At 37.6% G+C, this 57671-nt stretch carries 53 protein-coding genes, 2 tRNA genes and 2 pseudogenes (2 of these 57 cut by a window edge); 31 read left to right on the top strand and 26 right to left on the bottom strand.

From position 1 onward, the window contains the following. Positions 1–142, bottom strand: partial view of a TlpA family protein disulfide reductase gene (locus J7E57_RS01535; RefSeq protein ID WP_215129927.1) — the 5' end (the start) only. The gene continues 365 nt to the left of window position 1, outside the view; only the first 142 of its 507 coding nucleotides appear in the window; its start codon is at positions 140–142; its stop codon lies beyond the left edge, outside the window. Positions 143–158: 16 nt separating this feature from the next. Next, positions 159–1055 (bottom strand): GTPase Era, encoded by an 897-nt coding sequence (era, locus tag J7E57_RS01530; protein ID WP_215129925.1) that lies wholly within the window; start codon positions 1053–1055, stop codon positions 159–161. A 114-nt stretch (positions 1056–1169) separates the two neighbouring features. On the opposite strand from era, the gene J7E57_RS01525 reads away from it, so the two are divergent. From J7E57_RS01525 to J7E57_RS01515, 3 genes are all read left to right on the top strand, one after another. Beyond that, positions 1170–1245, top strand: a tRNA-Met gene (locus J7E57_RS01525). Positions 1246–1320: 75 nt separating this feature from the next. After that, positions 1321–1392, top strand: a tRNA-Glu gene (locus J7E57_RS01520). 248 nt (positions 1393–1640) lie between these two features. Next, entirely contained in the window at positions 1641–2891 is a 1251-nt protein-coding gene (locus tag J7E57_RS01515) for a site-specific integrase (RefSeq protein WP_215129923.1), read from the top strand. Positions 2892–3368: 477 nt separating this feature from the next. Here the strand turns inward: J7E57_RS01515 and J7E57_RS01510 are convergent, their stop codons facing one another. Next, entirely contained in the window at positions 3369–3635 is a 267-nt protein-coding gene (locus J7E57_RS01510; RefSeq protein ID WP_215129921.1) for a helix-turn-helix domain-containing protein, read from the bottom strand. A gap of 673 nt (positions 3636–4308) precedes the next feature. Here J7E57_RS01510 and J7E57_RS01505 point away from each other — a divergent pair. From J7E57_RS01505 to J7E57_RS01425, 17 genes are all read left to right on the top strand, one after another. After that, on the top strand, positions 4309–4785 hold the full coding sequence (locus tag J7E57_RS01505; protein ID WP_251029756.1) for a single-stranded DNA-binding protein: 477 nt from the start codon (positions 4309–4311) through the stop codon (positions 4783–4785). Positions 4786–4833: 48 nt separating this feature from the next. Further along, on the top strand, positions 4834–5907 hold the full coding sequence (locus J7E57_RS01500) for a DUF932 domain-containing protein (RefSeq protein WP_215129919.1): 1074 nt from the start codon (positions 4834–4836) through the stop codon (positions 5905–5907). 268 nt (positions 5908–6175) lie between these two features. Next, positions 6176–6346 carry a hypothetical protein gene (locus J7E57_RS01495; RefSeq protein WP_215129917.1) on the top strand — a complete coding sequence of 57 codons (171 nt, stop codon included), beginning with the start codon at positions 6176–6178 and terminating at the stop codon, positions 6344–6346. A gap of 18 nt (positions 6347–6364) precedes the next feature. After that, positions 6365–6781: a hypothetical protein gene (locus J7E57_RS01490; RefSeq protein WP_215129915.1), complete on the top strand. Its 417-nt coding sequence runs from the start codon at positions 6365–6367 to the stop codon at positions 6779–6781. Next, a complete protein-coding gene (locus tag J7E57_RS01485; RefSeq protein WP_215129913.1) occupies positions 6774–7268 on the top strand; it encodes a hypothetical protein in 495 nt (164 codons plus the stop codon). The genes J7E57_RS01490 and J7E57_RS01485 overlap by 8 nt, the downstream gene beginning before the upstream one ends. After that, positions 7265–7705, top strand: coding sequence for a hypothetical protein (locus J7E57_RS01480; protein WP_215129911.1), 441 nt, complete (start codon positions 7265–7267; stop codon positions 7703–7705). Before J7E57_RS01485 ends, J7E57_RS01480 begins: the two co-directional genes overlap by 4 nt. A 60-nt stretch (positions 7706–7765) precedes the next feature. Further along, positions 7766–8182, top strand: a complete 417-nt coding sequence (locus J7E57_RS01475; RefSeq protein WP_215129909.1) for a hypothetical protein — start codon at positions 7766–7768, stop codon at positions 8180–8182. Positions 8183–8235: 53 nt separating this feature from the next. Then, complete coding sequence (locus J7E57_RS01470) at positions 8236–8469, top strand: hypothetical protein (RefSeq protein ID WP_215129907.1); 234 nt, start codon at positions 8236–8238, stop codon at positions 8467–8469. Beyond that, positions 8450–8818, top strand: a complete 369-nt coding sequence (locus J7E57_RS01465) for a hypothetical protein (RefSeq protein WP_215129905.1) — start codon at positions 8450–8452, stop codon at positions 8816–8818. Before J7E57_RS01470 ends, J7E57_RS01465 begins: the two co-directional genes overlap by 20 nt. Before the next feature lie 51 nt (positions 8819–8869). Then, entirely contained in the window at positions 8870–9262 is a 393-nt protein-coding gene (locus tag J7E57_RS01460; protein WP_215129903.1) for a hypothetical protein, read from the top strand. A 75-nt stretch (positions 9263–9337) separates the two neighbouring features. Beyond that, on the top strand, positions 9338–9976 hold the full coding sequence (locus J7E57_RS01455; RefSeq protein WP_215129901.1) for a PRTRC system protein E: 639 nt from the start codon (positions 9338–9340) through the stop codon (positions 9974–9976). Positions 9977–9992: 16 nt separating this feature from the next. After that, a complete protein-coding gene (locus tag J7E57_RS01450) occupies positions 9993–10211 on the top strand; it encodes a PRTRC system protein C (protein ID WP_215129899.1) in 219 nt (72 codons plus the stop codon). 15 nt (positions 10212–10226) lie between these two features. After that, positions 10227–11399 (top strand): hypothetical protein, encoded by a 1173-nt coding sequence (locus J7E57_RS01445; RefSeq protein ID WP_215129897.1) that lies wholly within the window; start codon positions 10227–10229, stop codon positions 11397–11399. Then, the gene (locus J7E57_RS01440; RefSeq protein ID WP_215129895.1) at positions 11396–12121 is read left to right on the top strand and encodes a prokaryotic E2 ligase family D protein; all 726 of its coding nucleotides are present in this window, start codon (positions 11396–11398) and stop codon (positions 12119–12121) included. Before J7E57_RS01445 ends, J7E57_RS01440 begins: the two co-directional genes overlap by 4 nt. After that, the gene (locus J7E57_RS01435) at positions 12118–12627 is read left to right on the top strand and encodes a ThiF family adenylyltransferase (protein ID WP_251029755.1); all 510 of its coding nucleotides are present in this window, start codon (positions 12118–12120) and stop codon (positions 12625–12627) included. The genes J7E57_RS01440 and J7E57_RS01435 overlap by 4 nt, the downstream gene beginning before the upstream one ends. Positions 12628–13224: 597 nt before the next feature. Beyond that, positions 13225–14913: a group II intron reverse transcriptase/maturase gene (gene ltrA / locus J7E57_RS01430; protein ID WP_215129893.1), complete on the top strand. Its 1689-nt coding sequence runs from the start codon at positions 13225–13227 to the stop codon at positions 14911–14913. Beyond that, positions 14897–15328 carry a hypothetical protein gene (locus tag J7E57_RS01425; protein WP_251029754.1) on the top strand — a complete coding sequence of 144 codons (432 nt, stop codon included), beginning with the start codon at positions 14897–14899 and terminating at the stop codon, positions 15326–15328. Before ltrA ends, J7E57_RS01425 begins: the two co-directional genes overlap by 17 nt. Before the next feature lie 508 nt (positions 15329–15836). Here J7E57_RS01425 and J7E57_RS01420 read toward each other — a convergent pair. Continuing rightward, positions 15837–17540: a helix-turn-helix domain-containing protein gene (locus tag J7E57_RS01420; protein WP_215129891.1), complete on the bottom strand. Its 1704-nt coding sequence runs from the start codon at positions 17538–17540 to the stop codon at positions 15837–15839. Between the two features lie 254 nt (positions 17541–17794). On the opposite strand from J7E57_RS01420, the gene J7E57_RS01415 reads away from it, so the two are divergent. The 3 genes from J7E57_RS01415 to J7E57_RS01405 all read left to right on the top strand — a co-directional run bounded on the left by J7E57_RS01415 (position 17795) and on the right by J7E57_RS01405 (position 18980). After that, the gene (locus tag J7E57_RS01415; RefSeq protein WP_215129889.1) at positions 17795–18040 is read left to right on the top strand and encodes a hypothetical protein; all 246 of its coding nucleotides are present in this window, start codon (positions 17795–17797) and stop codon (positions 18038–18040) included. Positions 18041–18114: 74 nt separating this feature from the next. Beyond that, positions 18115–18561 (top strand): MauE/DoxX family redox-associated membrane protein, encoded by a 447-nt coding sequence (locus J7E57_RS01410; RefSeq protein WP_215129887.1) that lies wholly within the window; start codon positions 18115–18117, stop codon positions 18559–18561. A 134-nt stretch (positions 18562–18695) separates the two neighbouring features. Beyond that, positions 18696–18980: a hypothetical protein gene (locus J7E57_RS01405; protein WP_215129885.1), complete on the top strand. Its 285-nt coding sequence runs from the start codon at positions 18696–18698 to the stop codon at positions 18978–18980. 55 nt (positions 18981–19035) lie between these two features. Here J7E57_RS01405 and J7E57_RS01400 read toward each other — a convergent pair whose 3' ends face one another. The 6 genes from J7E57_RS01400 to J7E57_RS01375 form a co-directional block, all read right to left on the bottom strand. Beyond that, a complete protein-coding gene (locus tag J7E57_RS01400; protein ID WP_215129883.1) occupies positions 19036–20328 on the bottom strand; it encodes a TlpA family protein disulfide reductase in 1293 nt (430 codons plus the stop codon). A gap of 12 nt (positions 20329–20340) precedes the next feature. Further along, positions 20341–21720, bottom strand: a complete 1380-nt coding sequence (locus tag J7E57_RS01395) for a RagB/SusD family nutrient uptake outer membrane protein (protein ID WP_215129881.1) — start codon at positions 21718–21720, stop codon at positions 20341–20343. Positions 21721–21722: 2 nt separating this feature from the next. Further along, positions 21723–24971, bottom strand: a complete 3249-nt coding sequence (locus J7E57_RS01390; protein ID WP_215129879.1) for a SusC/RagA family TonB-linked outer membrane protein — start codon at positions 24969–24971, stop codon at positions 21723–21725. Between the two features lie 339 nt (positions 24972–25310). Continuing rightward, positions 25311–26492: a FecR family protein gene (locus J7E57_RS01385; RefSeq protein WP_215129876.1), complete on the bottom strand. Its 1182-nt coding sequence runs from the start codon at positions 26490–26492 to the stop codon at positions 25311–25313. Positions 26493–26646: 154 nt separating this feature from the next. After that, positions 26647–27237: an RNA polymerase sigma factor gene (locus tag J7E57_RS01380; RefSeq protein ID WP_215129874.1), complete on the bottom strand. Its 591-nt coding sequence runs from the start codon at positions 27235–27237 to the stop codon at positions 26647–26649. A 327-nt stretch (positions 27238–27564) separates the two neighbouring features. Then, positions 27565–28305, bottom strand: coding sequence for a hypothetical protein (locus J7E57_RS01375; RefSeq protein WP_215129872.1), 741 nt, complete (start codon positions 28303–28305; stop codon positions 27565–27567). A gap of 157 nt (positions 28306–28462) precedes the next feature. Between J7E57_RS01375 and J7E57_RS01370 the strand changes: the two genes are divergently transcribed. Beyond that, a complete protein-coding gene (locus J7E57_RS01370; RefSeq protein ID WP_215129870.1) occupies positions 28463–28711 on the top strand; it encodes a hypothetical protein in 249 nt (82 codons plus the stop codon). 72 nt (positions 28712–28783) lie between these two features. Here the strand turns inward: J7E57_RS01370 and J7E57_RS27410 are convergent, their stop codons facing one another. The 4 genes and pseudogenes from J7E57_RS27410 to dinB all read right to left on the bottom strand — a co-directional run bounded on the left by J7E57_RS27410 (position 28784) and on the right by dinB (position 33002). Continuing rightward, complete coding sequence (locus tag J7E57_RS27410; RefSeq protein ID WP_410522675.1) at positions 28784–29665, bottom strand: hypothetical protein; 882 nt, start codon at positions 29663–29665, stop codon at positions 28784–28786. Between the two features lie 276 nt (positions 29666–29941). Then, positions 29942–31353 (bottom strand): annotated as a pseudogene (locus tag J7E57_RS27405) (DNA polymerase III subunit alpha); the annotation flags it as partial. Positions 31354–31602: 249 nt separating this feature from the next. Next, positions 31603–31836 (bottom strand): annotated as a pseudogene (locus J7E57_RS27400) (PHP domain-containing protein); the annotation flags it as partial. Between the two features lie 20 nt (positions 31837–31856). Next, positions 31857–33002, bottom strand: coding sequence for a DNA polymerase IV (gene dinB / locus J7E57_RS01355; protein WP_215129863.1), 1146 nt, complete (start codon positions 33000–33002; stop codon positions 31857–31859). Positions 33003–33079: 77 nt separating this feature from the next. Between dinB and J7E57_RS01350 the strand changes: the two genes are divergently transcribed. The 6 genes from J7E57_RS01350 (at position 33080) to J7E57_RS01325 (ending at position 42504) form a co-directional block, all read left to right on the top strand. Continuing rightward, entirely contained in the window at positions 33080–33844 is a 765-nt protein-coding gene (locus J7E57_RS01350; RefSeq protein WP_215164902.1) for an XRE family transcriptional regulator, read from the top strand. Between the two features lie 84 nt (positions 33845–33928). Beyond that, positions 33929–34450, top strand: coding sequence for a sigma-70 family RNA polymerase sigma factor (locus tag J7E57_RS01345; protein ID WP_215129859.1), 522 nt, complete (start codon positions 33929–33931; stop codon positions 34448–34450). 97 nt (positions 34451–34547) lie between these two features. Beyond that, a complete protein-coding gene (locus J7E57_RS01340) occupies positions 34548–35378 on the top strand; it encodes a FecR family protein (RefSeq protein WP_215129857.1) in 831 nt (276 codons plus the stop codon). 145 nt (positions 35379–35523) lie between these two features. Beyond that, on the top strand, positions 35524–38625 hold the full coding sequence (locus J7E57_RS01335) for a SusC/RagA family TonB-linked outer membrane protein (RefSeq protein WP_215129855.1): 3102 nt from the start codon (positions 35524–35526) through the stop codon (positions 38623–38625). Between the two features lie 13 nt (positions 38626–38638). Beyond that, on the top strand, positions 38639–40015 hold the full coding sequence (locus J7E57_RS01330) for a RagB/SusD family nutrient uptake outer membrane protein (protein ID WP_215129853.1): 1377 nt from the start codon (positions 38639–38641) through the stop codon (positions 40013–40015). Beyond that, positions 40015–42504, top strand: a complete 2490-nt coding sequence (locus tag J7E57_RS01325; protein WP_215129851.1) for an alpha/beta hydrolase family protein — start codon at positions 40015–40017, stop codon at positions 42502–42504. Before J7E57_RS01330 ends, J7E57_RS01325 begins: the two co-directional genes overlap by 1 nt. 14 nt (positions 42505–42518) lie before the next feature. Here the strand turns inward: J7E57_RS01325 and J7E57_RS01320 are convergent, their stop codons facing one another. From J7E57_RS01320 to J7E57_RS01280, 9 genes are all read right to left on the bottom strand, one after another. Further along, positions 42519–42779 carry a DUF6520 family protein gene (locus tag J7E57_RS01320; protein ID WP_215129849.1) on the bottom strand — a complete coding sequence of 87 codons (261 nt, stop codon included), beginning with the start codon at positions 42777–42779 and terminating at the stop codon, positions 42519–42521. A gap of 68 nt (positions 42780–42847) precedes the next feature. After that, positions 42848–44317 (bottom strand): MauE/DoxX family redox-associated membrane protein, encoded by a 1470-nt coding sequence (locus J7E57_RS01315; protein ID WP_215129847.1) that lies wholly within the window; start codon positions 44315–44317, stop codon positions 42848–42850. A gap of 150 nt (positions 44318–44467) precedes the next feature. After that, entirely contained in the window at positions 44468–45238 is a 771-nt protein-coding gene (locus J7E57_RS01310; protein WP_215129845.1) for a helix-turn-helix domain-containing protein, read from the bottom strand. 295 nt (positions 45239–45533) lie between these two features. Beyond that, positions 45534–46139: a DUF4304 domain-containing protein gene (locus J7E57_RS01305; protein WP_215129842.1), complete on the bottom strand. Its 606-nt coding sequence runs from the start codon at positions 46137–46139 to the stop codon at positions 45534–45536. Positions 46140–46367: 228 nt separating this feature from the next. Then, the gene (locus J7E57_RS01300; protein ID WP_215129841.1) at positions 46368–46958 is read right to left on the bottom strand and encodes a hypothetical protein; all 591 of its coding nucleotides are present in this window, start codon (positions 46956–46958) and stop codon (positions 46368–46370) included. Between the two features lie 46 nt (positions 46959–47004). Further along, positions 47005–47583: a hypothetical protein gene (locus J7E57_RS01295; protein ID WP_215129839.1), complete on the bottom strand. Its 579-nt coding sequence runs from the start codon at positions 47581–47583 to the stop codon at positions 47005–47007. Positions 47584–47644: 61 nt separating this feature from the next. Beyond that, on the bottom strand, positions 47645–48337 hold the full coding sequence (locus J7E57_RS01290; protein ID WP_215129837.1) for a hypothetical protein: 693 nt from the start codon (positions 48335–48337) through the stop codon (positions 47645–47647). Then, complete coding sequence (locus J7E57_RS01285) at positions 48337–55035, bottom strand: RHS repeat-associated core domain-containing protein (RefSeq protein ID WP_215129835.1); 6699 nt, start codon at positions 55033–55035, stop codon at positions 48337–48339. The genes J7E57_RS01290 and J7E57_RS01285 overlap by 1 nt, the downstream gene beginning before the upstream one ends. 7 nt (positions 55036–55042) lie before the next feature. After that, positions 55043–55513, bottom strand: a complete 471-nt coding sequence (locus J7E57_RS01280) for a T9SS type A sorting domain-containing protein (protein ID WP_215129833.1) — start codon at positions 55511–55513, stop codon at positions 55043–55045. Between the two features lie 360 nt (positions 55514–55873). On the opposite strand from J7E57_RS01280, the gene J7E57_RS01275 reads away from it, so the two are divergent. After that, a complete protein-coding gene (locus J7E57_RS01275; protein WP_215129831.1) occupies positions 55874–56248 on the top strand; it encodes a helix-turn-helix domain-containing protein in 375 nt (124 codons plus the stop codon). Between the two features lie 161 nt (positions 56249–56409). Here the strand turns inward: J7E57_RS01275 and J7E57_RS01270 are convergent, their stop codons facing one another. The 3 genes in view from J7E57_RS01270 to traN are tightly spaced (at most 28 nt apart) and all read right to left on the bottom strand, a layout consistent with a single transcriptional unit that may run on beyond the window. Beyond that, positions 56410–56862, bottom strand: coding sequence for a DUF3872 domain-containing protein (locus J7E57_RS01270; RefSeq protein WP_215129829.1), 453 nt, complete (start codon positions 56860–56862; stop codon positions 56410–56412). Positions 56863–56880: 18 nt separating this feature from the next. Further along, positions 56881–57444, bottom strand: a complete 564-nt coding sequence (locus tag J7E57_RS01265; protein ID WP_215129828.1) for a conjugal transfer protein TraO — start codon at positions 57442–57444, stop codon at positions 56881–56883. Between the two features lie 28 nt (positions 57445–57472). After that, positions 57473–57671, bottom strand: the 3' portion of a protein-coding gene (traN, locus tag J7E57_RS01260) for a conjugative transposon protein TraN (RefSeq protein WP_215129826.1). Its footprint extends 725 nt past the window's final position; the window shows 199 of its 924 coding nt (coding positions 726–924); the start codon falls outside the window, past its right edge; the stop codon is at positions 57473–57475.

Raw genomic sequence — 57671 nt, 5'->3', positions numbered from 1 at the left:
TTGAAATCCATTTCTCAACAACTAAGTCTGGAGCCTTTTCGTTCAGGATAGATTTTGCCCACAATTTTTTACCATTGTTTGATTCCTGGGCAAAAGCTGCTGTACCGATCAGCAGCAAGAGGAACATTAAATTTTTCTTCATATCCTAAAAATCGAAATTAATTATCGTAACCGAAGCTTTTTAAATAATTCTTTTTGCTTCGCCAATCGGGAATTACCTTCACAAACATCTCCAGGAAAACCTTGTTGTCTAAAAATTTCTCAATCTCTAAACGTGCTTCGGTACCTACCTTCTTCAACATGCTTCCACCTGTACCGATTAAAATGTTCTTTTGCGAATCGCGTTCGACCACAATTTCTGCAGTAATCCTGATCAATGCGCCTTTGCCATTTTTCATTTCCTCTTCTTTAAAACTCTTCACAATTACCTCAGTACTGTAAGGAATTTCTTTCTGATAATTAAGGAAGATTTTTTCTCGGATAATCTCCGAAACGAAGAAACGTTCTGAGCGATCGGTTAAATCTTCTTTGTCGTAATATGGTGGATGTTCTGGCAACATTTCGAGCACACGATCCAATAATCCGTCGACATTGTGTTTATGCAAAGCCGAAATTGCATAAATAGCAACCGGATTTAGCTTCTCCTGCCAGTAGGCAATTTTCTCATCAACCTGTTCTTGTAATGCTTTATCTATTTTATTGATGAGTACAATTGTAGGGATATTACGATTCAGAATTTTTTCCATAACGTCTTCCTCATCGTGCGCTTCGTTGATGTCGGTTACGAACAAAAGTACATCGGCATCGGTCAAAGATCCGTTAACAAAGCTCATCATACTCTCTTGTAAACTGTATTTTGGCTTAATTATACCGGGAGTATCAGAGAAAACGATCTGATATTCTTCTTCATTTACGATACCTAAAATGCGGTGTCTTGTGGTTTGTGCCTTAGGAGTTATAATGCTAAGTCGCTCGCCTACAAGCACATTCATGAGGGTAGATTTACCTACATTTGGTTTACCTATTATACTAACAAAACCTGCTTTATGCGCCATTAAAATATTTTTTAAAAAAAATTTGCAGCACAAAGAAACGAATTATATCTTTGCATTCCAATTCGGAAACAGAGTTAAGGATTTAATTCAAAGAAAAAAACGAGTTGTATAGAGTGCGGGGTGGAGCAGTTGGTAGCTCGTCGGGCTCATAACCCGAAGGTCGCACGTTCGAGTCGTGTCCCCGCTACCAAGAAGTTGGGAGTTGAGCGTTTTAAGTTGGGAGTTTCTCCAAACTAAAGACTCCAAAGTCAAAACTCAGATTAATGGCCCGTTCGTCTAGGGGTGAGGACGCCAGATTTTCATTCTGGAAACAGGGGTTCGATTCCCCTACGGGCTACTAAGCTTCTAATCGAAGTATTTAAAACCCTGCAAATTGTATGATTTGCAGGGTTTTGTCGTTTATAGTGGTTTCAAAATATTCAATTTTTATCAATAAAAAAGTGAGCTTTTCAGTGAGTACTTTAATCAGTCTTACGGACTCACTGAAAACGATATAATATATTGATAATTAACATGTTAACCACACTCACATCTTGATTTAGGTTCGCTGCAAGGCTAATTTTGTTTAACCTAAATTATTGAATCATGAGTACACATTATTCCTTGCTCTTCTACCTGAAGAAACCGAAAAACTATGTTAGCGGCCCAAAAACAATCTACATGCGTATTACCGTCGATGGGATACCCAAGGAAATCTCTACAGGTCGTGAATGTGATCAGTCCCGTTGGAACTCAAAGGCCAACCGGATCAACGGCACCAAAGAAGAAAGTAAAACCCTTAATGCCTATCTCGATACCCTTGAACATAAGATGGCAGATTGCCATCATGCTCTTGTAAAGGACGGATCAGAAATTTCCTCCGAAATACTAAAATTCAAATTTTTGGGTAAAGACAGTGAAAAACACTATTTGATCACCGAGTTTTTAGACCATAATAAAAAAATGGAAGCCCTCATAGGGAAAGGGTATAAACCCAATACCTTAAAAGGATATAAGACAACGACAGGACACTTAGCAATGTACCTAAAAGAAAAACTTGGCTTAACTGATATTGATATTAAAAAAATAAATCTCGCCTTTATCTTGGGATTCGAGTTTTATCTACGTTCCGATATGTCATGCTCCGAGATCACAACAGCGAAGTATATTAAACATTTTAGAAAAATTATCAACTTATGCCGAGCTCATAAATGGATTACTGATAATCCGCTTGTATTTTACAAAAATAAAGCGAAGCCAACAGAAAAAGAATTTCTTACGCAGGACGAGCTGGAAAGAATTGAACAAAAAGAGTTTAAAATTAACAGGATTGATCATGTCCGTGATATTTTTATCTTTTGTTGCTATACTGGTTTAGCCTACATTGATGTTAAACAATTACAGGTTTCCGACATAGCCAAAGGCGTTGACGGAAAACTATGGGTACTAACGAATCGTGAAAAAACGGAAACAAACTCAAATATCCCGCTCTTGCCACAGGCGTTAAATATAATTAATAAGTATGTGGACTACCCTCCATCTGCTTCCAAAGGGTTAGCCCTACCCGTGCTAAGCAATCAAAAAATGAACAGTTATCTCAAGGAAATTGCTGATCTATGTCAAATCAATAAGGAGATAACCTTTCATAAGGCACGTCACACCTTTGCCACCACGGTCACCTTATCAAATAATGTTCCTATTGAAACAGTTTCCAAGATGCTCGGACATACCAATATTAAGACTACACAACATTATGCTAAGCTTTTAGATACCCGGGTTGGAAGCGACATGCAAACATTACAACAGAAATTGAAACTTCAACAAGATCAAACAAACGATGACACTGATAAAAATTGAATGCTCCTACGTCTGATCCTTTTATTAAGCGCGTTAGCAACTCATTACAAAAAAATCCAGAGAAAACTATTCCTGGATTTTTTTGGATCGTAGACAATCGAAAACGGTAGATGTATCGGTTATAAATTGAAAGCCTGATAATGAGTTACTCAACTATTATTAAATGTTTTTGCTATTTGTAACTATAATAAACTTAAATCGGCTCCCATTAACAGGATGCCATGATGGAACATATTCAATATATCCATACTTTACCAGTTCAGAAAGAAACTTATGGTAACTGACAATGTTACCTATCCGCGAAAAATGCATGAGCTTCTTACGGCTGGTATAAAAAAAATCCAGCGGTCGATCACTATTTTGATAGTATAACAATGCCATCAAGAGCGCAACATGATAAGATGATAACCTCTCATCATCACCTATGCATCTTATTATTTTCGAGAAAAAAGAATCCGAACTATCCATATAAATGCTCTATTTATCTCCGTTCATCAGTTTTTTAAGATCTTCAAGACGATAGTACATGCTCCCACCAATTTTTCTGTATGGTAATGTGCCGTTGATTCGTAAATTTTGTAACGTTCCCGGTGACACCTTCAATATTTTACGTACTTCACTACTCTTAAGCCATTCCCGGTCGACATCCGATTTAATCTTTCCTTCGATAACTTCCCTGATCTCCTGGACGACCTCCATTTTAAATTTCAGCAGATCTTCACGTGTTATAATTGCTATTTCCATTTGCAATAAGTATTTTATTTAAAGGCAAAGCCTTAATTGATTTCTGTAATTTGCAATATCTGCCCTGTTTTTGGCAACTGCTACCAGCTAATATATTTCATAAAGTTTCCAATTCCCGTTGACTGGCATTGAACGACATCAGATGGCTTTCAATGGCTTTAAAGCACGTATTACCTGATTGCATTAACATCAATATATTTTACCGCTGACTCTGGTCAAATTAGTTCATAAGCAATTTCAACAAATCATCTGACGCTCCCAGACCCGAAGATCCCTTCGAAATCTAATAATGGCAAAAGGTGTTCTTTATATAAGAATCAATCTTAATGATTCCTGTAATTCCCTAACATTTACCTTATCTGACTGGTATATCTCATATAGTTTTCAATTCATGATAAGCGGTATTGGATGGATTTAATGCAGTCATGAACTCACCGCTTTAACATCGATTTATTTTACGATTGGGTTAAAATTATGGGTGAATATATTTTCAAACGAAACGGACAAAAAGGCAGCCAAGGTAATGCGGTCAGCCATCACACCGCCCACCAAAAGACTACGGCATAAACGGTTTCCTCCCCATAAATGGGTCCCCTCCAATTATTCCGTTTCCTTCTGGTTTTTCACTATTGACCGCAGTAGTTGTCTGCTTTCTTTTTTTCCGTTTTTTCTTTTGAAAAAATTATTTGGAAGGCGGAACGGCAAAACAAAGAAAGGCACAGCTAACAATATTGTACAACAATTAAAATCTAAAAAAATGAACATCATTGGCAGATTAACAGCAGATGCAAAAGCAAGCATCCTCAAGGACGAAAGGTCAGTCGTAAACTTTTCTATCGCGGTAAACGACAGCTACAAAAACAAACAGGGTGAGTGGATAAAGCTCACTGAATATGTAGACTGCTCATTTTGGCAGTCTCTAAAAGTACTACCAGTACTCACGCAGGGAACATTGGTAGAACTCACAGGATGGGCAAGTGCAAGGGCGTGGACATCGCAAAGCGGTGAGCCGAAAGCAAGAATCAATTTTCACACTTCACAATTCAAGGTATTAAAAAGGGGTGCTAAAAAAGAACAAGAAACAGAAACTCCGCAGAATAGCTACACTACAAACGGGAGCAATCCTGAAAACGAAGACCTCCCATTTTAATCCGTTTCAATCAATCAATTCAACATAAACAATTTAAAATTCAATATCATGGCACACAATTTAAATTTTAACGACCAAACAGGTAAGTATTCCTTTTTCAGTGTTCAGCAAAAAGCATGGCACGGACTAGGACAAATTGTAGAAGATTATCCTACAAGCGGGGAAGCGATTAAACACGCGGGACTGGACTACGAAGTCATCAAAGCCCCTTTGTTTACCAAAGGCGGTACAATGTCGATTGATAATGATGGAGAAATAAAAGAATCTTCCGAAATCCTGTTACCTAACAATTTTGCAACACTACGCACCGACACCAATACTGCACTCGGTGTCGTAGGCAAAGACTACCATATCGTACAAAACAGAGAAGCCTTTTCATTCTTTGATGCCATTGTAGGCGGTGGGGAGGGAATCCTGTACGAGACAGCAGGAGCGTTAGGAAATGGGGAACGCATTTTTATCACCGCCAAACTGCCCGACTATATTCGTGTAGGCAATGGCGATGACGTCACCGAGAAATATATATTCCTGACCACCTCTCATGATGGTAGCGGAAGCATTACAGCCGCATTTACCCCTATCAGAATCGTCTGTCAAAATACCCTTAACGCTTCACTGCGCAGTATGAGCAATGTCGTGCGTATCAAACATACCGCAGGGGCTAAACAACGCTTGGAACATGCCCACAAAGTAATGGGACTTGCCAACAAAATGAGCATAGAGTTAGAGGGCATTTTTAACCAATGGGCAAAAGTACGGGTAAACGACAAAGAAGTTAAACGCCTTATCCAATTGGCGCTATGTCCCAACAAAGAAACTTTGGAGCATCTGCAAAAAGGTAATGAAGACGAAATATCAACAGTTTTCAAAAACACCGTAGAAGATGCCTTCGCCTATGCGATGCTATCCGATACACAGCAAATGGAAACCACAAAAGGAACTTTGTTTGGAGCGTACAATGCGGTGACAGGCTACTATCAGAATGTACGCAGTTACAAAGATGGAGAAGCCAAACTACAATCCATTGTCATGGGTGGCACAGCGCAAGGGAAAGCCCAAAAAACATTTGACCTCTGTACCTCTTTTGAAAAAATCGGTACGGATGCACTTTGCTTCAATTAATCATTAACCATTGGCAACCGCTGTAATGGTGGTTGCCTTAAAAAATCAACAATAAAACTTTCGGGAGGAACAACAGCCGACGAAGGAAAGGATGCCGTTGCCGTATGCAAATGGATCATTAAAACCAACTCAAAATATATCGATACCGATCGGTCGCACGACTACGATAGGGAAACAGTAGCCGAGTACCTTAATCAAGCTTTTCAGGATGCAGGGTATAACCTTGATGAACTTTGGAAAATATAAAAACTAACCGAATTAAATACCGATGACAATAGAAATCTATAGAGCCACCCTCAAATACGATAAAGGAAAAATAAACCTCTGCATAGTTTCTCTAAATGGAGAACAGGGAGCAAAAGAACAGATAATTTCAGGCGAAGGATGTCCCGAATCCGCCATTATCAAAATAAAAAAGTTAACCGCAAAAGCAGTGTAATCACAAAATAACAACGATATGAAACCCTTAGAAAAAATGAACAACGTAGAAAAAGGAAAATTCCTTGCGGACTTATTGCCCGAAGAACTACCCAATATAACCCCATTTATTGAGCAGGAAATACAGCGTTTTCTCAAAAATGAAGACCACAACAAAAGCATTTGGAAAGGCACTTTAATAACAGCCGATTTTTGGTACAGTCTTGTCCGGAATGTCGAAAAAGCAATAAAACAATACGGTAGCAGACTGCATAAAAATCACCGATGGTTTGCCGACCAATTATTTGATGGTTACAATGCACTGTTCACCATTAACTGCCTTGTCGAATATGCTTCTAAGGTAGAATGTAACCCAAAATTAAGGCAGGGAATACACTTCCTTTTCAGTGAAGCAAAAATAATTCAGACAACAATAACGATGAATAATTATGGCTAATTGGTGTTGTAACGAAGTAATATTTGAAGGTGAATACCTTTTGATTTTACAAATAAAAGAGCTGTTTAAAATAATGGCGGAGAATGAAGAAAAAGAACAGCGTGGGCAATTACCTGATTGGGTAAAAGCAGATGAAGGCTACTTCTTTGATATATGTTGGAATGTATCTGACAAACTCACCTATAAAACCAAATACAGACCGAATATTGACCGTCTTGCCGAAATCGCTAATGAATACGATTGTCATTTTGAATGCAAATACGAAGAATTAGGAGATGGAAGATATGGCAAGGCGACTTATATCGAGGGTATTTTAGAACATATTTATTTGGAAGCCAAAGATTTTGCGCAGTTCCATTTTGATGAAAATACTGACCAATATCATTTCGAGGGTGGAACCTACGAAAGCGAGAGCGATATATTAGAAATGATGTTGGAACGTAAAATAGCAGGTTCAATTAATAACAATCAAAATTTACCATCATGAAATCATCAGATAAACCAACAGAATACTTAATGCTAAAAGCAAAAACGGACAGCGAGTGGGATGAATGTGATTATGCAATAATTCGTATTACCGAAAACTGGAGAGAACAAATGCAAACGCGTCTGGATGCCATAGCACCCTTTTCAGGAGCTCATAATGGTCTTTGTACAATGGACTATTTCGCAGAAGTGTATTTCTATAAGGATGATAACGATATAGATTCTATGGAACTGCTTGGAGAACAACATTGGTCATTTGTAATTCCAAACAAAAAGGATATAAAATTCCTATCCGCTAATGAAAATAGAACGACGGGCTGTATGCTTGAAATTGCAACAGATGGTTGGGCGAACTACTCCACACATCGTCTACAAGACGAGGAGTCTTGGACAGTAGATTTTTCCATTGCAGAAGTGTTACAACTTTTTGATGGATGAAAGATAATTGAGTGATAGAATTACAAGGGAAGCTTACCAACAATCATCAAAATAGAAATTATGAAAATCGGAATTATCAAATACAGAAAATACGAGGAACTGGTTTTACTAGACGGCTCATTCATCACAGAAGATTTATTCAAAATCATTTTCAGTGACCCTGATTATGTAAAATTCCAAATTGTTGACGAAAAGGAAAATCTGCTATTATCCACCCATTATAATGAAACAGGGGAAGGTGTAGAATTCCTTAATGTGGTCAAAGTGACGCGCGAGGTTGAAATATTGGGAACTACATACGATGCCTACAAAACCCCTTCTATGGTACACAAAACAAAAGTAACATGGAAAGCAGTTCTTTCAGAGTTTAAAACCAAAAAGGGTGCCCAAAAATATGCAGATAGAATCAATCTTAAAGCAAAGATGCTCATTGAAAAATTTATATACAAAACCAACCACCAGCATGAAAATAATTAGCATAAACGGTTATGAATTGGAAGTAACCGACCTCAATAAAGCAATTTAACAGCATGAGCAATTTAACAGATAAAACAGAATACAGGGCACTCAGTATCATTGCCCGAATAATAAAAGAGTTTGAAAAAATGCACTATTTGGATATGAGCAAAAACGACGATTGGGATACCTGTAGCGCGAGAAATTTATTACAAGGAATTGTTGAAAGCAATGGATATAAAATCAATTATGACCAAAACAGTAAAAAACCACTTTTAAAAAATCAAGATGATGGCTTACGAAAATAATAATGATTTCACGGACTGGATTTATAACAGGTATGTGGAAGCCCTGCGAAAAAACGATACCATACGGGCGCTAGTTTTTTTAGACGTGATGAACCAATATTTCATTAAGGCACTTACCCAGAGCAGGTTCAGCAAACAAAAACGATATATGGGTAACCTGCTAAAATCCATTGAAAAAGCCCATAAAAACGGCACAGCCAACAAGCTTACCCTTATAGGAGAAGAATGGCAACGTGAATTTCAAAAAGCAATGGCAGACTACGAAAAAAATCTCCGTGAAATGGACTTTGACGAAGAGACTATAAGAGAATTAATCATTGAAAAAAGATTCAACTACGGCAACGATTAACTTTTTCAGTCGGATAGCCCAAATCAATTTCACACATTAAATACCAATGATATGGAAAACAAAAAAAATAACGCATTTGCGGACTGGCTTTTTAACCAATTTGTAGAAAAAGAAAGAAAGTATGGCAAAAGTGTCTCCCACAGATACCTTCTGATTTTTTCAAATTACGTCGAACTCGGATTTGACTATCAATGCCCTAAAATGGCAGAACAAAACGCACGTATAACCCTTTCAAGCATTGACTATGCGGTTTTCAATTGGAAAACACATCTCCTAGACCTTAAAGGCAAAGAAGGACGACAAGAACAACGCCAACGGATGAAAGCATACAAAGAAAGATTAAAAGCTTTTGGCTACTCCCAAGATGAAATAGCAAACCTGCTGATCGAAAAATACATGCTCAATAACCCTAAAGAGGAGATTTCTCCGGACAAGCTCATTTAAATACAGCCCTGTTACCGTACAATTTAACACTTAATACAATGGAAACATTTATAAAATCCTATAAAAGAACGCATCATGGACACAACTAACTTTTTTAAACAGATAGCCCAAATGAATATCACAGGTGATATACAAATTACCCTCAAAAAGGGCGCAGAGAACAATTGGATAGTATCGGTACTGCTTAATAATGAGCATTGTGGCGACAACGCAAAAAACCTTATTGTACCCTGTACCCTTAGAGGAACAGCAGAAGAATTGGACGATGATTTTTTTGGAACCATTACCTCGCCACTAGAGAGAGCATCGGGGCTGATGGTCAACATGGAATCCTTTATGAAACAATTAGAGGAATCTAAAAAGCAGTCCGCAATGGAAAAGGAAAAAACCGAAAAAGAGAAAAAGGAAAAAGACGGAAAGGACAAAAAATTTCAGGAAGCCATGTCAAAATCTACCGACTTGGAAAAAGAGCTGAAATACAAAGAATCGTGGACAGCACTACCGAAAATCGGCGACTTTCCTGAGCATTCAGAAGCCATCCGTAAGCGGATGAGAGAACTTGAAAAGTTCCTTGCACCAAGCCTTTTTAACTTCGCACCCGAACCACAGGAAGAAAAACCCGAACCCGAAAAAGGGGCTCTTTATCCCGACCATATGGTAGACACGGTAGAACAGGAGATGGAATCTGAGCATGAGGGTGAACTGGAATATTAACAAAAAATTAAAAATTATGTTACTAGCAACTCAATTAGAGCGAGTATTTATACTCAAAGATAAAGGTCAGGAAATCAAATTGACCGATCCCGAGCCAAAATGGAGTGTTGAAAGTGTTTTAAACTTCTACTCCAATAACTACCCTATTCTAACCACCGCCAAAATATCAGCCCCACAGATTAAGGATGATACCGTGCAGTACAGTTTTGAGAGTGTGATGGGAACAAAAGGATAACTAAAAATCAAAAAAATGAATCATGCAACAACATATCGTATCGGGAACAGTAAAAACACCCGAAGAAAAAAAGGGGCGACAGTTGAACCGACAGCTTCAGGAATTTGCACATTGGATGGGGCGCACAAAAGATGCGCAGGAAATCAGGAAAGACAAAAGGCAATCCGTACCGATAGCCATGCTTCCAATGGTTTTCTAAAGACTTCATTTCTGCCAAAATTAAAAATGGAACAATCTCTCCAAACTCATCAGCAAACAAGTAAACTGGAAAGGGAATTTTATATTTCCCTTTCCAGACTTGCAAAGCACTACGGGATTGAACTGCTCGAAACAGGGCAATTTTCCAACCCTTATAATATAGCACTTTCCATATGGGATGCTAAAACCAAGCTACAAAATAACGTTTATAATCTTGAAAACTTGCAGTTGGCTCAGGAAAAGAACAAAACTTTTCTGATGACGCAGGAGTGTTGCAACACGGGATTAACCCTGTACTATATCCCCGCACTTCCACTCTTTGCAATGCTTAAAGATAAAAGAAGAAGGAAAACCGCTCTTTTACTACTGTCCGTTTGCAGTTATTTATATCATGTAGCAGATATCCCCTACTACCGTCAGGAAGGCAGTTATTTATTTTGGCAGTACGAAATGATGGGTGATTGGCTTGAACAGGATGAGGAGGAGATAGATCACCCAAATTATAAAGATGAACTTAAACAGGCAGAATGGATAGGTGAGCAAATGGAACAAAAAATGTTTAACCGCAAAAATTTAGCGGTGTTTGAACACCGCTTAAATCATCTCAAAGAGAGTGACGAATTTGATACTGAATGTCTGAAAATGGCAAAAGAAGCCTTTTCACTTTATACGCTATATCCTGCCGAAAGCATTTTTAGAAATGCAAAACAAATGAATGCCGAAGATGAGGACTATGACGAGCAAGAGTGTGTACCTATGGAAAAATACATTTCCTTTTGGGCAGATAGTAGCGGTTGGCTCTCTGAAAGCATTTCTGAATGTATCAATAATGAATTTAACGAATACAGCGAACTTGATCAACCCACAATTTTCAAACGTTTTGACGGAAGTCCGTTGACAGACAAAAATCTGAATTTTGAAAATCGGCTGTTTGATTTATTAGATGAATTGATTTATCTCTTAAACACCTATAAAAAACAAAAAAAATGAACACTTTAACTGACCTTACAGAAAATTTCGGAACATTATATCATCCTAAATCGGCATTGATTTTCTATCAAACATTAACAACGCATCCCGATTGCTACGTAGAATCATTCGATATGGACAAAGACGGTAATTTAATTAATGCCCACCCCTTAACTGTCAGGGAAGCAAATGTTTTAGCCAAATCGCTTACAATAGAAAGCGGAGATAAAAAGCCCTTTTTAAAATCAAATGGTATTATTGGCAGTCATATTTTACAGATTGACCCTGTACATAATGGTATTGTAATATGGTTCAGCAAAGCACAGTCCAGGGATATGTTTTTTGTAGAAAATTTAGATATTCCAAACGGAAAAGCTAACGTACCGCCTATGCTTTGGGTAGCTAACCGAAACAAAATTTCGGTGTATGCCCTTAAAACAGGTAGCAGACCTACAGAAAAAACACCGCTTTATCATGCGCCATTTTTCAATGTGCATTCTGACGGTGCTGTGTGCATGGGTACCGTAGATGTCAGGATTAAGAAAACCGCATCACTAGAAGAATTTACCACCGCTTGGGAAAACTATTTTTTCAACTCTTATTTCAGCCACCTCATGCAGAGCCATAATCCAATAAAAGGAAACCCTGTAAGTATTTGGAAAAAGTTAATCAACACCGATAAGCATTTCCCAAAAGATGTATTAGTAAAAGCAAACCAAACTTTAAAAAACCTACTGCGATGATAACGCCCAAAAAAACAAGAGTCCACTTTACAGATAACTACCTGCTTAATCCGACTAATCCAATTGAAATCAATTTAATCGGAGCAGGTGGAACTGGTTCAAAGGTATTAACCGCCCTGCTTGAAATGAACCACAGTTTAATTGAATTGGGACATGCCGGGCTATTTGTCAGGTTGTGGGACGATGATATTATCACCGATGCCAATTTGGGAAGACAACGATTTGCGCAGAGTGAAGAAGGTTTATTTAAATCCGTTGCGCTAATCAACCGTGCAAACAGGTGGTCTGGCACAAACTGGAAAGCGGAAAGCATTAAATTTCAAAAAAATGCTTTAGGAAAACAACCCGAAAATGCACAGGCAAATATTTACATTTCCTGCGTAGACAGTGTAAGTGCACGTTTTGAAATTGCAGAAATTTTGAAAGAGGTTAACAACCGTTTGGCTTACCGCAACACCCCAAAATATTGGATGGATTTTGGGGTGCGACACGAAAGTCGCATTTAATAAGTGAAGGGCTGTAAGAAGTCCTTCCCAGTCAGTGTCCAAGACTGGTTCCCACTTCCTACGTGGGGGTTGAGCAATTGACCTTTGCGAAGCTGGGATGAAAGCCTAAGAAAGACTCTAACCATCAGAGGCAATCGGGCAAGGGAAAGACTGGACGGGTGAACGCAAGTGAATCTCCATAAGCTCCGTCACTAGCCAACATCGGTGGATGGAAATTACGATGTATTGGGTCATAGAAATGTTTTGTTCCGAAGAAGCATTTAAAGATATGGGAGATGCCATACTTTCATATTAGGACACCAAGACCCCGGGGTATAGGAGGCACCCACACCCAGTCGTATCTTATGAATGCGGAACGTGGAATCCCGATGAAGTCCCAAACAATTGGGTAGGCAAACCGTAAGGAATGCTGAAATCTTCAGCGGGGACAGGAAATCTCAAGAAGCGAATGCCGTCAGCCGAAAGGCAAAGGGAATACATAACCTGACGGATAGGGCTGTCAAAAGACAGAAATACCCGACCTGAAAGGGTGCAGACGTGAGATTGGTGAATCTCTTGAAGAACAATGTAATAGTTTTTTAATCAAAGGAAAGTTAGATGCAAGACAACTTAGCAAACGGAACAATGAGCCATACGGACTGGAATTCCATTGACTGGAATCAAGCAAATCGTGTGGTAAGAAACCTGAGGCAGCGTATCTTCAAGGCAACTCAGGCTGGCGACTATATTAAAGTTCGCCAGTTACAAAAACTTATGTTACGAAATTACTCCAATACGCTTGTTAGCGTAAGAAGAGTAACACAGGTGAATGCAGGTAAATATACTCACGGGGTGGATAAGGTGATTGTGAAGACGCCAGAAGCAAGGAGCATCCTTGTGGATGAAATCCAACAATTCCAACCTTGGAAAACCCAACCCGCCCGAAGGGTGTATATACCGAAATCGAACGGCAAACAAAGACCTCTTGGAATCCCTACCGTTCTTGACCGTGTGCATCAGGCAAGGGTTAAGAATGCATTGGAACCCGAATGGGAAGCAAAGTTTGAAGGTATAAGCTACGGTTTCAGACCGGGACGAGGATGTCATGATGCAATAATGGCAATCTACGGCTTCTCACGTCCCAACAAGAAAAAGAAATGGGTAGTCGATGCCGATATCAAAGGAGCATTTGACAATATTGACCACGAATTTCTATTGAATGCTATCGGAAATTTTCCTGCACGTCAACTCATAAAGAAATGGTTGAAATCAGGCTACGTTGATAAAAACGTATTCCATGATACGGAAGCAGGCACTCCACAAGGGGGAATAATCAGTCCCTTGTTAGCAAACATAGCACTTCATGGTATGGAAGATGCTTTGAAAATCAAACGGGCAAACAGTTCGGGTGTCGTTGTAGGAACGAGAGGAGTTGTAAGATATGCCGATGACTTTGTGGTCTTTTGCGAGACCAAAGAAGATGCAGAGAAATCAATCTGTGAATTACATACATGGTTAGCAGAACGTGGTTTGGCATTGTCGGAAGAAAAGACCAAAATCGTCCATCTTTCAGAAGGATTTGACTTTCTCGGTTTTAATGTCCGATTATACAACAGACCATCAACCCCAACTGGCTATAAGCTCTTAATCAAACCGAGTAAAAAGTCTGTACAGTCATTCAAAGACCGTTTAAAAACGGAATGGATGTCATTAAGAGGTGCGAATGCAACCGCTGTAATCCACAGGCTTAACCCTATTGTACGGGGATGGGCAAACTATTACAGGATTGGTAACTCCGTTGATGCGTTTAAACACCTTGATATGTTTATGTTTCTAAGAGCCGTCAGGTGGGCAAAAAGACAGCACCCAGGCAGGTCATGGAAATACATCACACAGAAATATTGGAGACAATGGAACAAACAAAGAAAAGATAATTGGGTCTTCGGTGATGAAGAAACAAAATTTCATCTTTGTAAGTTCACATGGGTCAACATAAAACGTCATGTGATGGTCAAGGGAAAAGCTTCCATGGATGACCCTTCTCTGAATGGTTATTGGCTAAAAAGAGAGGCTAAAAAGGCTTCTTCATTAGCAAAGCATCTACGGATTATTGCCGCTTCACAGGGATATATATGCCCTGTATGCAAACAATCCATTTCTAATGGTGAGGAAATCCATGACCATCATCTCATTATGGATAGGAATAATCCTGACCGTAATTTATGGAAGAACCGTAGAATCCTGCATCTTTATTGTCATCAGCAAGTGCATTCATCTAAAAATAGGAACAATGAGTTATTATACTGAGTTGCTTTATGATTTGCTTGAGCCGTATGCGGTGAAAGTCGCACGTACGGTTCTGAGGGGGGAAGGGATTAGTAATAATCCTGACCTACCCGACAACGCAAAGTTTACAGGACAGGTTATCCTGCAAACAATTGGAGAAATTAAGCAACCCAATTCCAATAAATATGAAACAGTTGCCAAACTGCCTTTTGTTACCGAGGAATTTGGAGAACTCTTAAAACAATCTGAATCAGAAGACGACACGCCAAGCTGTTCTTTAGCTGAAGCATTGCAAAAACAGGATTTGTTCATCAATTCTGCATTGGCTCAAATGGGTTGTTCTCTTTTATGGAACTTGTTCCGCAATGGAATGACCGAAAACAGAGGATTTTTTCTTAATCTAAAGGATTTTCGATCTCAACCTATAAAAGTATAAATACGCAATGCCCGAAAATATCGGGCGGCGCAAAGACAACCACTCACACGGTTCGTGGACGTCTTTGCGCGGAAAATCGGTGCAACAACATTCGGTCATCATCTCACTCCGCCCTGAAAATAACCGAATGCCGTTGCGGTTTTTTTCGGGATATTACTTATATCCCAATTAATGTTTGATAATGAAATATTTTTAAAGAACCATGAAATAACAATCTTAAATTACCTTCAGGGAGAAATGCAACAAATTATGTATATTTTATCATAGATAAAATTCTGTCCGCCTGGTTGAAATCTATCTATAGACAATATCGTTCGTTTGCGATCTTTATAAGGTTACCATTAAAAATTGTATTAATCTTGGGTCTTTTAAATTCTTAAAAAAGATTTTAAATATAAAGGAACAATTATCTGTTATTAGCCGGCAGCTTACGCTAATTTGGAATGGAATAACCTAGTGTAAACCGAAGCGTATTATTTAAAAACGCATTTTATTAAGCCTGTATATCTTAACTGTCCTCTATATCTTCCCTTCGCTTTTTTATGAAATCTTTTGGTCTCATGCCATTGAACTCCTGAAATAAATCTGAAAAATTACTTCTGGAAGCAATTCCACACTCTCTTGCCAATGTTTCGATTTTATAAGAAAGTAATTTTTCTTCCTGATAAAGTTTCTTTGTAATAAAGGCTATACGTAACGCGCTCAGATACCTTTTAAAATTATCGCCTTTATACTCGTTAATTACCTGCGATAAATACGTATGATTTGTATCAAATTTGGCAGCTAATTCAGTTAAATTAATTCCGCTTTCCAAAAATCCCATATTGTTTTCAAAATCCTCTAATTTAAGGAGAAGATCATCTACTATTTTTTGTTCGATATCCGATTTTTTGGAAGATTCAGCTGGTGCAGGAATAAGATATCCGTTGAGAATTTTTTGTTCCACAACCCTATATTTCTCCCGCAACCGCTTCTCAGCCCTATATCTGAAAAAGAAAGTGATAATAAGCACCATAGCGATAATCCCCAAAGCCCGAATGACCCACGCACTTTTGGCGGAATTTTGCTCCAGTCTCAATTTTTCCTCCCGCAAGTCCCGTATATCATATTCACGGTGAATTTTAGACGACAGGTAGGCAAAATCTTGTGCAATAATACTGTCAGCTTTTATCAGTTGAGTAGTATAGTACAGCGCTTTTTGTGGACTCTTTTCCTTTTTATATTCAGCAATCAATTCCTCATAATTATTCCTGAGTTCTGGAAGTATAAAATTGTGTTTCTGAAATACAGAATCTACTTTCTGAAAATATATTTTTGTATTATGCAGATCCCTAAGTGCCTTATATGATTTTCCTATATAGGAATAACATACTGTCGCCCAAGCAAAATCGTCAACATTGGCAATTGAGATCAGTGAGACATTTAAAGATTTTATGGCATTTCGATAATCTTTTTCCCTAAACTGGCTAATCCCCCTTTCCTTCAGGAAATAACCGTATTCCTGTTTATAGTCATCATTTCCGGTGGTAAGTGAAACTCCAATATTTACCAAAGAATCTGCTGATTTAGAATAACCAAGATAACGATAACAAACAGCCATTTGATGCAGACTATTATAATAGCCTTTTACATTTCCATAAATTAGGTTGCGATTTATATTCTTTTTGGATTCTGTTTCAAAAAAAATTTTCGTTTGCTTAAATAAATCTAGGGCTTCATCATAATGGCCAATGTAGCTTTTAACTACGCCAATTAAATAAGCCAGCCTGTTTTTATGGTACTGATCATTAGTTTTTTTTGAATACTCATAAGCTAACATATATTCACCCAATGCCAGTTTATATTTTTTAAAATTAAAATAATAAACGATTCCCTTGTGCAGGTAAGCTCTACTCCTTATACTATCGTTCTTTGTTAAATTTGATGCCCAGATTGCGCTGTCGGCATATTTTAGTTTATCGCTTGAATGAGGTGAATATTGAATTCCATCCAGATATCCCTCAACTAACCTGGGATATTTCTTTTCTCTTTTAGCCTTGGCGATATACTTTCCTATTAAGGGCAGCGCACTCGAATCATTATTTGCCCGGTCTTCATATTCCCTTTTTATCAAATAAAAATCACTATACACCTTCTTTTGTGCAAAAAGAGGTTCGCTAAGAAGTATTAGTATAATAAAAACATAAAAATTAGGACGAATAAGTATCGACATGGTAATGTTTCTATATCAAAATTATGAAATTTAAGCCAATTACCACCCACACTTAAGTCAATCTCAAAACAATAGGAAACGAATATCAACAAACTGAATATCAATAATTTAAAGTTGTACCAAAGGATACATTAGTACGTACTAATGTATCTTGTAGGGCAACCATTACTTTTCTCGCCTTGAAATATCATATACCTTCGATTCCAGAATTCTACTAACCAATCCGGCCGGATAATTTTTCAAAACTAACTACCATGAAAAAGATTATCCTATCAATTTTAACTATAGCAGGAATTATTTCTCTACACTCCTGTAGGGAACTGGATGAAGACCCAGTTGCGGATTTACAAATCCAGAGCAGGCAATCATCAATGAAGGAAACAAATAAAGATTCTGATAGCACTAATACAATTGTGCTAACACAACAATCAAATATTGATGGCACAATAGATACTGATCCTCCGCCTAAAGATGGTGGTCAGTGGAGAAACAGGGATTAACAATAATCCGCAGGATAGTATTGCAGAAGGCTTAAAAACTAATCAACAAAAATGTCTATTGAAAACTATTAACCATGAAAGCAAAAACCATCATTTTAGAAATTATTGTTGCGCTGTTAGTGCTATTATGGATCTATACTGCAATAAGTAAGTGGGGAAACCATCAGGCATTTTACAGGCAGCTGAGCTGGAACCCAACGACAAGTGGCTATCAGGATATATTATTTTATTTTCTACCCGGAATTGAGCTATTGGCTGCATTGCTACTACTCATAAAACCTTTGCGGAGTTCTGGGTTATGGATATCAGCGGGGTTAATGACAGTATTTACATCGTATGTCTTCTATGTAATTTTTATCGATCCTACAAAAGCCACTTGTACCTGTGGAGGTGTATTATCAGCAATGACCTGGAAACAGCACCTCACTTTTAATATAGCGTATCTATTAATAAGCTGTATCGGAGTATACCTACACAAAAAAGGTTCTCAAAGTGATCAAACAAATTTACTGATGAATTAAAACGAAATAATGCAATATCGAAAAGAACATATAATCCTTATTAAACCACCGATAATAAAATTTTGGGATTATCAAATTGGGGGTAGCCGAAAAACCATTAACAGAGTAGGCAAAACTAAATACAACCAAATATTATGAAAAAGCTAACGAGTATGTTGGGTTTGCTAGCAGTTGCAGCAGGTCTAACGGCAGCAGTTGCTATGGCTCCTGCGCCAGAGAAATCAACAGTGAAAGCATCTGCAACTGATTTGCAATGGTTCGACATGGATGGAAACTACATCGGGCCTGATACATTGGAAGACAAACGTGAAGAATGTGGAACACCGACAATTGATTGTGCAGTTTACTACCAATCGCTTGATCCAACGGGTGCACCAGAGGGAGATCCAACAGTAATCCAAGGCGATCACGAGCTTTAAAAAGGAGACCACCGAGAAAACTCGGTGGTCTTTTTCCTTATTTTAATAGATTAGTTTAAGCATCCTCTAGGATAATTACCTTTCTCTTTCTCGTGGTTTTTTCGATTTTCAGGTCAAATTTCTCCAATTCTTTATTCATAAAACTGAGATCATCTGTATTCCACTTTACCTGAAAATTTATAATTTTTTCATCTCCCATTTCAAATAGGACAAGATCTTTCCCATATTGATTGATGGCTCTTTCTACTGCCGAGACTGTCTTTTTATTAACTACTAAAACAACATCTTTTTTCATACTCGGATTCTTAATCTGTGCCTCGCCCTCAGAGACAATTGCCTGGCGGAATTTCGTCCCTCCTCCTTTCATACATATAACATAGCATGGAATATCCATTATTATTTCATGGCTCTTCACCCCGAAAGCACGATCAAGGTCAGCAATCATATACTTACTAAATCCTTTTGTTGTAGTCCCCTTATATATGAGGTCATAACAGAAAAGCCTCGTAGTATCAAAGGTCCCTTCTAACCAACTTTTCACCGGATTGTGGTCACGCCTTATTACACGCGTAGGGTCATGCCGCGTCTGATATGAATTATTGGTATATGCAAAATCGTAGAGATAAACCAGAGAAAGATTATTAGCGGTAATCCTTACGCGCCCTGTTGCTTTATCAACATTTGATCTTGACATTCCTGCAAGCTCACTACGCCAGGAACTAAAATAGGAGTAATAGAGTAGTTTATTCTTATTTTCTTCATAACGTATCGTTAGATCCGGATTGTGCGCATATCTAACCGATGCATCCAGCTCATCTTTTTTTTCAGCTAATGTAAGTGATTTGTTCTCTATTAATTTTTTTACGTTTTCACGTGATGTGTTTTTTCCGTCAGTAATAGCCACTATAGTCCCATTTTTATCGATCCATATCTGATGGGGGAAACTTACTGCAGGGAAAATTTTACGAACGAGTTTATCGTTAACTGATTGGGTTAACTTTATTCCGGTAACATTTAGATTTGTTCTCCAGAATCTCTCTATTTCCTCTTTTGATTGCCATGTGACGGGTAAGATCTTCAAATCATTGGCATACTCGCTTTGCAAACTATCAAGATGTCTCATATTACTGACACATGGAATACATTCTTTAAACCATACATCTATAATAATTGCTTTCCCGTTAAAATCACTCAGCTTACCATTAGTGCTCGTATGATTTAACATTGTAGCAAAATAGATGTCAGGAACTTTATCACCTACATTTAACGGCTTTATGGATTGTGCTATCGACAAGGTAAATGATAAGATTAGAGTTATAAATAATCCCGATTTAAATATTGATTTCATAAAATTTACGTATTAATTATAGCCTGGATTTTGAGTTAAATTTGGTGCTGCTAATATTTCAGAATTTGGAATTGGAAACAGTCCTGCAGATGGCGTCCAAGTACTTTTCATTGAGCCGAGGACCTGGTCAAGCTTACCTGTACGCCTGAGATCGTACCACCGTAGACCCCATTCTACAAAAAGCTCAAAGCGTCGCTCCACCATAATCGCATCAAGTAATGCTTGCCCGTTAAGAATAGATAGGCTGCTCAAACCGGCGCGGTTTCTAATCTTATTCAAATCATCAATTGCGGTTATATCTCCCAAATGCGCTTTCGCTTCGGCACGATTCAAAAATACTTCAGCAAGACGTATCATCATTTGTGCTTCCACTTTCGTAGTTCCAAGTGCACCGACTTTGTATTTGTAGGGATATTGGTACGTTATGCCTGACACCGTTTTTGTGGCTATCCAACTTGTCTTTCGTTTGTCGACTCCGGAGAATGCATTGTACAAAGCTGCTTGCAAAGGATAATTGGGGCGTACTGTAGCGGCAGTCAAAGGAACCATCTGCTGCCCCTCAAAGGTATTCTCAGATGCGCCACCAGAAGCAGTTTGCCAAATCGCTTCGTTACTTCCAATAAGAAATACCTTATTGAGATCGGGTTCCAGAAAATAAGTACCTCCCTGACTAATTACTTCATTACTTGAGGAAAGAACTTCATCCCAGTTCCCCAAATACGTATAAATACGTGATAGCATTGCCAAAACCGTATAGTAATTCACCCTATACCTACCGTTGGTTGGGTATGCCTTATTGACAAGTGACTTAGCCTTTTTTAAATCGGATATAATCTTATTTTTAACTTCAGCAATTTGGGTACGTCCCATCAGTGCTACGCCTGCGTAATCCTCCCCCGTCAAAACCAAGGGTACATCACCAAAAAGGCTCGTTAAATGCCAATAACAGTAAGCTCTCATAAAATACGCTTCACCCAAAAGCTGATTCCGCAAGGCTGGCGCGATTGCGGAATCCTGTAAACCGCTGATACAACTATTTGCCTGGTATATTACTTGATACAGGTTCCGCCAGAAGTTGTTGTAGATAAAACTATTAGCAATACCAAGCTTGCTTTCAGTAAACTCAACTGCATTTGCGTTGGTGGAGGTAGTGTATAATTCGTCTGCATACAATCCCAAATACACAGTCGATCCTCCTGCACTAACATATAGACTTGAGTTACACATAGTGGTATATAAACCATTGATGGCCGAAATTGCTGTTTCCTCTGTTTGAAATACTGAACTACTGGCGATCTGGGTTGATGGCGGACCTACAGTGATAAATTTTTTACATGCACCTAAATGCAAAAACAGTAGTGCAACCGTAAAATATAAGATTCTCTTTTTCATGATTAATAAGAAATTTGTAAACCAACAGTATATGCTTGCAATGCAGGCAACACCGTAAGGTTTTGGGTTTCCGGATCGTATCCCTTGGTAGCGTTAAAGGTCATTAAGTTTTGTCCTTGCACATAAACCTTCCCGGTCTTTGCACCGATTTTAGACAAGACTTTATTTTTAAACAAATAACTTAGCGACACATTACGCAATCGGATAAACGACTGGTCGCTGTAGGCAAAACTGCTGTTTAGGGTATTGCTTGCCTGTGTTCCGGCGCTAGCTGATGTAATTTTAGGCAAGTCAGTTACATCTCCGACTTGCTTCCATCTGCTGGCCAACAAGTCCGGCAAATTACGTTTTGAGCCAGCTGGTATGGAAATACCATACAAATAATAATAATGGTTACGTCCGATTTGTCTTTTAAAATCGATAAACCATTGTAATTCGAATCCTGAAAAACTTAGCGTATTCTGCCAACCACCATAAAATTTCGGATCAGTACTCCCATTCAGCTGATAGTCGTTAACATTAATAGCGTTATTCCCATCTATGTCCTGAAACTGAAGTAGCCCCGTTTGAGCATTTACACCTGTAGCAGTGTATTTATAAATACTGTTTAGTGAATGTCCAACAATGTATTGTGATTTATAAGAGCTGGCTTCAATACCTGGAAATGATGTCAAGGTATTTTTGGGGATTGTTATATTAAAATTGCTTTCCCACCGAAAATCCTCTCCTTTTATTGGGGTAGCACTTACGCTCAATTCCCAGCCTTTGTTTTCAACCGTTGCAGGGAAATTAGCGATAACGTTAGCAAATCCTGTTATATAAGGTAGCTTGTAGTTTATTAACTGGTTGTCACTACGGTTTTTGAAATAATCTACCGAAAATAAGACCCTGTCTCTCAAAAACCCTAATTCCAACCCGACCTCGATTTTTTTGTTTCGTTCCCAAGCATAATTTCCATTATAAAGATTATTTGGAATTAGCGCGGAAGCACCTACATACGCATTAGTGGCTGCTTTCCATGTTTCTACAAACTGATAGTCGCCTATCTGGTCATTTCCGGTGACCCCGTAACTGGCTCGTAGTTTACCAAAACTTAAAGCAGAAACATTCTGCATCCATTTTTCTGTGGAAAAAACCCAAGCTGCGCCAACAGCACCAAAATTCGCAAACTGTTTTCCTGGACCAAAACGACTGCTGCCATCTCTACGGCCTGTAATATTCAATAGATATCTATTCGCAATGTTATAGTTAATCCGACTAAATAATGCCTGATAGCGGTATAGTGAAGAGAAACTACTGGCATCAATAGTAGTAGCAGCATCAAAGCTTTCCAATAACACCTCACTACCATAACCCGTTCCTATTATCGTCAGAGCAGAATTACTTCTGGAAAGAAAGGTTGTTCCCACCAAGGCCGTCAATTTTCCCACCCAAATTTGTGATGTGTATTCTAGCTGGGGTTCTATATTCCAACTGCTAAGTTGATTCTTTCCGAATGTTGCTTCGTGGCCCTGTGTGGGATTAGTTGGGCTCTTAGCATCTGCTGGTGATAACTTTTGCTCATTGGTAAACTGTTGATTGTAGCCTGCCAGTATTTTTGCCGATAATCCATTCCATATTTTGTACGATGCATTAAGGCTGCCTGCAAGGTTATTTGTATTTATATTATATTTTTCCCTTAGGAATGAATATGGATTTTCAATACTTGCGCCATTAAATGTCCATTGTAGCTTCCCGGTTCCATCAAAGAAAGCGGGAGTATTCGGACTCAGAAACGTATAAAATGTCAAATCCGAGGTCGCGGACCGATTCTGTACCGAAGTGTAGCTTCCGGAGAAGTTTACGGTAAACCTATTATCTACCGATTTATGTGTGATATTAGCAAGCATACTTCCCCGCTGGTTAGGTAAATCAGAAGGAAAGATGCTTGTTTCTTTATAGTATGTTCCGCTTAACAGAAATTGCGTTGCTGCACTTCCTCCAGAAAGAGAAAGATTAGCGTTTGTTGTATATCCAGTTCCACCCAAAAACTCTTTTTGGTAATCCGTATATCTACCTTGATCGTAAATCGTCAGATCAGGAGCATTAATTAGGGTCGGTATGGTATTGGAATTTGCAAACGCCTCATTCCGCATAGCAGTGTACTGCTCAGTATTAAGTAGTGGCAGCAGTTTTCCTACTTGGGTAACCCCCGTATTAAAGTTAGCGCTAATCTGTGTTCTGCCCGCCTGCCCTTTTTTGGATGTTATCAATATAACCCCATTAGCTCCCCTTGAACCGTAAATAGCAGTAGCATCTGCATCTTTCAAAATCTCAATACTTTCAATATCATTAGGGTTGATGGCATTGAATGGGCTAACGCCACTACCTTGGTTGACATTGCTGATGGCTGAACCTATCAACTGTATGTTCTCGTTTCCAGCAGCAAATGGTATCCCGTCAATTAGAATTAATGGCTGCGAACCTTGCGAAATGGAATTTCTTCCCCGTATCTGCATAGAAAAAGACGAACCAGGAACTCCTGATTGTTGAGTTACCACAAGCCCAGGAACGCGCCCAATTAAAGCTGCAAGGGGGTTTGAAACGGGTTGCCGTTCGATATCCTTTGCGGAAACCGAAACAACTGAACCTGTGTTGAGACGTTTTGTCGTTGTACCATACGCTATGACTTGGACATCGTCTAATTTAGAATCACTTCTGCTTAGAGTAATACTGTTCGCATTTTTTAAATTAACTTCCCACGCATTGTAACCAACGTAGCTAACGATCAGAACTGCATTATCAGCAATGTCTAAAAAGGTATATTTTCCGTCGCTGTTTGTCATTGTGGTTTTGTTAGTTCCTTTTATAGTTAAACTAGCTCCCACCAAAGGCTGACCATTTTCGTCAATTACAATTCCTGTAATGGTTTGTTTGGTCTGCTTTTCTTTCGGTATTTCTGACTCAACTGGCTTTTCCTTTACAACAATGGTTTTATCTAGTATTTCATAGGTAAAAGGGAGGTCTGCAAAGATTTTATCCAATGCTGTTTTGAGTGGTGCATTAGTAATGCTCGTAGTAATGGGTGTATTTTTATCCAGCATTTTGCCACTATACCAAAACCTGTAGCCTGTTTGCTTTTCTACCTGTTTGAATATCTGATATAAGGGGGTTGCCTTCGCTTCTAAGGTTACATTTTGTGCCTTTACTCCTGCTGCTGTAGCAATAAGGCCAGCCAGCATCAATGTAAATATGATTAAATGTAACCTCATGACCGTGGAATTTAAAAATGTCGTCTGAATGGTCTTTTTAAGAAAAGACCAGAAAACTGTTGTACTATGCCGTACGGGATAGCGCCAGTTTGCTGAAAAAATCATAAGTTTGTTTTGGTTTTGCTGCATGGTCATCCCATTCTGAGAGCGTTAAGATGCCTTGCAGTTAGTTGATAAATTGGTTAGTGCCGATTGTTCACAAAGCCCACTTGAACCGGAGCATCCTCGAACGATGTCTCCGGTTTATTTTTGTGGGTTTCTTAACTAATCCTAAAAATTGAAAAAACTATCTCATAGGCATTTGCGGTTTAAAATTGACATATTGGACTTTTATTATTCCTACTGGACGATTAGGGTTGTTGTGTTATTTTCTTTTTTTAATTCGAACTGAACATTGCTCAATTTCAGGATACGCAGAACAGTAGAGAGATTTGAATCACGCTTGATACCGCCGTTAAATACTGTCCGAGTAGGAATGCCTTTGTATTTAATTTCGACGTTGTACCACCTGCTTACTTGCCTAAGTACTTCTTGAATTGTTGCATCCTTGAAATAAATTTCGCCGTTCTTCCATGCAAGCGCAGTCTCTATATCGGCTTGACGCACATTGATATTTCCATTGGCAATTAGGGACTGCTGTCCGGGTTTTAAGATGATATTATTCTTGTGAGTTCCATTGAATATAGGTGAAACTTTTACTGAACCTTCTTCAAGTGTGGTCACTGTACGCCCTTCATCGACATAGCTGTTGATATTAAAATGTGTTCCCAAAACCTCAACTTCCTGCTTTGCGGTTTCAACAATAAAAGGATGCTGTTTGTCTTTGGCTACTTCAAAATAGGCTTCACCAGTTAGCAGTTTTACTTTCCGCTTATCGCCCTCTTTTAAGTTTGTAGAATACTGCAATGTAGTTGCCGCGTTAAGCCATACTCTGGTACCGTCAGACAAAACAATCTGGTAAGTTTCTCCGTTCGTAGTTGAAAGTGTGTTTAGGTTTTTATCTAAATTATCATTTGATCCAGTGACAGTATAAACGACTTCGCCATTTTTATTTTTTGAGACACTGATCCCTCCTTCATTTGCAATGCTCCCATTGGAAACTTCATTGAGCAAAATCTTCTTACCATTGGCAAGCGTAAGCATGGCAGCACTATGCCCCGGTTTCACATCCGTGATTAATTCAACCTTTTGTTTTGGCGTATGGTAGTTCAAGAGAAGGTAGCTCCCACCAAGTAAGGCAGCGATAATAATTGCCGCATATGGAATGTATTGTTTAAGATGAAGTTTTTTTCGTGGCTGTAGCTTCTGACGAAGCTTATATTCAACGGAATCTACAATCTCATTTAATTCAGTATCATCATTTACCGCAATATCTTCTGATAAAGCGCGAGTTATAAGATCTCCCAGTTCGTTATCATTCTGCTTGCCAAAGTATTTCAATAACGCATCATACTCGTTCCTGCTAATACTTTTATTCAGGTATTTAGTAAAGAGTCCTTTGATATCGTGAGAATTTTCCAAATCTTTTTCTTTAATAGTAATACGGAGATGGAGACAAAACCAATAGCTGTATAATTAAAAAAAAAGTGAATAATTATTAACTTCCTGATTTTCAGACAAAAAAAATATTAAACAAGAATCGGAAAGAGTAAATACTGTCAACAAGAAAATGAAACTATCCTATCAGATGATTGCAGAATATTACAGCTGCAAACGGGATTGCTTTATCGTAATTATCTCTTAGGAAGCGGTTTGCCTTGGTGATGTGATCATTGACGGCTGCTTCTGAAATCTGTAAGAGTCTGCTTACCTCGGCATAACTTTTCTTTTCTAGTTTACAGAGAAGAAAGACTTTCTTGCGCTGTTCAGGAAGTTTGTCAATAGAACGAAAAAGCTCGCTGTCCGACTGTACCTGTGATATTTCATCAAATGGATTATAGAGATCAGAAATCCGATACCATAATTCTTCAGCAAGCTTTTTATCCGTGGAGATTTCCCGAAAATAATCATTGACAAGATTTGTTGCAATATGATATAGGTAAGCTTCGATAGGCTTTTCAACATGAATGCCTTTTCTGGTATTCCATAATTTAATAAAAAGTTCCTGCAAGACATCTTCAACCAGATAGCGAGATTTGAGCAATCTTAAAAGGCGTTGGGTGATTTTGTTTTTATGATTTGAGTATATTTTTTCAAAGGCAGAATAATCCCCTGCCCGCAACCTAAGTAGCAGTTCCTTTTCATCGATTATTGATAAGGATTTCATTGTTTGAAAGTGATATTAAGTTAAAGTTAATCATTTACTTTAAAATTTTCGATAATAATAATATTTATATAACACAACTGTGATATATTTAAGTCTATGATTATCCGTTAAAAATATATTTGGAAAGATAAATCTAAAATTAGCAAACATATCTTTCACGAAGCTTTGATTGCTATGTAGCATTTTAACATACGTACCGTTTAAGAATTTGAAATAAGGCTGCGCATAGCTTTATTTTAGAGTTATTCATGAATTTAACTCCCTTACCCTACTCCATGTCTTATTAGTTGATATTTATTTGAAACCACCCTAAGAACAAGATGTAATTCATTTATTACCATCCTTACCATCTGTTTCAGTCTTTTCAAGATCATAGGATTCTAAAAACAGCTTTTCTGTAGAAACAATTTCGTACCTAGCTATTGTACTAAACTGAGTTGTATCCCTATCATAGAACAAGTATTTATCATTACTATAGAGCAGTTTAGCATTTGGATATTTAGCCTTCAATTTATCCGTTAAATTAGTGATATTACCGACCTCACTGTAATCTCGTTTAGTAAGGACATTATAGAAGGTGGCGAGTACAATTGAAACTGCTATAACGTAGGTAGCCTTCTTACTAAAAGTTTGCAAAACTGTTTTATCTTTTTTAAGCAAAAGAATGACAGCTATATTGGCAATTATAAGATAGGCGATCTTTATAAGCAGTTTATAGTCTTCGCGAACAAATAACACAACTGTCAATGCAATCAGCATTAGGATGAATATTGAAAGGAAAACAAGAGTACCCCAATTTGCTTTTATATTTGTCCTAGCCTCATGATATTTCAAGTTAACAAAAACACCAAGCAAAAATATAGGTACTTTGACCAGTATAGATATACCATCAATGGGAACCTGTGTTGGAGAATAATATAAAAGAAGGGTAAATGATTTTAAACAAAGTGTAACGAACTGCTCGCACCCTCCCAACAGTGTTGGCAAGATAAGCAGTAGCGCCAGGTTTTTAGTTAGTACTGTAGTTAGGTTCCTTGTTATGGACGTGGCTGGTGTTGATCTGGGCATTTTAGAATTTTTGGCAAAAATAATATTTCAGTCAGCTAAGTTGGCAAAACTAATATATATTATTATGCCACAGATATAGCTTTCTTTCGCCACTTCCATCACAAATACTTTCCGATATGAAGTTTTTTTAATTTTTATAATTTGCTATATTGCATTTATGGATAATCAGCAACCTACATTAGAAGAGTTAGAGGTTTATCAAAAGGTAAACCAATATCTTGAAAGGAAAATAGATAAAGGAAAAGATCAAGATCGTTTCAGCATTCTTCCTAAACAAAAATGGCTAGCGATAATTATTATAGTTGCTGCAGCCATTATAGCATTTTCTTCTTATTATGGTCTTACTACCCTCATTTTTGGGGAAGAATTTTGGCTTCAATCTGTAGTTGGCGGTAATGTAAAATAGTGTTTGGATCAGGAACGAAGATAAAATTTTACGCTATTATTAGTGTAATCTGTTTGAAACAACAATTCAAGATTATTGCATTTTAATTCTAGGTAGTCCAATTTCATGTTCCTGTGGATATGGAAGTCTATGCGTCATACTTACATCTTCTCTGATCCTTTGATGGGCTTCATACTGTTTGTCGTTATCATAAGTATATCTAGGATCAGGAATCATTGGCATTTTTTCCATTTTGAGAATGGTAATCGTTGGAAAATGAAAATCTACTTCTACAGTTCCCAGGAGCAAATAGCAGCCGCCTCCCTTAAATGGATATTTTTGGAGGCAATCAGAGAAATGTGCGGTATCAAAATAATCGCCTTCGGCATCTATCCATGTTCCGAAGAACATGGTCCCTCTATTGGTAGGTACGTGTTTTCGTGAGATTAGGTAAGCAAGCATCTTAACCTGTTTCTTGTGATATTTTACAAGGTCCTTAGACATTACCGATCCACGGTATTTAGTGACCAAAAGATCGAAAGGACTGCATGATACAGGAAAATCTAACAGCTCAATTTCATCAAAGGCATCTTCAAACACTTCTCTTTTAAGTTCAGGAAACTGGTATTCTTTTATAGGCTCTTCAAACAGTGCTTGCATTCTATTTTCAGGCTTGAAATCGTTTAGCACCATCCGAGCTTCAAGCAGAAGTTCATTTTTTTGCTTGCCCGTAAAGCGGAAAGCATCAATAAAAATAAGAATCTGCATGTCAGCTACGCCAATCGGAATTCGTTTAATAAAATCCCCCAGTGATCTGAAATCGCTGTTTCGATTGCGTTCTGTTGTAATCATTAAAGCTGTTTTCGTTTCGAGGGCTTGCAAATGCATAAAACCTAGATATAAGTCGTTTCCATAAAGAATAGTTTCCCAATCGCTTTTATTTACACATGGGTTTAGTACATTCGCTCCGGACATCCTTGCTTCATGAACATACACTTCGGTGCGGTAAAATCCACCTCCGTTATTGATAGCGGCCACCATAAACTCTACAGGGTAGTAAACTTTCAGGTAAAGGCTCTGGTAACTCTCCACTGCATAGCATGCGGAATGTGCTTTGCAAAAGGAGTATCCGGCAAAGGATTCGATCTGACGGTACACCTCGCTACTGAGTTTTTCTGGATGTCCCAATCGGTGACACGATTCAAAGAAGTGATCCTTTACTTTTTGCAGTGCCGCAAGCGACCTGCCTTTGCCACTCATAGCCCTACGTAAAACGTCACCGTCGGTTGCTGGAAGTCCACCAAAATGCAAGGCAATTTTGATCACATCTTCCTGGTAAACCATGATTCCATAGGTTTCACCTAACTGCTCCTGAAAAACAGGATGAAAATATTCAAACTTATCTGGATAATTGTGCCGGAAAATGTATTCTTTCATCATTCCGCTTTGCGCTACTCCAGGTCGGATAATAGATGATGCCGCAACAAGCACTTTATAATTATCACATTTTAATCTTCGGAGCAGACCGCGCATGGCCGGACTTTCGATATAGAAACAGCCGATGGTTTTGCCCTGGCTCAGAAATCTATTGCATTGGCTTTCATCTTTTGAAAGGTGGTTATCGCGGATATCTACATCAATTCCTTTGTTCTTTTTTATCAATTTTACAGCATCATTGATAGTAGCGATACCCCTTTGGGAAAGAATGTCAAATTTTTCCAACCCGATATCCTCTGCAACATGCATGTCAAACTGAACAATGGGAAAGCCTTTTGGCGGCATCTCTAGTGCTGAGTAATTTGTTATCGGTTCTTCAGAGATCAAAATTCCACAGGCGTGCATGCTTCTCTGGTTGGGGAATTTTTCCAGCATTTTCCCGTATTTATGAACTTGCTTTACAACAGAATTCTGATCATGGTTTTCAAGGGGCTGGGTCGCAAGAGCATCCAGTTCCTCCTTAGTCAGACCGAATACTTTTCCGACCTCCCTAAAAATAGACCTGTACTTGAATTCAACATTTGTTCCACAGAAAGCAACATGGTCTTTGCCGTATTTTTTAAAAATGTATTCCAGTATGGTATCACGTTCCTGCCAGCTCCAGTCAATATCAAAGTCGGGCGGTGTTTTCCTATTGAGGTTTAAGAACCGTTCAAAATAAAGATCCAATTCTATCGGGCAGATATTGGTAATGCCAAGGCAATAACTGATAATGCTGTTGGCACCGCTTCCCCTTCCGATATGCATAAACCCCATCGAATTGCTGTATTGTAAATGTCCCAGGTGATGAGAAAATAGCCACTAAAATTAAGTTCATCGATAACCTTGAGCTCTTTTTCAACCCTCTTTCTCGCGACCTCATCATTTGTCCCATATTTTTCTACTAAGCCTTCATAGGCCAGTTTAGTAATCAGTTTTAAATCATCTTCTTGACTCCCGGTATAGTGTTTTTTATTCCTTGGAGTGGAAAACTTAAACTCAAAACTGCATTGGTCGAGAACAATCTTAGTATTCTCTATAATCTGTGGATATTGCTGATATTTATCCAGTAATTTATGATGGGGTATTAAAAGCTCATCTTCTTTGCAGCACTGGTCGACCCTGAGCTTGGAACCTAAAATATTGAGATCAATAGCACGTAAAACGCGGTGAAGGTTATACTCCATTTTTGTTTTAAAGGTAACGGGCTGCAGAATTACCATCTTAGAGATCAGGCTTTTCCATTCCGCACGGAATAAAAGATTCAGTTGTTCAGGCCTGATTCCAATATATTCGTTTTCTGAAAAGGTCTCTGGTATATTTTCAATGGGATAAACGGTAATCGCATTTTTAAAATTGTGCTTTGTTTTTGGCAGTGATATATTGTTGCAGTTGCGATTGGTCACCAATTGGTTGATTTCAGCAATACCCCGGGCATTTTTTGCCAAGGCGATATAAATTAGCTCATCAGCCTCTCTGATTTCCATTCCAACAATAGGTTTTATATTTGCTTCTAAGCATAATTTATAAAACTCGTAAATGCCCGTAACCGTGTTGATATCGGTGAGGCATAAAGTATCGATCCCCAATGCACTAGCTGACCCTACAAGGTCTTCTACAGAGATTGTCCCGTAGCGAAGGCTATGATAGGTATGGCAGTTAAGGTACATTGGTTAAAATTTTAATTTTGTTACAAATATTTAAATCCCGAGGCACGACCAACAGCATTTTTACCAAAGCGTTTTTTAATGTAATCCATCGACTGGTAAAGGCTCATCATTTCTTGTGTATCCTCGAAAATATTCATCTGATATTCTCCATGTACAAGTCCTGTGAGTTTTAGTCCGACCAGACGGATGCGCATTCTGCGTGTATAGACCTTATCGAATAGTTCTAATGCATATTTACATATGGCGTGGTCAGATGAGGTATAGCTTACACGGCACTGTTTGGTTTCGGTATCGAAATTGGAATAACGGATTTTGACGACAATTGTAGAAGTGAGCCATTTTTCATCCCTGAGCTGATTGGCAAGCTGCTCAGCCATGCCTGTTATCATAGACTTGATCGCTATAATATCAATCGAATCATTGGTAAAGGTACGCTCAGAAGAAATCGATTTCCTTTCCGAATATTGTATAACTGGTGTTTCATCAATTCCATTTGCTTTTTTCCACAGTTCCAGTCCGTTCTTTCCCATTAATTTCTGCAAGACCTCAGCAGGCATTTCAGAAAGCGTATGAATAGTCCTGATCCCAACTCGGGAAAGAAGCTTGTAGGTTTCCCCGCCGACCATGGGGATCTTCCGGACCGATAATGGGTTTAAGAAGGGCCTCACCATAATATCCTTTATTTCCATATGGCCAATGGGCTTTGCTTCACCAGTCCCTATCTTGGAAACGGTCTTGTTATTGGAAAGTGCAAAACTGAGCGGGAGCCCTGTATTCTTCATTACACTTGATGCCAGGTCCTGTGTCCACTTATAACATCCAAAGAATTTATCCATTCCTGATAAATCCAGATAAAATTCATCAATACTTGCCTTTTCCATGACTGGGACTTTTTCTTCAATGATCTCGGTCACTTCATGGGATAGCTTAGAATACAAATCCATATCCCCTTTGATTACTTTAGCTTCAGGACAGAGTTTGAGTGCCATTTTTATAGGCATGGCTGAACGCACTCCAAAACGGCGGCTTTCATAAGAACATGATGCCACCACACCGCGATCTCCCCCACCGATAATAATTGGCAAACCGTTCAACTGTGAATTATTCCTGCGTTCGCACGATACAAAAAAAGTATCCAGGTCCATGTGTACAATCGCTCTTTCCATCTTACTAAATAAATACCTTGCAAAATTGCTAATATATTTAGCAAAAAGATTTAACTTTGTTGGGAAGAATTTTGACAATGTTATATTTTGCAGGAAACATAAGGTATCTAAGGGACAAACTTGAAATCTCGCAGAGAATGCTTGCGGAAGGTCTAGAAATAGACCGTAGCCGTCTTGCAAAGTACGAAGATGGGCCTACTCAAGCGCCATACGAGCTATTGGTCAAGATATCACGCTACTTTAATGTGAGCATTGATCTTTTACTGACTGTTGACCTTAGAAAATATTCATTGGATGATATTGTCAATCTTTCGGATAACAGGATTGTGCTTCCGATAAAAGTCGGCAGAACGGGAGAAAATAAAATAGAAATAGTTCCTTACAAAGCCCAGATGGGCTATGTCAATGGTTTTAGTGATCCCGATTATATCGAAGGCCTTCAGCACATTTCTCTTCCTTTCCTTAGAAACGGAAAATACCGGGGGTTTCCGGCAGAGGGTGATTCGATGCCTCCTTTCAAAGACAGCACCTACATAATCGGACGCTACACGGAAAAAATCGTTGACATGAAAGTGGGTAAAAACTACTTGATTGTGACCCGGGGCGGCTTTGTTTATAAGCGACTAGCGCGCATCACGGAAAAATCGATATGGGTCGAATCCGACAATGCCATTTTTGAACCCTATCAAATTTCTTCCTACGAACTTCTTGAGGTTTGGGAATATGAGTACAGCCTTTTGAAGGACTATGATGTACTGGATTTTACAGATCTAAAAGTAAAAGAGTTGATCTTTTCTCTTAAAGATAATATTATCAATCTTGAAAAACATTTGATACGATAAATCCAAGATGAACACTTTAAAGAACATCAGGATCTTGTATTTAGTATTTAATATATGTATAAATTTGTCAACCTATAAACAACAGTGATATCTTTTAGATCACATATCACCACCGAAGAAAATACTTATAAAGAGTTTTTCCATCAGTACAACCAGTTAGTCTTTTCCCATATCAAAAAAAAGATCGGAAATGAAGACGATATAATGGATGTACTGCAAGATGTTTTTATACACCTTTGGGAGTACCGCCACAGCTTGTATTCTATCAATATTGAAAATATTGTTTTCAATACATGCAACCAAAAGATCGCTAATTTTTACAGGAATGAAAATAAATCTTTTGAGAATGAAAGCCTGATTGCCAATCATGCCGATACCTCTATTCAAGATTTAATCTCTGCAAAAAAGAAAGAAAAGCGTTTAAAAAAAATCGAGGAGAACATCGAACTCCTTATCCCTCCGATCCGTCAGCAGATTTTTAAAATGAACAAACTGGAAGGAATTACCCAGCAGCAGATTGCGGTTCAACTAAATATCTCAAAGCGTACGGTCAAATACCATATTGCAGAAGCGATGGCTTTTCTCAGAGATCGCAATAAGTCTTAAAAAAAGTTAAAATTTGCATTTATATAGTTAAAGTTTCTTAAAACTACTGTCCCTTTATTCCAATTCGCCATAATATATAATATAGACCTATTGTATTATGGAAGACAATGAAAATATCAAAAAGGGTTTCTCGCCTGATCAGGAAGAACGTGCATGGCAAAATATCCTGACAGGGATAAGGGCTAACGAACGAAAGAAGAAACTGAGAAGACTAAGAATATATAGTACAGTTGCAGCGACAATACTACTGGCTATTGTTGGTTTAATTGGTTACAATACCTTTTTCAAGCCAGAGGTCTACCTGGCCACATCACAAAATTCTGAAATCAAACTAGCGGACGGTTCTATTGTAATCCTTTTGAAAGGTGGTAAACTGACAGTGGAAAAATCATTTCCTTCTGACACAAGAGAGGTATTCCTCAAAGGCGATGCGATTTTCAAAGTGGCAAAATCAAAAGAACACCCTTTTATAGTTCATGCAAATGGATATGAAACAAAGGTACTTGGAACTGTATTCAAAGTTTCTCAAAGCGGCAAAACCTTTAAAGTTGATCTGTTCGAGGGAAAAGTATTGGTATACCGAAACGAACTGTCTAAAGAACCTATTGTTCTGAAACCACAACAAACATTCACCAATCTGGGTATTCCCGAAGCTGCTTCTGTAACAGCGACAAAAGAAATGAAGTCGGCATCGATAACTGATAAATCAGCATCCCTAATATTTAAGGAATGTCCTGTAAAAGATGTGTTTAAGGTCATCGAAAAAACGTATGGGATCAGCATAAATTATCCCCCTGATTTAGAAAATAAAAAGATTACAACTACTTCAACAGACGCAACAGCAGAAGTAGCAGTTCACATACAGGCCTTTTACCTTAATCTTAAATTTAAACAAACCAATGATTCAATTTTTGAACTGGAAAAATAGGTTATGGTGCCTTATGACACCAGCCATGATACCGGATAGATAAAGATGGTAAGATACAAAACGACCGACGGTTGCCCCCGTCGGCCACGTATCAAACTAATAACAAATCTTCACAGAGTTACTAATTTTAATACAATGCAAAAATATGAAAAATATTTGCACTGCTGCCCTATTGCTTTTATCGGGGGTAACGCTCTTTAGCGGGCAGCAACAGAACCTTTCTAATTTGAAGGTTAACTTTTCGGCAGAAAGAGTTTCTGCCTCAGATGCCATTGAACGTTTTATGGCAGAAAACAAAATCAAATCTTTCGCTTACTCTACTGGTGAGCTGAAAAATTTTAGGATTCAAGAAGTAAAATGCAGCAATGAACTCCTGCTCGATTGTGCTAATAAGATATTAAAGGGCTTACCCTTTAAAGCGCTGATCTTTAACAATGCAATTATTATCCGGCAGAAAACCAAGAAAGTATCGGTTGTTTCAGATACAAATGAAAATCTTCTCCTAGTTACTACCCAACCGAAAAGGAAAGATACCATTGACCTTTCTAACAGGGAAAGCAAGATCGAAGAAATTACGCTCAATGCTGGGTATTATGCTGTAAAGGATAAAGAACGTACCGGAAGTATTTCTAAAGTTACAGCAAAAGATATCGAAAACCAGCCTGTAAACAATGTGTTGTCAACCGTTCAGGGACGTATGGCAGGAGTAAGCATTACACAAAATTCAGGTATGCCGGGCGGTGGCTTTGATATTCAGATCAGGGGAAAAAACAGTCTGAGAACCACCAGTAATACAGGTATTGACGGTAGTCAGCCGCTGTATGTTGTTGACGGTGTACCTATAGGAAGTGAAATGACCTCTCCCTACTCTGGCGTAATATTGCCGGGCGCAAGCATTAATCCGCTCAACAGTATCAACCCAAACGATATCGAAAGCCTGGAGATACTAAAAGATGCCGATGCAACTGCTATTTATGGATCAAGGGGTGCCAATGGCGTTGTACTAATCACTACCAAAAATGGTAAACCGGGAAAGCTTCAATTATCTTTTAATACTACATACGGATTAAGCCATGTTGCGTCGAAGATGAAAATGATGGATACCCAGCAGTATCTCGCTATGCGTAAACAGGCATTTGCAAACGACGGTATCACTGCATATCCTGCCACTGCCTTTGATATCAATGGTACCTGGGATCAGAACCGCAGTACAGATTGGGTAAAAATACTGATCGGAAATACCGCAAGCTCATCAAATTCCCAACTATCAATAACAGGAGGCAGTGAAACCACTACATTCTTATTAGGTTTTGGTCACAGTGAACAGACCACAGCTTTTGGCAGTGGTTTTAAATACGTCAGCAATAACATTTCAAGTAATATCTCCCACCGCTCTTTAGATAGAAAGTTCCAGTTAAATGTTTCCAATATGTTCTCCATACAAAAGAACAATATTGTAAGATCCGACGTCACAAGGCAGGCTTATTGGCTAGCGCCAAACTCGCCTCCACTTTTTAGCGAAAACGGAAGTCTAAACTGGGAAAACAATACTTTTGCCAATCCCGTCGCACCATACAACAGTACTTATAATAACGAAACCAAACAGCTCCTTACCAATATCAATACAGCTTACGAATTGTTTTCAGGTTTTAGAGTTAAGCTTAATGGCGGTATTAACTATCAGACCCTCGATGAAATAGCTATACAGCCTAATACGATGTATAATCCATCATTCGCCCTTGGACAGTCGAGTGCTACTTCACGGGCATCCCGAAGCAGGCAGGACAGGTTTTCATTCATCATAGAACCACAGGCCAATTGGATTTATAAAAGCGATGGTCACGAATTTGATATTCTGATCGGTGGAACTTTTCAGCGTGACCTCAATCAACAGGGTGCTATGACCGGAATTGGCTTTGAAAGTAACCAGTTTATTGAGAATATCGGTGCTGCACAGACCAAAACGATTTCTGACCAGATAAACACAGAATATAAATACGCAGCAGTTTTTGGTAGGATAAACTATCAGTTCAAAAATAGGTATATCTTGAACGTTACGGGAAGAAGAGACGGAAGCAGCCGCTTCGGACCGAATAAAAGGTTTGCCAATTTTGGAGCCGTAGGTGCCGCGTGGCTGTTTTCAGAAGAAGCATTTCTCAAAAACAGCAAATGGCTGAGCTTTGGAAAACTCCGTGCTAGTTTCGGTTCGGCGGGAAGCGATAATATTGGAGACTACCAATACCTTGATACCTATACTGTTTCTTCTTCAATATATAATGCAGTTACGGGTTTATTACCCTCACGCCTGTACAATCCCGATTATAGTTGGGAGAAAACGGTAAAACTCGAAACGGCAGTAGAACTTGGCTTTTTTAAGAATCGATTAAATCTGACCACAGCATGGTATCTTAACAGATCCTCAAATCAGTTGGTTGGAATTCAGCTACCCTCTATAACAGGATTTCCATCGGTTCTGGCAAATCTGCCAGCAATAGTCGAGAATACAGGATTCGAATTGGAACTTAATGCACGTCCCTTTAAGTCAGATAGATTTCAATGGGATACAGGTTTTAATATCAGTTTTCCAAAAAACAAGCTGATCTCCTTCCCCGGACTGGAAGGCTCAACTTATACCAACCAGTACATGATCGGACAACCCACTTCAATTATAAAAGTTTATCAGTTCGAAGGAATCAATCCGCAAACTGGTCAGTATCAGTTTAGAGATTTTAATGGCGACGGAAAAATATCCTCTCCCGACGACAATAAAGTCGTAGAAAAAATTGGTGTGCAGTTTTTCGGTGGATGGAACAATACCCTGCGGTATAAAAACTGGGACTTATCCATCTTGTTTCAGCTTGTTAAACAGAGAAACCGGAATTATAACAATATTATGCCTGTTCCGGGAAGCATGAACAACCAGCCTTTAGCGGTTTTAGATGTTTGGTCTACAGAAAATACCTCGGGTTTCTACGCTCCATACCGCTCCGGTGTTAATGCGGCGCATAATTTATTCCAGAACAGTACAGCAGCAATTTCGGATGCCTCATTTATCCGCTTGAAGAACCTCCAGATTGGTTATAAAATCCCTATTAAAAACGGAATCTTTAAAGATGTGAAAATCTATTTTCAGGGACAGAATCTGTTCACCTTTACCAAGTACTACGGTATTGATCCCGAGTTTATCGCTATGGGTTATCTACCGCCTTTGAGAACCTATGCATTTGGCACACAGTTTAACTTTTAAAAATCTAAAACAAATGAAACTATTTAAACTTATCAATATTGTTCTATTATCGTTTATTACAGCATTTATCTGTATTTCATGCGAAAAATTGGTAGAAGTAGAGATACCTAATAACCAGATCACTACTGATCTGGTCTTTCAGGATGCGCAGACCGCAAATGCAGTTTTGGCAGGGCTTTATGCCGGAGTAAGGGATAACTCCCTGTTGGCGGGAGACAAAATGGGTCCACATTTAGGGGTTTATACCGATGATCTGGATTCCTATTCACCTACGGCCACAAATGGAATATATGAACTTTATCAGAACCAACAAACCGACATCAATGCACTGATCTACAGCAATTGGACAAGCACTTATCAGCAGATATTTATCGCCAATGCAATTCTAGAAGGCGTTCAGGCTTCCGCCTCACTCTCAACTTCAGAGCGGACCCGCTTAAAAGGTGAAGCCTTGTTCTTACGTTCTTTGCTGTTCTTTTACCTTCAACAACTTTTTGGGGATATACCCTATCCCCTATCTACAGATTATAAGATCAACACAACTTTACCAAAGACACCTGCATTTGACGTATTGCAAAAACTTGATTCCGACCTTCAGGAATCTATAAGCTTGATGAATGATGCTTACAACAATCCTGAAAGAATTTTTGCGAACAAAAAAACAGCGCAACTTCTCCTGGCAAAAGTCTACATGACCCAGAACCGATGGTCGGAAGCAGAAATTGTTCTAAATAATATCGTTCAAAGTCCTTTATATTCTTTTGAGAATGACCTTAGCAAGGTGTTTCTAAAATCGGGAAGCCATATTCTTTGGCAGCTTAAACCTAAGAATCCTGGCGATGCAACCAAAGAAGCCAGTATTTATTACTTTACAGGTGCAGTAGCCAACAATTACGCTTTAACAGCAGATCTTGTGGCAGCTTTTTCCACTACAGATCAAAGAAAACAAAAGTGGATAGCAACAGTTACAGTAGGTCCAGACACCTGGTACCGGACTGATAAATATAAAAACAGATTAGCGAACACAACTGAATATTCGATCGTCTTCAGGTTGGAAGAGGTTTATCTGCTACTGTCCGAGGCATTGGCAAAACAAAATAAGATAGCTCAAGCCCTGCCTTACCTCAACGCGACAAGGCAACGGGCAGGCATAAATCCCATAATAAGTCCAGTTTCTCAATCTACACTGTTAAATGAGATACTACAGGAAGACAGGCGAGAATTTTTCACTGAAATGGGCCACCGTTTTTTTGATCTTAAAAGAACGGGACAGCTTCAGGTTTTAACAGCTGTTAAAACCCATTGGCAAACCTATCACGAATTGTGGCCACTTCCTCAAAAGGAATTGCAGCTTAATCCCAATTTAAACCCTCAAAATACTGGTTACTAATGGAAAGAATAATGATACTGTTGATCCTATATTTATTGGGAACTTACCAATGCCTTAAAGCCCAGGACAAAAAAGATGTCGTGGATCATGAAATGAACAGCCAGTACAGGATAAAGATTTTAGGTCTTTCAGAAACCGGAACATGGGCAATGGTTGGAAAATATTATGACCGGAACCGCGATACCACAATGGTAGTCAACGCCTCAGTTCCCAATACCAGCCGTGTCAGTATTATAGGAAAGGATCTGATAAAATCTTTCCTAAAAGATGAAGCTGTTATCACCTTCGGTAATAACAAAGCAGAATACACGAGCCTAAGAACACTCGAAAAAATTATTTATTTACATGTTAAACATATCAGTGTCCTACCAAATGCAGGACAATATGGAATCATCGACGAATCCGACATATTAAGTGTTTTCGATGTTAACGGAAAAAAATTGTATAGTTTGAATGACATCAAAAATCTTCCGGCCACAGACCAGTCTGATAAAAGTTTTGTTTACAGGAAAAACGAAAATGGATACGAAATAATTGATATCTCGGGCAACAGGCCCAAGATCATATACAGCACACAAAATATCATCAAACGTATCGAGATCAGCAAATCTGCAACCCACGTTATTATTGTTGAAACAGAAAGATCTTCCATGTCTGAAACGCTTGCATTTCTTAATATTAAAAATGGAACGGTTTCGAAACCTTTATTACCCACGACAAAAAAGGATGCATACCTGGGTTATATAGAACATGGAAGTTCATGGATAATCAGCGTAAACACAAAAACTTTAAATAATGAAATTGTTGACATCTGGTATGGAAATGACGGCAACCTTATCAATAAAGATCAGGGATTTAATGTAACAAGTAATTATTGGTATTACAATACAGAGACAGAAGATTTATCTGCTTTGCCATCTCAGGAGTATAATTCAATGCTTCCTACCAGAAATAAACGCTTTTTATTGGTGTATAACAATGGAAAAATTCAGAATTATATTTCAGTTGTACAGAATATAGATATGGATATCTATGATGTACAGACAAAGAAAACGGTAAAACTAGATACCATCAAAGCTGCAACACTTTTAATGCCTGCCAATGGGAAGAACATCTTATACCGCTCGATGAACGATAAGTGGATTTTGACCGATCTGGACACAATGGTAAAAATAGAAATTAACGAAAAGTTTCTGCGCGATCCCGCCTTTAGCACTGACGGGAAGTGTATTTATTTTGAAAGTGAAAAAGGACTGTTTACTTATAATATTCTCAAAAAGATTCTTACCAATGCTGGGATTGGGAATAGCCAGCAGGTACGGATAGTCAATAAAGTAAGAACTAACCTAGGAGGTACCAATCTCAATATTAGCACAATGCAGATTCAGAGTGTACGACCAATACTTATCGAAGTAAAAAACAAAAATGAAAACACTGTAACCTATATTTCCCTTTTTAAAAATAAAGAAAAAATATTGATACCGGAAACCTCGAACAAAATCAGGGAACTGTACCACAGCAAAGGGCTTGAGAAAATCTGGTATACTTCTGAAAATTACAACTCACCAGCTGCGCTGTACAGTTCCAATACTAAGAAATCAACGCGTACCCAGATCCTGTCACCAAACAAAAATGATCTGTCGGTAAAGGATTTAAAAATGGATATTATCAGTTATAAAAATACAGAAGGTAAACCTCTAAAGGGATTATTTTATTATCCTGCGGATTTCGATGCGGCGAAGGTGTACCCTATGGTTGTGCGGATTTATCAGGTTCAAAGTACCATGCGGAATGAGTATCAGGTCGTGGGCTATGAAAACCCAGTAGCATTTGATCTTAGGGCACTAGTTGAGAGAGGTTATTTTGTTTATCTTCCAGACATTGTTTTTGGAGGAAAGGGCACGGGACTTTCTGCATTGGACTGTGTGAACAACGCACTGGATGCGCTTTCAAAGCGATCATATATCGATCGTTCCAAAATCGGACTCACCGGACATTCTCATGGCGGTTACGAAACAAATTTTATAGCTACCCATTCAGACCGTTTTGCAGCTTATCTATCAGGATCAGGCAACAGTGACATCCTAAGGTCCTATTTTTCTTACAACAAGAATTTCCGTAGCCCATTTTATTGGCAATATGAAAATGGGCAATATGAAATGCCTTCCTCTTTTGCAGAAGATAAAGAACTATATTTTAAAAATAACCCCATCCATTATGTCGATCAGGTCAATGCGCCCATTTTATTGTGGGCAGGACAAAAAGACGAAAATATCAGGTGGGATCAGTCACTTGAGTTTTATATTGGGCTCAAGCGAAATAAAAAGAATGTTATTGCTCTGTTTTATCCCAAACAGGGCCATGCTCTTGGACTTGGAACACCTGAGCGTATAGATCTATACGAAAAGGTTTTTGATTGGTGGGACTATTTTCTAAAAGGAAAAAGAGTCAGGTGGATCGATGTACAAATCAAAAAGGATGCTTTATAGCATCCTTTTTTGGTTTAGTTCACTTTGAACAATTCTTCACCACACATGGTTGAAGAGATTGGTTCCTCATGAAGCGGCGTTACGCTGTCAGCCGTCCAGGTACATGTTTCATTACCCAATGTACTACATTGTTGCTCCGCATTAATACACTTACCACTTACCGCGTCAATACGGTAAGCATCTATTAATACATTTTTACTGGTTCCGGCTTTTGTTGCAAAAGCAGCTCCTGCGCCCATCAATATGACAGCAACAGGAAAGATAAATTTTTTCATAATAGAAAAATTTAAGGATTAGTTTTTGCCTACTCTATAAGGTTTTCGGCTTCCCCTGGTTTAGTATTTTATAATGGTATCCTATAATGATACCTGATCAGTTCATTCCTGATGATAACAAAAAGGTATTTATCGGTTCCCATCATGTTTGACATTGTGTTTTCTTTTTGATTGTATATATAAAAGCTTCCAATATATTCCTGTCTGTCAATCCGGTACATATCGATAACAGATGCTTTCTTCCATGTTTTCGAAGACTCATATTTTCCCATAAGATTTGACTGATTAAATAACAATTTCCCATTTAATGTCTGGTTTTTGTTAACAGTTAAAGGCGGTGCACTCATTTTGTGTCTGCCATCCGTGAGCCTCCTGCTGACAATTTTGGCCATTTTTGTAGTATCAATGGTGCGGAGCCTTTTTTTGATATTCAGGCCACTATCTATCACGATAAATTCATTCCTATAGGAGTACGTATAAACCAGATCAGTGGTATAACTGCTTTTAATCAACTTACCATCAGAATCAAAAACACCATCAACCTGTTTTTCAAGTATAGAGGGGAATATCTGTACTTTGAGATTGGCCTTAAGATCCAGTTTTGCCAAAGTATATTGTCTGTTATTGCTATTTTGGGTTCTAATTGCAAATTTTGAAGAATCTATAACTACCAACTGATTAAAGTATGCATCCTTGTAGCTAATGGTCCTGGCAACAGAATCCCCAAACTTCCCTCTATAGATAATGGGCACACTTCCGTCAAAGAGGTAATAAAAAGGGGCTTTTATCTGTATCTGTAAATTCCGGAATTTGTAATCAGATTTATCAAGATGGATTTTCATTTGTGATGTTCCATTCAAGGCTGTATCAATTAATGTCAATATCAATGGCGCGGTGACGTTTCCAAGATAAATCTTGCTACTATCTATTCCAGCAAAATAATATGAATTGAGCTTAAGGTCTAAAGTTTTGTCTTTTATCACTGGGTGTAATAAAAACCTCCGCGTGAAGTTGTTCTCTCTTTTTATGATGTTCTCAGAAGATAAAAACAGACAGATAATCACCCCAGCAGAAACAACACTTATAGTTATAGATGTAACTATAGTCTTATAAAGTTCCCTCTTATTCTGCTGTTGAAGAATATAGATTCCTGCAAATGCAATGAGGATACAGACAATATTAAAAATCAGATGTTCTGTCCAACCTAACTTTTCAAGAATACCACCACATGAGCAGGGCACAAAATCACTATAATTTAGAATTAGATAAATATATACCGTGAAACTCACCATAATTCCCAACGAAAGATACAACCCTATTAGCCTTCCGTTTTTTATACAAAGTACTCCCGCAATGATGAGTTCGCAAATGATAACCACATAGGAAATAAATCCTGCATAAGCGCTTAGTAATGGGGATTGCGCCAACTGGATCTGAAAGTTTTCAAAATCAAGCACCTTATTCAAGCTCGCGTAGATGAACAGCAATGCAAAAAAATAAGCTGCGATGATCGGTGCAATAGATACCAATTTTCTCATCAGGGGTGTGATTTAATTTCTTGGGCTAAAGTTCCAGAATTTAATAGCAGAAAAAATTGCAATTGGTATAAAAAGCATTGGAAAAAATACCAATGTTATTTAGGAAAGTATCAGCAGTATTGCGAATAATAAATATTAATACTTACAATACTAGATCTGATCAAAAAACCTTGGAATTGTCTGAAGGGAGAAATGGTATCGTGTATGGAAAAGGAAATACATATTATTGTAGTCTGAAAAATTGTTTTTATACGCAATTTCTTTAAGTGTATAACTGCTAAACAGAATATCCTCCAGTGCATTTAACATTTTGAGTTTATTTTGAAACTGGTGAAAAGTATCCCTTAGATATTCTCTACAATCCCGCTGAAAACGGTTATAGTTGATACCTAAACTACCCGCTAGCTCCCTGACAGTTTTGGACCTTGTTAATTCCACATTAAAAACGATATTATCAAGATACCTGAGGTAACTAGGTGAATATCTGATCAGCTCGTCTAATAAGGATAGTTCATTCAAGAAAAACAACACAGTGTTACTCATACTGTCCACCGCCCCTATTCCTGCATAAAGATAAAGTCTGCCTTCGCTATGAATATGGACGTTGATAGGCAGAATAGAAGATTTAACCTCATTACTGACTAAGTTTATCAGTTTCCGATCAAGGTTGCTTCTTTCGTTGTTGGAGCTGGTAAGATCAAAGCTTTTAACAATCTGTTTTTCATTGTACTGGTACTGATTGGGCGCAATATTGACACTCTGGAAAAAGCTGATATAGGTTTCCAAAATCTTTTTTGCTGAACGAGCCAGTATTTCCAGATGGTTCGTACTCAACAGTGCTGATCCCGCTGAGAGTTGTGAAAATCTGATCATCGCTGCTTCTATACTTTTGTCTACTAGAGAGAGTAAAAAAATATTCATGAGCGTACCTTTCTGATTTAGAAAAACTAAACAAAAAGTCAATGTAATCCATTTAATTTACAATATCAAATTAATTCTCATTAATGAGAATTAAATCAACAAATGTAACACAAAAGATATTCCTCAGGCCAGTTAGAAAAAATACTTATCCGGATTATGGACTATCTAAAACAAGCAAAGCCACCATGCAGGTGGCTTTGCTTGTTAAATTTGCCTTTTCTTTTTGTAATTGATTTCCTCCAGCTTTTGCTTGTCTAGGGTTATATGGTTTTTCGGCTCTTCAATCGTTATAGCATTATGACTTATTATAATCTATCTCTTTTAGATGCTCCATTGCTATACTTGCATTCGGTTTGCCCACTGATTGCTGCATAAAGTCTTCGACAACTTGATTTAAAGTTTCTAAATCGCCTTTTTTTTTTATGAGAGTAGTTAAATATTTAAATCTACCTATTTCAGTAGTACCTGTAAAATCTCTGTTTATCCAATTATTGATTAAATCTTCATCAGATAAACGTTTATTGATTTCCGGTAATATCAGATTTTGAATGCTAGCTATAACGTCTAATGTTACATTAGTAAGATCATCTGATACTCCAATTTCCCGCCAGTAATCAGGCATCCCAGGCATAAATGCTCCAACTCTTGCTGACCAATGGCAATCTTCTACATCAGGGTGAGAACCGTCAAATACATTATCCATTTCACCCAAAATATCGGAATAAATTCCAAAATTAATAGTTAACCTGACTAAATCATTAGTACTTTCCCTGCTTTTCTGAAAGTTAATAATGCCAAAGTTTTTATCCGATTTTAAGTAAAATGTATTTCTTTTTTTAACAAATTTCATTTGCTTTAAAAAAGGTGAAATTTGTTTGATAAGTTCTTTAAAAATGTCCATAATTTATATTATTTTTTTCTGACTACCTGCACCGGATATCCATTGTTTCTAACCCAATCATAAGATGATCAATTTATAAAGGAATTGTTCCGTCTCTGGTCTTTGGTATCTTTTCAAATTAAGGATATCACCATTAACACTATCAAGGGAATTTACTATTGCCAAATTCAGTTTCCCTGGATTCCATAAGGTCCTAATATTTGATGTCGGCGGAATTTTATAATGATTTTATTCAGGCTCAATGTTAGTAAAAACAAACACAAGTGAATATTCCTTAACTTTTTCTTTTTTAGCAGGGACTGAATAACTAATAGTTAGTTTACACTTCTTGGATTCATTTTCCATCAAAATTTCTGTAAGTTCAAATTTTGTTTCAAAATTCTCGTTTTGTATAGTGCTGGTTTTAATTTTGTATCCAAATTTTTCGAATAGGGAAGTTGAATTGTTGTATTCATTAATCATATCATCTGCATTATAAAACACAACTTTTTGATGTATTGAATATCTCCCCTGTTCCATTTCTTTGTTTGTTTGAATAAGGGAAATCTGCCCCTCCTTAATTGGCCCAGTAATAAATGGATTTTCCGATAGCCTAGTATTAAAGATGTGTGTATCCTCGCTGTCCGGCTTATCTTTATCCCAGCTTATTCCTTTTCTAATTGACCATTCAAACGTCAACGAAGAATACCCTACCATAAGTTTAGGGGGTAGATTTATTTCTAAATCTAAGAAAAGCTTTTTTAGCTGACTATTTACATTTTCTTGTCCAAACATTCCTGTACTCAGAAAGATTAATAATGCTATTACTATACTTCTCATTTCTAACTTTATCTTTTTTAACTCTACAATTAACGTCTTAATGATGTTAGCCCTTGAGTAAATCTGCCAATAGCTGATTCATACGCTTTTCTCTTTCTACTTTTTCTCCTTCCTCTCCGTTCCAAAAATCAAGATATATCTTCTCTCTACTAAAAGCAGCCTCTGCCCATTTTTTCACTTCGGGTTCAATTTTACCCTCTAAAAATAACTGAGTAAATGCTAATGAAATTATTTTGTCATCTATCCTACCTAGATCAATATATTGATTAGTCATTGTACTAACTAACCTTTTTAATCTTTCAGGGTCCTTACCGTCCATGTAAATATCAAACCATGGGTAGCCCGAGCTTACAAGTTCCTCGTTTAAAAATTCCCTTACATTCCTATTTGGATGATCATTTTTCCAATCACTATATAAGTAATAGATATCACTACCAGTATCATTTCCAAAAGGTGACCACGCATCCAAAGGATCATAATAAAAACTACTAACCATTATCTTTTTTGCAGCTTCGCTTCCATTCTTCCATTCTATTTCTTTATACTTTGGTGAATCTTGACCACTACAAATTTTAAAGGAAAACATGCATGTGGCAATTATTAAGATATGTATCAATTTTCTCATAGTTTAGTTCTATTTGTTCTTGTAAAAAACAAAGGCAGGAATTCCTGCCCTTGTTGATAGGTTATTGTATTAATTCTTTTAAATCGAAGATTGCAGGAGATTCGAACATTGTATTAAAGATATTACTGTATACAAACGTCAAAATATCACCATCTAATTTAAAATTTTTAAAATTGGCATCTGTCTGTATCTTCGAAGTTTCAAAATCTTTAAGTGCAAACCGCTTACCGTCAGAATCTCTAACCAAAGCCAATTCGGTCTTTTCTGCAGAAATGTCCATAACAATGGTATAGACCTCCTTGTTGTACTTTAGTTTTTTCTTGAGTGGAGAACTGGTTATCTTCCAATCTTTTTCCCTAAGCTCCTCTAAAGACTTGATTACTTCCGATTTATCAGTTAGGAAATAATCATCGGAAAGATTGTTAAAAAGAATTTTCCATTTTTCTATTAGAAAATCTTTTTTTTCTTGCTCAGTAAGCTTGTTCCATTCTATATGTTTTGTAGATATATAAAGATTGACAATTCCATCATTAACTTTTTTTTCGTAATGCAAATCTTTAAAAAGCTCAATATTATCGTCTTCTATACTATTTGAAAACATTAACATATATTTTTGAATCTTTTTATCCCTACTGATTTTATCTTGGATAGCGGGTATAAGTAACATTTCAAGTAATGTTCTATAATTTTGTAACCCAATAAATTTAGTATCATCTTTAGTTGATGAATAAATTGTAAACCAAATATTTCTCATTATTTTAATTTAAGATAGTCCATTAAAAACCTTGTTACAGCATCGGCTTTTGGATATTTCTGAGCATAAGGCATTTTATTATGAACTTGCCAATATTGCCACACATAATATTTCTCAAATACAAATGCCTCCATTTCGCTAACACCTGTATGAAGATACATCCAATTATGCGGTCCATCTCCAGCGTACCTTCTATTTAATTTCGGAATCTGATTCTGTGGTCTGCCATCAGGATCTTGCGCTCTTGTTACTCCAAATTTAGCGATATCTTCTTTACCCATGATTGTATAAACATATGCTTTTGGTGGGCCAGAACTATCACCCCTTACAGATAATAATAGTCCTAAAGCAAATGTTCTCGCAATTATTGCTGTCCCGGTTCCAACTGCCGATGACCAAGTGAGGCCACCGCCAGCTCCAATAACACCCGCTCCGGCACCTTCGACAGCAATAGCACCCATTAATACTCTTGCAGTAACTGCCGATATAATTCCGGCTGACGCTAAATGTCCGATTTCGTCCTGCGAGAATGGCGGCTTTGTACCTCCACCAGCACCATACTGGCCGAATCCTGCCATTTGGAAATAATTTTCAGTTTCGCCCTCTTCATTAAATCCCGGAGAAATAATATATTTATATCCGGCATTAAGGCCATCTGTAGACGTCATCTTATTATTAAACACATTTCCTGTGTATGTTATTCCTCCTACCATTCCACCAAGGAAATTAGAACCAGTAAAAGCAGAATTTAAACCACCGGATATGATTCCAGGTAAGACGTTTTTGATAGCACCTGCGTTATTTACAATGTTTCCTAAAGCTCCAGAAATAGCAGCTCCACCAAGTGCACCTCCCAATATTGCACTCCAATTGTTTTTCCAATCCCATTTCGCAGGATTCCATGAACCATTCGCCTGAACACCGCTTAAATATCCTCCAATTAAAGCGCCTGCAAGAAACAACCATTCACCATTAGGATCATTGTACATCAATGGATTATTCATTACATATCCATACTTATTGTAATTCTGGGTATTGGATGGATCTTGTATATTTTCATCGGCATTTAAGAATCTTCGAAGTAAAGGATCATATAATCGTCCATTCATATGGATGATACCTACATTCATAAAATGTTCATGACCTGTATAACCTCTATCAATAAGCAATACGTAATCAGCAATAGTTGCTTTATCTATGGTAATCGCTCCATTGCCAACTTTGAGATGAGTGAAATTCCCCCATGCATCATAATGTCTTTGCTCCAGCCTATTGCCTGCTTCATCACTAATGGCAAGGACGCTTCCTACATAATCCTTGTGAAGGAATTTATAAGAACCATTGGTTTCGCTAAAATTTTTGACATATACGATACTTGATTCATAAGGATTACCTTCAATATATATAACATGTTTTTCCTCACCTGTGCTTTGATTCCTAATTACTTCAAAATCTCCACCTTCACTATAAGTCTTAGTAAAAGTAGTTTGCCAGACAGGTGGAAGTGGTTCTGAGTCTCCAGATGCGGGTGCACTAGACCCTGTGCCGCCACCGCCGTCACCAGGAATTCCTATTTGTTTAAGTTTGGTGATGTCTACGTACTGGCGCGTATTGCTCAGACCATAGTCAAAACTTACCCTGTTTTTCTCTCCATTGATCTTTACGGGATCATTATTTTCATTGTAAGCAATACTTTGAATCAGGTCGCCAGTATAATTTTGTGCTCCAATAGCATTTAGTGTCATCCCCGTTGCTTGATAAATCTTTGTGGAATTTTCAAATTTAATTGCGCCAACCTGATCGTTCGTCGTAATTCTACCTTTTACATCATAAACGTTTCTATTCAAAGGAGTGCTGCCTGTCACAGGATCTGTCCAGCTTACTAAACGATTATTAGTGTCATAGATAAAGGTTTCCAGGATAGAAAGATCACCTAAGGTCGTACGGCTTACTAACTCATTTTTAAGTGCGTTAAAACTATATTTGATATTTAACAAATTTGGTTTGATCACTGATCCATGTATAATCTCCTTTAGGAAACCATTATCGTCATAGTCATTCACAATGTCTACTGCCCCAAGTTTATCCCTTTTAACTTGTCCTTTTGCATTGGTTTCTTTCAGTTCCCATAAAACTTTTCCCGAATTCTTATCCTTAATCTGGTAAAGTTCACCATTCCAAGCACTATATATATTTTCTATAGCAACTTTAGTAGTAATACCTGCGGAAACCAGTTCTTTTTCATAAGAAGTAATCCTCCCTTTGTTATTATAGATAATGTCTTTTTGACTGTATGTTTTTCCATTACTGTTCTCTACCGAAGATAAAAGTCTTCCATTTGGATCATAGGTCAAAGTAGAACTAAAGTTCTGCCCTTTTATCAGTCCTGATTTTGAAGTAGGAAGCCCTTTTGTATTGTATACGAAAGTAATCGTCTTATTAGTCGTTTGTCCCGCATCTATCGTGGAGTACTCTTTCTGTGTGACAAGCTGTCCAAAATTGTTAAACGTATATTCTTTATATCCTTTTGGACTAATTGTTTTTTTAGATCTTCCTAAACCATCATATTCATATTTATATATTCCATTGGACGGATCATTAAATTCGGATTTTCTACCCCAAATATCATATTTTGTGGAAACTGAATTTTCCGCATATTTAGCAAGTATTTGCTGTCCAGCAGCATTGTAGGAAAACTGTATCGTTCCTCCCGGATCTGTCGTTGAACGAACATTGTTTAAGGCATCAATAGTTTTGGTAGTTGTTTTCTGATTTCCATTAACTTCTTTAACAGTTGTGGTTAAGCCAGTAATAGTAGTTTCTATCTTTTTTCCATTAAAGACTGTAGTAGTTACTTTTGCAGGAAATACCGTGTCATCATATACAATAGAATTCCACTGAGTCGCATTTTGTCCTTCAAAATAAGGCTCTGATTCACTGACTTTTCTGCCTAATTCATCATACTGTGTGTCTCGAGAAACGAACTGTCCTTGGCCAAAGGCTTTGCTTGAAGCTTTAAAGCTTTGACCCAATTTATTCGTGAAACTCTTTGACACATCACTGCCAGGACTGTTTTGCGTCACAGTGACATTGAAGTTATTATCCTTATCGTATTGGTAGGAAGTTGTGCCGCCTAAATTAGTGGTTGAAGTTAATAATTTCCCCCAATTATCGTAGGTATTGTTGATAACATTACCAAATGGATCAGTTTGTGCTAAAATTTGGCCCGCATCAGAATAGTTAATAATCGTCTCTAAGCCTAAATTATCAGTTGCCTTTTCAACGAACCTACCTTTAGAGTCATAAAGGGAAGCTGTTGTTTCTGTTCCAGAATCGACACTATTACTTACAACTTGCTGGGTGATATTGCCGAAACCATCATAATTATAAGTTTCTATTATATTTCCTGTATTATCCCTATTCCATTTTTTTACAGTTTTTATCCTGTTATTTTCATAGGTATATTCTACCTTATCAGATTTACTATCGCCATATGCCTGCACAACATCTGTTTTACTCTTAACACGCCCTACATAATAATCTGAGCCAATTCCTAAAGGGTTGTTATAATAGTCATAAGTAGATGTTGTTACTGCTAAGGTCGTATTGATTTTAGAGATACTCTGTGAAGGTAAATAATATAGACCATAGTTTAGTGCAGTTTCAGCAATTGAATTCATTAAAAAATCTTTCCCTCTAGTTGTTTTTGGAAGAATCGCTGTAACCACTTTAGCCTTGTTGGCATTTGAAACTGTCGTTACTAATTGGCCATTTAAGATTTTATCAATTTGATACGTTGTTGATTTTAAACTTAATAGCTGAGTATTCGTTTCAGTAAGATTTGCCGGGAATACCAAAGCATCATTATTTGTTCTGATAGACCACTCTTTCACTGGAATCCCATCATTTAATGGATCTATTTCTGTACCTGACCAGATTTTAGTGTTTTCAAATCCCTCAGCATACCAAGAAGAGCGGGCTACTTGGCGGAAACCAATCATCCCTTTTCCTAAAATATGGGAAACTAGACCTCTATATTTAAAATCCTGTTTTAATACCTTGGTTGCTCCTGGCTGCGTAAGCTGCGCAACTACCATAACTTTAGATGCTCTGCTGAATTCCAGATAAGGATAGTTCTCTGCCTTAGTAATATCATATATTGTAGGATTGATAGTCTTATCAAGCTCCTTATAGGCTATATTGGTTGTGATTCCAGCCTGCGTGATTCCAACAACACGACCCTCCTTTGCAATATCATAATAGGGTTGAGATATTGTGTTTTGAAGGTGTGGTGTGTCAGGATTGCCTTTTCCACTCATAAAGACGAATTTCTTCATCATAGAAGCCGCCTGATAGTTGAGTGCTACTCCTCCATATTCATATTCGCTATAAGCCACTTCATCTGCAATATTGTCAGTATTCAGAAAAACTGTGGAACCAGAACCAGCGCAACAACTTCGTGGATTTTTGTCAGGGTTTAATCCCATGTGGGCTAAAACACTAATATATTCATAAGAACGTCTGACATATCGCATTGCATTGGGGTTATCTTGCGGCCAACCTTTCGTATAATTTCTTCCAGCCCCTAACTGTACAAGCTCATCTTTCCCATCATTATTAATATCATAAGCTAAAAATTGGCTTGGATAATCAATGCTTATATTATCATTAGCATCTTGAGTTTGAGTTCTTGTACTTTGAGGAATCTTAAAGGTTTTTGGTCTTTCTTCTAAACCAATTCCTGTAGATAAGTATACCAGCCAAAGATCTGAATCCTCCGCTTTAGCGATAAACAAATCACTTAATCCATCACCGTTATAATCTCCCACCAAACTTTTATTCCATAATCCAGCAATACTCCCTAAGGAATTGAATATACTATTTGTAGGAAATGCACTGATTGATGTCAGATATTGCCCATCTATTTTGGGGAAAGTAATTAAGTAAGGTTTTTTATCACTATCAAGCTTGAGAAAATCTATTCGTCCATCGCCGTTGAAATCTCCAGTTCTATAATTCGCATAATTGTTATCGTCAAAGGCTAATGAATAATGCCAGTTTTCACCAGGAATGTTTTCGTCAAGATCTATAGCGATGTAACTTTTATAATCTGTGCAATTTTCAGGATATTTATTTACTCCACCTGTAGTAGGGTCAGGATTCGGTGTACATATCTTGTAATTTAGCCTTAAGATCAGCTCACTTAATCCATCTCCATTAAAATCAAAATTATCAATTCCTAGTATGGTCATAAATGTTGTACTTGTGCCTGAAGTGGTATTATTTATACTCAGACCACCATAATCATAGGTGTCAATATCAGAAATCGTCTTTTTAAAATCCAGGGCGAGGGTATTAGTTTCTGAAACAGTATAAAACAAAAGATCTAAATCTTTTTTTGAGGTGGTAGCATTGGAAACCTTTTTGTAAATGACAAATCCCTGCTTATTGTATATTAAATTATTCTTTTTGATATTTACAGCAGTAGCTGTTCTTAAATCTGATTTAGAAATACTGTTTCCTAAAAATACGGGAGTACCTGCATGGAAGTCATAAACATCTTTAATCAGATACAACCCAACCTGAGGAATTCCCGGAGCATTAACGGTTGCAGGAGCAGTAGTGGAAAAATATCTGATAATATCTAGCTTTCCATCACCATCAAAATCTCCTGTTAAATCAAAATCGCTATCTAGCTTAAAAACACTTCCAAAACCCCAAGCTTGTACATTAGGATCTGGATTTACTTCATAAGATTTTTCATAATTAAAAGAAATTGGGTTGGCGGGTTCATCCTTACTATTAAAAACCTGGATTTTATCTATATACTTGTACCCTGTCTCTTGCACATCACCTTTATAGGTAACAACATATTTCTTAAACTGGGTTCCACCGGATGAAACTACAACAGATCCTAATATCCTAAATTGTGAAAGAAGTACTCCCTTAATATATGCTGTTTCTGCATTTGTTCTTATGCCATAATTAAACTGGATTTTATTAAAATGTGGCTTGTTAAGCGTTTCATTTCCACCCCATTCAATTTTGTCTATAATTGAGGTATTCTCTAAGCTAACGTAAGTATAAGAAATGTAATTTCCATTACTATCTTTTAACTTTACAATATTATAATCAATTGGCGTCCTTGCACTACTGTTTCCAGGTGCTGTCCCACCATACCATGCCTGGGAACCATCTTCAAAAGTTACCTCCCAATATTCAGGGCCGTTAAAAGACGCGACAGCCCCTTTTGACTTTATTTTAATATTAGAATATTTTTCAGTTATATATTCTGCTCCATCTTTTCCATACTCTCCGGATTTTAAAATAAGACGCTGCCCATTAAAACTGTAATAATCTGTATAATCCAATTGTACTCCTCTGGAGACTGTATCTTTATCAATTGTTTTCCCAACCCTTGAAATTGCTGTGATTCCACTAATACTTCCGCCATAGCCTACAACTCCATTCCCGGAGCCACTGGAGTAAACAATATCAATTTTAGGAGACATGTTCTTTACTCCAGGTGGAACATCGATCGGTACTGTAAATTGAAGCTGACCAGAATTCGTAACATCAATATTTCCTTTGGTATCATGGAAATATGGTAATGGTGCAGTCTGTGAAAAACCAAGTATTGAAACAAAAAGTAATACCAGGAATGAAAACAATTTCATTTTGTTGTTGTAAATCTTCATGGTAATATTATCTTTTAGTGATGTTTTTGCTAAATACTCTTCCGTCTTTTAAGGTGAAACGGAGCACGTACACGCCCCACTCATAGGATGACATATTAATTTTCAACTGCTTATTTAAACTGGGCATATTCTGCTGTTGGAATTTCCAATGAACTGTACTATGCTGATACAAGGAAACAGATTCAATTAATCCGTCAACTTGTTCTGTCCAATCGATAGTTAAAAAATCATTCACCGGAACAGGGTATAAACGTATCTGCTTCCAGAATGATTTCTCATCCAAATCGTTTACTGTAGTGGTAACTACAGTTGCAGTTTTATCTTCAGTTTTTACAGGCGTATCAGGTGCTTGCTTTGCATTGACATCTGGCCCACGATAACGTTGATTGCCAGCTTCGTCATATTTGAAATAGACCGTTTGGGAGAACCCTAGAAACCCTACCAATATGGAGAATAGGGAAAATACTTTTTTTCTCATAAATTACTAGTTTTTTTGGTTATGCAGCGAATTTAGAGCAAAATACCCAGGGAGGCATCCTGCTTTTGCCCATATCTTCATCCGTGATTTTACGGATGCGCCATTTATATTTTTAGATTGTTATTACTTTTGCAAGGTTAAGACCTTGAAGCGACAGAACTTGTCGCATTTAATTTCTTTCCAAAAAAAGTAATGACTATAAATAATTTGTCACCACTTTTTGAATAATTTTGCGGCTAAGATATTAAATTTGTAGATTAAATAATACAAATTTGGTTATGAATTTAATAACCAATAGTTATAAATTTGCGTATGTTGATTCTGTTAAAATTAGTAATATTGTATAATTAAATATACAACATGATAACACTGGGAACAAAATTAACCAGACTAAGAAAAAAGAAAGGATATACTCAACAAGAGATTGCCGACTTATTACATATTTCCCAGCCAGCTTATCATAAGTGGGAAACGGACTTAACACGACCTGCGGCTGATAATTTGCTAAAGATTTCCGAGATTTATGAAATTGATATTAAAGATCTTTTGGAAGAGGCACCTACCTTTAATATAACGAATAGTGATTGTAGTATCCAGAATATAGGTAATTCAAATTTCTATGCTGAGTCTCCGGATCTGATTAACGGACTTCTAAAAAACCAGGACGCTATTACAAATCTCCTTAATGTTCAGAATAAACTTATTGAGACCTTGATTAACAAAATTAAAGAGTAACAAAAGCTGACTTTTTACTTAATTGTTTTTTGCTCCCTACTTACAATAGAACCATTCTCTCGAAGTTATTCCACTTACTTTAAAATTCTTTTAAACTAAAAAGGATCTTCACTATTCGAGTGGAGATCCTTTGTTTTAAATTGCAATTTGCACTGCTGGCATCAATTATCTTTGTTATTAAACTGAAAACCCATTTTCTGTTCATTTCCTTTGTTATCGGAAATCGAGATGTCAAAGGACTGCGTCACTTTCGATTCAGATATATAATATAATGTAAATTCTTTTTGGGGCAGAGAAAATAAGTCGTTAGGTTTTAATATTTTACCTGAAAGAATTAATTTACCAATACCGTCAAACTGAAAATATCGTATTTTATATTTTACACCTTCGTAATTGCCTTCTGCTTTAATGGTACACCTGATAGTCACGGTTTCTCCTTTTGCAATGCTTTTTGGAACAGGCATAACTTCCAGCTCAAACGGAAAATCTGTTTTAATTTCCAGTTCCTTATCGCAGGAATTGAGTAGACCTATCATTACTATCAGTGATAATGTACAGACCTTAAATATCAGTCTTTTTACGAACGACCTTTTTTCACTGTCATTTTTTTTCATTGGTTGATTATTTGAGGTTTAAAAAATATATCGAAGGCCTACACCTGTTGAAGGCCGAAAATGCTCCACTGAGGTTCCCCAGATCGCCTTACATTTACCTTGTATCAGTATTAAAAAATGATCGGTCAGATATGTCTCTACTGAAAGCCTTAGCCCCGCTCCGTAAATAAAACTGTCAGCATTCTGAATTACGGCACCATTGGAAAGTACAGCACTACTTTTGTTGAACACTTCATATCCTGCAACAGCAGTAAAACCCATATTCAGGGATATGTTTTTGCCCCAGTCCCGTAGTAAAGGAAAACTGTAGCCTCCCTCTACGATATAAGTTTCAACCGGGATTTCAAAGCTCTGAAAAGCATGCATTTTGCGGGAATATTCCACTGCATATAGCTGGTAACTCCCATCCTTCCCATTGACTGTTAAACCAGCCTGAACGAAAAAGTTATTATTCCATGGTTTTTTATCAGAGATTAACCCAACGGTAGCTTCAAATCCCTTTTGTCCTTTTAGCAATCGTTGCGCATGAATACCTGTGCCTGTCGCTAAGCAAAGTATTATTGTAAATAGGTATTTTGTCATTTGATTCAATTTTTGGTTATCGTAATGGTTAGAATACCAGCTTTAGATTTCTAACCGGTGATGCATGGATCAGATCTTCATTTGTTATTTCGAGACTTTGGTGCCGGCCTCCATTACGTTCGAATATTTCTATCATCAAAACCTTGTCATCAGCAAGGGTAAACTGGTCAAGCAGAAATACATTACGTTCCGAACGATTTTCAGGCACATCTGTCAGTGGCTGATAG

Source organism: Pedobacter sp. ISL-64, from assembly GCF_018613605.1.
Classification (GTDB): Bacteria; Bacteroidota; Bacteroidia; order Sphingobacteriales; family Sphingobacteriaceae; genus Pedobacter.
This window is presented reverse-complemented; position numbering and strand designations above follow the sequence as displayed.

Excerpts from the sequence above, each read along its gene's own strand:
- J7E57_RS01330 (WP_215129853.1), top strand. The coding sequence starts at position 38,639 with ATGAAACTATTTAAACTTATCAATATTGTTCTATTATCGTTTATTACA.
- J7E57_RS01270 (WP_215129829.1), bottom strand. The coding sequence starts at position 56,862 with ATGAAAAAAAATGACAGTGAAAAAAGGTCGTTCGTAAAAAGACTGATA.
- J7E57_RS01410 (WP_215129887.1), top strand. The coding sequence starts at position 18,115 with ATGAAAGCAAAAACCATCATTTTAGAAATTATTGTTGCGCTGTTAGTG.
- J7E57_RS01370 (WP_215129870.1), top strand. The coding sequence starts at position 28,463 with ATGGATAATCAGCAACCTACATTAGAAGAGTTAGAGGTTTATCAAAAG.
- ltrA (WP_215129893.1), top strand. The coding sequence starts at position 13,225 with ATGCAAGACAACTTAGCAAACGGAACAATGAGCCATACGGACTGGAAT.
- J7E57_RS01480 (WP_215129911.1), top strand. The coding sequence starts at position 7,265 with ATGAAATCATCAGATAAACCAACAGAATACTTAATGCTAAAAGCAAAA.
- J7E57_RS01440 (WP_215129895.1), top strand. The coding sequence starts at position 11,396 with ATGAACACTTTAACTGACCTTACAGAAAATTTCGGAACATTATATCAT.
- J7E57_RS01280 (WP_215129833.1), bottom strand. The coding sequence starts at position 55,513 with ATGAGAAAAAAAGTATTTTCCCTATTCTCCATATTGGTAGGGTTTCTA.
- J7E57_RS01515 (WP_215129923.1), top strand. The coding sequence starts at position 1,641 with ATGAGTACACATTATTCCTTGCTCTTCTACCTGAAGAAACCGAAAAAC.
- J7E57_RS01460 (WP_215129903.1), top strand. The coding sequence starts at position 8,870 with ATGGAAAACAAAAAAAATAACGCATTTGCGGACTGGCTTTTTAACCAA.
- J7E57_RS01340 (WP_215129857.1), top strand. The coding sequence starts at position 34,548 with ATGGAAGACAATGAAAATATCAAAAAGGGTTTCTCGCCTGATCAGGAA.
- J7E57_RS01485 (WP_215129913.1), top strand. The coding sequence starts at position 6,774 with ATGGCTAATTGGTGTTGTAACGAAGTAATATTTGAAGGTGAATACCTT.
- J7E57_RS01300 (WP_215129841.1), bottom strand. The coding sequence starts at position 46,958 with ATGAGAAGTATAGTAATAGCATTATTAATCTTTCTGAGTACAGGAATG.
- J7E57_RS01315 (WP_215129847.1), bottom strand. The coding sequence starts at position 44,317 with ATGAGAAAATTGGTATCTATTGCACCGATCATCGCAGCTTATTTTTTT.
- J7E57_RS01405 (WP_215129885.1), top strand. The coding sequence starts at position 18,696 with ATGAAAAAGCTAACGAGTATGTTGGGTTTGCTAGCAGTTGCAGCAGGT.
- J7E57_RS01325 (WP_215129851.1), top strand. The coding sequence starts at position 40,015 with ATGGAAAGAATAATGATACTGTTGATCCTATATTTATTGGGAACTTAC.
- dinB (WP_215129863.1), bottom strand. The coding sequence starts at position 33,002 with ATGGAAAGAGCGATTGTACACATGGACCTGGATACTTTTTTTGTATCG.
- J7E57_RS01475 (WP_215129909.1), top strand. The coding sequence starts at position 7,766 with ATGAAAATCGGAATTATCAAATACAGAAAATACGAGGAACTGGTTTTA.
- J7E57_RS01320 (WP_215129849.1), bottom strand. The coding sequence starts at position 42,779 with ATGAAAAAATTTATCTTTCCTGTTGCTGTCATATTGATGGGCGCAGGA.
- J7E57_RS01425 (WP_251029754.1), top strand. The coding sequence starts at position 14,897 with ATGAGTTATTATACTGAGTTGCTTTATGATTTGCTTGAGCCGTATGCG.
- J7E57_RS01275 (WP_215129831.1), top strand. The coding sequence starts at position 55,874 with ATGATAACACTGGGAACAAAATTAACCAGACTAAGAAAAAAGAAAGGA.
- J7E57_RS01400 (WP_215129883.1), bottom strand. The coding sequence starts at position 20,328 with ATGAAATCAATATTTAAATCGGGATTATTTATAACTCTAATCTTATCA.
- J7E57_RS01390 (WP_215129879.1), bottom strand. The coding sequence starts at position 24,971 with ATGAGGTTACATTTAATCATATTTACATTGATGCTGGCTGGCCTTATT.
- J7E57_RS01495 (WP_215129917.1), top strand. The coding sequence starts at position 6,176 with ATGACAATAGAAATCTATAGAGCCACCCTCAAATACGATAAAGGAAAA.
- J7E57_RS01465 (WP_215129905.1), top strand. The coding sequence starts at position 8,450 with ATGATGGCTTACGAAAATAATAATGATTTCACGGACTGGATTTATAAC.
- J7E57_RS01435 (WP_251029755.1), top strand. The coding sequence starts at position 12,118 with ATGATAACGCCCAAAAAAACAAGAGTCCACTTTACAGATAACTACCTG.
- J7E57_RS01295 (WP_215129839.1), bottom strand. The coding sequence starts at position 47,583 with ATGAGAAAATTGATACATATCTTAATAATTGCCACATGCATGTTTTCC.
- J7E57_RS01415 (WP_215129889.1), top strand. The coding sequence starts at position 17,795 with ATGAAAAAGATTATCCTATCAATTTTAACTATAGCAGGAATTATTTCT.
- J7E57_RS01445 (WP_215129897.1), top strand. The coding sequence starts at position 10,227 with ATGAATCATGCAACAACATATCGTATCGGGAACAGTAAAAACACCCGA.
- J7E57_RS27410 (WP_410522675.1), bottom strand. The coding sequence starts at position 29,665 with ATGTCCGGAGCGAATGTACTAAACCCATGTGTAAATAAAAGCGATTGG.
- J7E57_RS01490 (WP_215129915.1), top strand. The coding sequence starts at position 6,365 with ATGAAACCCTTAGAAAAAATGAACAACGTAGAAAAAGGAAAATTCCTT.
- J7E57_RS01380 (WP_215129874.1), bottom strand. The coding sequence starts at position 27,237 with ATGAAATCCTTATCAATAATCGATGAAAAGGAACTGCTACTTAGGTTG.
- J7E57_RS01455 (WP_215129901.1), top strand. The coding sequence starts at position 9,338 with ATGGACACAACTAACTTTTTTAAACAGATAGCCCAAATGAATATCACA.
- J7E57_RS01290 (WP_215129837.1), bottom strand. The coding sequence starts at position 48,337 with ATGAGAAATATTTGGTTTACAATTTATTCATCAACTAAAGATGATACT.
- J7E57_RS01335 (WP_215129855.1), top strand. The coding sequence starts at position 35,524 with ATGAAAAATATTTGCACTGCTGCCCTATTGCTTTTATCGGGGGTAACG.
- J7E57_RS01510 (WP_215129921.1), bottom strand. The coding sequence starts at position 3,635 with ATGGAAATAGCAATTATAACACGTGAAGATCTGCTGAAATTTAAAATG.
- J7E57_RS01265 (WP_215129828.1), bottom strand. The coding sequence starts at position 57,444 with ATGACAAAATACCTATTTACAATAATACTTTGCTTAGCGACAGGCACA.
- J7E57_RS01470 (WP_215129907.1), top strand. The coding sequence starts at position 8,236 with ATGAGCAATTTAACAGATAAAACAGAATACAGGGCACTCAGTATCATT.
- J7E57_RS01310 (WP_215129845.1), bottom strand. The coding sequence starts at position 45,238 with ATGAATATTTTTTTACTCTCTCTAGTAGACAAAAGTATAGAAGCAGCG.
- J7E57_RS01420 (WP_215129891.1), bottom strand. The coding sequence starts at position 17,540 with ATGTCGATACTTATTCGTCCTAATTTTTATGTTTTTATTATACTAATA.
- J7E57_RS01395 (WP_215129881.1), bottom strand. The coding sequence starts at position 21,720 with ATGAAAAAGAGAATCTTATATTTTACGGTTGCACTACTGTTTTTGCAT.
- J7E57_RS01375 (WP_215129872.1), bottom strand. The coding sequence starts at position 28,305 with ATGCCCAGATCAACACCAGCCACGTCCATAACAAGGAACCTAACTACA.
- J7E57_RS01285 (WP_215129835.1), bottom strand. The coding sequence starts at position 55,035 with ATGAAGATTTACAACAACAAAATGAAATTGTTTTCATTCCTGGTATTA.
- J7E57_RS01305 (WP_215129842.1), bottom strand. The coding sequence starts at position 46,139 with ATGGACATTTTTAAAGAACTTATCAAACAAATTTCACCTTTTTTAAAG.
- J7E57_RS01350 (WP_215164902.1), top strand. The coding sequence starts at position 33,080 with ATGTTATATTTTGCAGGAAACATAAGGTATCTAAGGGACAAACTTGAA.
- era (WP_215129925.1), bottom strand. The coding sequence starts at position 1,055 with ATGGCGCATAAAGCAGGTTTTGTTAGTATAATAGGTAAACCAAATGTA.
- J7E57_RS01500 (WP_215129919.1), top strand. The coding sequence starts at position 4,834 with ATGGCACACAATTTAAATTTTAACGACCAAACAGGTAAGTATTCCTTT.
- J7E57_RS01450 (WP_215129899.1), top strand. The coding sequence starts at position 9,993 with ATGTTACTAGCAACTCAATTAGAGCGAGTATTTATACTCAAAGATAAA.